The following is a 54,190-nucleotide window of genomic DNA, read 5'->3' as shown; positions in this document are numbered from 1 at the left end:
CGCTCGGTGAGGGCGCTGTTGGACTCGGCAGCGACCTCGTTGGCGCGACGGGTCATACGTTCCGTGGCCCAGAGCGCCCCGAGCAGAAGCGGCACCGCGACCAGTGCCAGGACTCCGAGCTGCCAGACGATGGGGATCAATGCCAGACCGATCGCGATCGGCAGAAGCACCCCCTGGATCATCGGAGCCACCAGGTACCCGACGAGTCCCACCAGATCGGGTCCCGTGGTGGCGATCGCTCGGCGTGCGGTGGCCGAGTTGTCCTCGGTGAACCAGCGCAGCGGGGTGCGTGCCACCTGTGCCGACACGTCGCGCTGTGCGTGTTCGAGGATGGCGAAGCCGAGGTCGAAGCCGAGCCGTGAGGCAATGGAATCCACAATCCACCCGGCCACGACAACACCCGTCAGGGCCGCCACCCAGGGCCACGCCCCGGACGGGTCGTCACCGAACAGTGCCGAAACCAACGGCACGATCAGCACTACCCCGGCAGCACGCAGGAGGGTCGATCCGATCGCCAGCGCGAGATACCCGGTCACCCGTTCGCGGTGCTCGTCCGGGAGCAGGCTCAGCAAGGTGCGGATCATCGGACGGGCTCCTTGATATCGGTGGGGGTGACGATGCCGGCATCCCACAACTGCCGGTACCGCCCGTCGGAGGCGAGAAGTTCGTCATGGGTGCCGGATTGACTCACCTGACCGCCTTCGAGGACGACGATTCGGTCGACGTCCGTGATGGTGCGCAGACGGTGCGCGATGATCAGGACGGTTCGTCCGATTGCGAGCCGGTCGAGGGCCTGCTGCACCAGGTATTCCGACTCCGGGTCGGCGAACGCGGTGGCCTCGTCGAGAATCAGAACCGGGGTGTCCGCAAGCATCGCCCGGGCGATGGTCAGGCGTTGCCGCTCACCACCGGAGAGGGTGCTGCCTGCTCCGAGCACCGTCTCGTATCCCTGCGGCAATGCCAGGATGCGATCGTGGATCTGCGCATCGCGCGCAGCCCGTTCGACGGCCTCCTCGGACGCGTCGGGTACGGCGAGGGCGATGTTCTCCCGCACCGTCCCCTGCACGAGTTGGGCGTCTTGGAAAACGAAGCCGACCTGCGCATACAGCTCGTCCGGAGTGAGGGTCGTGATGTCACGGCCGCCGACGCGGATCGTCCCCGAGTCCAGGTCGTGGAATCGCGCCAGCAGCGCGGCAAGTGTCGACTTCCCCGCACCGGATGGTCCGACCAGCGCCGTCACCGTGCCGGGTTCGAGTGTGAGCGAGACGTTCTCGACGACGGGAACGCCGGGCCGGTACCCGAACGTCACAGCATCGAATTCGACGCTGCCCGGGTTTGCCGACGAGGACGCGGCGGCCGCCTGTACGGCCAGTTCGCTCTCGTCGAGCGCCACCTGGATGTTGCGTGCCGCGATGTTCCCGCCGCGCAGACCGGACATGCCGTAACCGATTCCGAGGAGGCGGGCACCGAATGTGGTGCCCAGGAACAGGAACGGCAACAGATCCACCGGGTCGAGCGAACCGCCCGCCACCAGTGCCGTCCCCACGACCGCGATGAGCCACAGGAAGGTGGCAGGACGGGTGGCGAGGTCCATTGCGGACTTCTTGTTGACGAAGGGTCGTTGCCATTCGTCGAGGAAATGGACGTACTCGTCCAGGCTGCGCCGGAACGGCGACGCGGCGGAACCGCCGAAGACGCGAATCACAGGCTGACCGTCGAGGTAGGAGGTCGCCTCGGCGCTCATCCGCTCGTTCCATCGCTGTGCCTGCATGATCTTCGGTCCGGACTGCGCCAGCATCGTCGCCATGATGAGGATGTAGGCGAGAACAGGAACGAGCAGCACGAGGCCCAGGCGCCAGTCCACCCAGAACAGGTAGCCGAGCACAGCGATGGGCGCGACGACCGCTGCCACCGCATCGGTGACGGCGTGCGTGACCAAATAGTGCAACGACAGTGTGTCCGTGGAGATGAGGGTGTTGACCTGACCCGAACTGCGTTTGGTGAACCAGCCCAGCGGCAGCCGGGCCAGCTTCGTCAACAGGCGTGCTCGCAACTGCCGGCTGAAACGTGCGTCCACGGTGTGCAGCCACAGTTGCAGAACGGTTTCCAGCAGGGCACCGGCAGCCAACAGGCCCACCGCCCACAGACCGAGCGTCCACAGGGTCGAGGTCTCACTGCCTGCCAGCAGGTTCCGCGCCAGCTCCACCAGCACCACGTACGGTGCGAGCTGAACGAGGGTGACAAGAAATTGCAGTACCCCGGCGATCCACAGCTTGGTACGCAGCGGTGCGAGCAGTCGGCCACCGGCCTGCGAGCGCCAGCTTCCCGGTGCGGGAGCCTGTTGGGCGGCGGCCGGGGTGTCCCTGACCGGGGCCCCGACCTTGGCCTCGGACTTGGCCTCGGCGGGCAGCACAGTGGTCGTTTCGGTGGTCGTGGTCGCCGTCGCCGCAGGCATGGCACTGCTCGAATCGGCACCGCTCGACTCCGTTTGGCCCGGCTCCGCACCGTCGCGTTGCTTGCCCATCGCCCGCCCGTGCACCCAGTAGGCCTGCACGTACATCTCGGATTTGGGGAAGCCGAACTCGTCCTTGAGTCGCGCGCGAATGTGTTTGAGCGATTTCGACTCCGGGCCCACCCACGCGTACCAGTTCGACCAGTCGCGAGCCTCGAGTGCGTCGGCCAGTGCAGTTTCCGAGGTGCGCGGCACCCAGTGCACTCGCACTCGTGGGTGCTCGGTGAGGGGTATGAGCAGATCGTTCTCGTCGTGCTTTTCGAGATACAGCTCGATATCCACGGTGGGTGGTATCACGGCGAGGATGGAATTGATTGCGGGGATCGAGGCGGAATCACCGATCAGCAGGTAGCCCGTGGGGAGTTCGTCGGCAACCGTGAACCCCTTGGAGCCGAAGGACGTCACCTCGATCGTTTCGCCGCCGCTCACCCGAAGAGCCCACGTCGATGCGGGTCCACTCGGCTCGTGCAGGACGAAGTCGATCGCGAACCGTCCGGATTCGGGATCGACCTCGGCAATGGTGTATCCGCGCTGGAATTCCGTGTCGGAGCCGTCCGGATCGGGAAACCAGATGCGCAGCCAATCGGTGGGTCCGACGGTGATGTCCTCGAGCAGCGTGTCCGACGTCAACCACACACGCTGCATGTTCGGCGTGGTCTGTTCGGTGGAGACCACCGTCGCAGTATGGTATTGGGCGCCCATACTGCGGAGCATCGCGCCTTGAAAACCTCTGCGTGCCATGGTTGTAGGCCCTTCGATCGACTGTCTCCGGTGTTGTCCACCACGCCGTGAACGGGACGCCCATCAACCCACCGAGCCGGGATCCCCACCATTTTCTTCGGTGAGCCTACACTTAGTCGGCGGGTAGCGGCTCACCCACCTGACGTACGATCGCTGCTGATGGAGCAACCGGGGTACGACGCGCTGGCCGAGCTGTATACGCAGACGTTCCCTTCTCCGTACCTGACACCACTCGAACGTCACGCCGTACAAGCGTTCGCCGATCTGGTGACGGCAATGAACGGTACCGGCGTGGTCGTCGATGTCGGGTGTGGACCGGGCGATGTCACCGCCGATCTCGCGCAACGGGGCCTGAACGTGCTTGGCGTCGATCCGAGTGCGTCGATGCTCACCATCGCGAAGCGGAAGCACCCCGGATGCCGATTCATGCAGGACGACGCCTACCTGGCCGGCTCGGCGATCCCCGAACACATCGATGCGATTCTCGCTCGCTTCAGCCTCATCCACGTACCTCCGGCGCAGATTCCTGCGGTGCTGTCGGCGTGGAGCGCACGCATGAGGCCAGGAGCCTTGGTGGCGGTCGCCTGCCAGCTCGCCGACAATGACACCGCAACCGTCGCCGAGTTCGATCATCGCGCGGCACCGGCGTGGCGGTGGAATCCCGATCATCTCGCCAACGTGTTGGCAGATGCGGGGTTCGACGAGATGTGGCGGACGATCAGCAGGCCGGACGACGATCATCGGTTTCCGGAAATGCACCTGGTTGCGCGGCGGTGTTCCCGAACGGCCTGATCAGCGCACGATCGCCACGTGCAGGTTGCGTGGCCCACGCATACCCTCGAAGCGCTCGAGTTCGATGTCCGAGGTCGCGGAAGGGCAACTGATCATGATGGTCGGACTACCCAAACCAAGAGCCCACGTTGTCGTCATCGCTCATCGAGCTGTGCCCGTCATGCCCTACCCGACAACGTCGAGGGCCGCAAACGGTGGACTCTCCCCCCGTCGACGAGCGCGGCAGCAGTGGCAGCAACGCCTCGAGGTCCGCATACGTCGGCAACACCTTCTCGACACCCATCACGGTGATGAGCGTCTGCGGCAACGTCAGGCACGTGCGCCCGTTGCCTTCCGATTCGACGACTCCGAGCGTCCCGGTCTCCGTCGACGGCGAAGTCGGCACTCCAGATCGCGACCGACGTGGTCATGAACTTGTGGGGCAAGAACCCGCGTGCTGCGGGTAGCCAGGCCCCGGTAGAAGGGCGAACGGGTCGGCCGTTTCGAACCGTTCTCAGGCGGCCAGTACCTCGGCGGCCACTCGCTGGCCGGCGGTGACCGCTCCTTCCATGGCACCGAAATACCTGGTGGCTGTTTCGGTTCCGGCGAAGTACACGCGACCGTGCGGTGTGTGCATCGCTGTGCGATGTTCCGTCCATTTGTTTGGGGCGAAGTAGGCGGCGAAGCAACCGCCGGACCATTCGTCCTCGTTCCATGCATGCACATACATGTGGGTGGGATGGCGCGCCTGCGAACCGAATCTGTCTACAAGACAGTCCAAGACAGGACCTAGCCGTTCCTCGGCTGGTCGATTCAGCAGGGTTTCGGCATGACGGCCGACGACAAAGGCGACCAGCACCCCATGCCCGGCCAGGGGGCTGTGGTCGAAGGTGACATTCACCAGCTCGCTCGAGGCCATGGTCTTGCCGCTGAGACCTGCCGTACGCCAGAACGGCTGCCGGTAGTAGAGGTGGTACTTCAGGACCTTGCCAGGCCTCGTGGAGTCGACCAGGTCCCTCTGGTTCTTCGAGATCTCGGGTGCGAAGGCGATCTGTGACGAAAGCGCTGGGGGCACAGCAACTACCGCGTAACGGGCGCGGAATGTGGCGAGGTCGGCAGTGACTTCAACACCTGTATCCGTCTGTTCGATCCCACGCACCGCAGTGTTGAGGACCGGAGCGTGGCGGAGTTCGGCTGCGATGCTTGTGCACAGACTCTGGGCGCCGTCGACGAATCTGGCCTGCTGGGCGCCGCTGCTGCGCATGTACTTACGAAATCCTCCGGCCGAGTTGATGCACATCAGTGCGTGCAGCAATGACAATTCGTGGGTGTCTGCGGCGAAGATGGATCGCAGGCTCGCGCTGATCAACGCCCGCGCCTCGTCACCCATTCTCCGATTGTCGAGCCATGTGCCGACCGAGATCGAGTCCCACCGCCGCGCGTGCCGAGCGGACCAGGGTCTCGCCGTGGGCACCGTGCGCGCCATCAGATTCAACCTCGCCAGGATCGCTGCCGCGGGCAACATCGCGGTGGGCGAAGGTCGCGGTGTGCTCCCTTGCCATCGATGCCGTCGGCCGGCGAACTCCCCCAAGTGCATTCCCGAGTCCCAAGTAGGGATCAGGTCGAGTTCGAACTCCGTGGCAAGTCGGCGGATAGCGTGTTGCTCGGGGCCGATGAACGCGGCGCCGAGTTCGACCGGTGCCCCGTGAGTGTCGCTAACCGTGTGGATTCGACCTCCGATCCGATCCCGCGCCTCGACGACCCGCACTTCGAGCCCGGCGCGTGTCAGCTCCCTCGCGGCCACCAACCCCGACAGCCCGCCGCCGACAACCACCACATCGACGTTCTGCATTGCTACACCTCCCGCTGGGTGGCGATCAATTGCGACAATTCCCGCTCGAACCCGGTCAGTATTCGTTTATGTGCCCGGTCCACCCGCAATCGATCGCCGGTGGCCAGTAGGTCGAGGAGCAGGCCACGGTGCGCTGCCAACGCACCGGTCGCGAGGTCCTGGGCCGCTTCCCCCGGGACACCTGCGTCCGTCAACGCGGCTGTCATCACCGATAACCATTCGGACACGGCGGAGTCGAGAAAGCCAGGGAGCCGCGTCTGGTCGATGAGAGACATTCCGTAGGCCTCGAAGAACAGGCGCGCATAGGATTCTGACTCCACGGACGAGCTCCATTGCCAAAACCGGTCCAACAGATCGACGAACTCGGACCTGTCAGCGTCGGACAGCCACTTCTCGACACGGGCACGCTGTCGGACCCGGACACCGTCGAGAGCCTCTGCGATCAACTGCTCTTTGGAGCCGAAGTGATACACGAGCATTCGTGCACTGGTGCCGATCGCCTGGGCAAGCGGACGTAGCGACAACTCCCCCAGACCATGCTCGTGGACGTAGTCGATCGCCGCTTCCAGCAACTCGGCACGCCGCACTGGATTGGGTCGAGTCCCCACAGCCTCTCCTTTCGCCCACGGAATGTAACGAACGTTACACGAAACGAGTGTTTCGCGCCTTGTTGTTTCCTGGACTCGATCGCAGCGGCCCGTGCGAACCCTTAAGGTTCGACGTGATGTGATTCCGGCATAGTCATCGAATGGAGGCCAGGTGGTCAGCTTCTTCACCGAATCAGAGGGCCTGCTTGTGGCAGAACCACTGGCCGTCAGTCCGTGGTCCCCAACTCAATTGAGCGGTACCGGCATCTGCGGAATACTGGCACGCCAACTCGAAAAGCACTGCCCTGCAGATTTTGTTCCCGCGCGACTGACCGTGGACCTGTTCAGCCCCGTCGGCAACGAACCCATTCGAATAAACAGCGAGGTCGCCCGCGAGCGCTCGCGGATCACGGTCGCCGACGCTTCCATCGTGCAGGACGAACAGACGCGGGCGCGCGCGTCGGTTGCCTTTCTGACCACCGGCACCGAACCGGAAGGGCAGGTGTGGAGCGCCCCATCTGATGTGCCGATGCCGCCAGAAGGCTGCCTCTCCCCTGACGGATCACCACCCCTGTTCAAGAGTGGTGATCAAGAATGGACACACGATTTCGCGGCAACGCAGAACGCAGAGCGTAAGGCCACATGGCAGAGTCTTCCCCCACTCGTGGCGGGCGAGGCGATTTCACCGTTTCAACGGGCTGCGATCCTCGGCGATGCCACCAATCTTGTGTGTCATTGGGGTTCACACGGCGCCGGATACATCAACAGCGATGTGACTCTCACCCTGTCGAGACTGCCACGGGGGTACGAACTCGGCCTGTACGCCGAGAATGCTGTCGGCTCTGACGGTATCTCGATCGGTACCGCAACCCTCTACGACCGCAGCGGGCCACTCGGCACCTGTGTCGTCACCACGATGTCCAACCACCGCCGTCGGGTCGATTTCACCAAGTCGAATCCAACCCATTGATCTGGTGTCAGGCGGTTGCGGCGTCAGGGCAGGCAGACAGTTCCGAAATCGTACGGACCGACCGTCAGGTGAAGCTGGTGGCTGCCGCCGGACTCGAACAGGCACAGTCCGTCGGCGGGGTCGATGTGCGGCACCGTCCCCGGACTGGCCGACGCAGCCGTCGGAGCTACCAAGGTGGCCGCGCCGACGATGGCGACCACGGCCAGCGTCCGCTTGATGCTGTTGAGAACGAACATGACGAATCTCCAAAGATGAACTCTTCGACGACAACCCGGGGATGTCACCCTGTATCGCCGACGTGCCCGAACACGGAGTCACTCACGCCATCGGGCCTACCGGGGTCGCCCACGCCACGACGTTGTCCTCGTACCCGAACGGCGACCCCACAAACCTCCCTCCATATGTAATGAGCGCCAACTGTTCTGGGCCCTCGAGTCGATTGAGGCGGTCGACGGGAAGTGCGTTCGCCGACTTGTTGTAGTGCACGACCGATTGGACCTCATAGGTTCTGGCACCACCGGACTTGGTCTCCACGGTCACCAAGTCACCGGGTTTCAGACCGATGAATTTGTTCGCAAAGCCGACGCCCTGGCCCGCCTCGTTGATGTGGCCCGTTACGACGATGGTTCCACCGCAGTTGCCTGGCGCCTTCTGACCGGGCATATCGGAGTCGACCCACCAGCCGAGAGTGTCCACCCGCTGTGGCGGCTCGAGGACACCCTGATCTGTGGTGGCTACCGGAATGATCGGGCCGGTGCTGCCGTCCGGGAGTCTGACATTGACCGGGGCCGCAGGATGGCTGGTGGTGGCCTTGACCGGAGGCGGCAGATCATGGCGGGCCCGGTGATCTCCACCGAGTCCCCTACGGACTCAGCGTCCGGCGACGGCGAGTCCGACCCACAGCCTGCCAGGAGGGCCGAAGCCACGATCACGGCTCCGACCCCTCCCAGTACCCGACCTCGAACGTCCATCAGATCGCCGGAATCGAGGTTGGCCCGGGCTTATAGATCGGACCGGAGGGCACCGACCTAATCGGCGCACGACCGCTGGTGTCTCGTTGCTGCGAAGGAGCGGGTACGACCACAGTTGTGGGCAGGTTCGCGTCCGTGGGTTCCACGGTATCGGTGGGGTCCCCGGTGGCGGTCGGCTCACCCGTAGCGGTCGGCTCCCCGGTGGTGGTTTCGTCTGCAGCGTCGGACTGATTGACAGACCCCTGCGAGGTGCCCTCTGACGAGCCGGTGCCTCCCGAATCCGGTACTGCAGTGGCAATACCCATTCCAGCCCCGACAAGCACCGTGGTGCCGGCGATTGCCACCAACGAACGTGCGAACGTGTTCGTCATGGAGGTCGTCCCTTCACTCCTGAGATAGCTGTACGCCGCCCGACGAATGGAGGCCGATTTCCACCGGAACCGGTGGACGCCACCTCCCCGCGCACCACCCAATGTGGTTGTCGTCACATTCGATATCGCAATCGGCATCGCTTTCGTTAACCGAGATGGCCACTGAAGGAGTTCGCCCCTCGGCCCCATACCGAGGGATGAGCGCTGACACGCAAAACTCACTCCTCACTCCGAGGTGGTAGCACCCCCTAGCCACGCAGTCTGGTGGCACACCGTCACGACGAGAAGCGCTGCGGGACAGAAACGGAGAATAGGAGGTGCCTGGGGTGCGCGAGGTGGAATTGACGCAGAAACCGTTGTGCGAGTGGACTTCTCCGAAATTCCGTCCCGCGTTCACCGAGACTGGTACGCTCTCCACGCGTATGACGCAGAACACACTGATTTCGTGACTCCACATGACCCCAAAGGGAGTGAAGCATCGTGAGAAACGTTCGATCAGCAGTGACAATTCTGGGTGCCGCCGTGGCGCTGACTCTTGGGAGCGCAGGGCTCGCATCTGCCGACCAGGAAGGCGATGACAACTCGAGTTTGGGTTCGTCGGACGCGGCCGACGGGGTGGATCTGTCTGTCCAGATCGAAGGCCCCCCGCTTGACGGACCGACCTGGAGGCTGTGCACCATCACCGTCGAGAACGAGGGCAGCGAGGATGCGACGGACGTGCAAGTGAGTGCCCGGACGTTCGGGGTCTCCGATGAATGGACAATCCCGACGCTGGAGGCCGGTGCCAGCGAAGAGCTGCACCTCGATGGTTGTTCCTTCGGCGCGGCCGCGTTTGCGTCCGTGACGCCGCTCGACTCGAACCCGCTGAACAACTTCAGCTTTACGATCGGCTGATCTGATCTGCGGCGCACGTGACAGGTCCGGTCACGTGCGCCGTTCTACGTCTGAGGCAGCGTCAACGTCTTCCACCACCTAGGCGCTCGATCGTTGGCGGCGCCAGTTGTACAACGTTGTGGTCGACACCTCGAGGTCGGCGGCGATCTCGTCGTTGGTCTTGCCAGTGCTTCTTCCGGCCAGCCATGTCATTCCCAGCGATGTCATTCATCGTCCCTTCCGGCACGATTTCGAGAGCACAGGACTCCAAAGCAAGGTGGACTCGGCTACTGGGGACACGCCACAGCCCGTCCCCTATTGCCTAACCTGATCAGCGCACGATCACCACGTGCAGGTTGCGGGGGCCGTGCACTCCTTCGACGCGCTCGAGCTCGATGTCCGAGGTCGCGGACGGGCCACTGATCAGCGTGGTCGGACGTTCCGGCACGAGTCGGGCCATGGCCTCCGGGACACCGACCTCGACGGTGGCGAGCGGCACCACGCACACGTGCAAGTCGGGCACCAGCGTCAGCGCACGGCGGCCTTGATCGGGGCTGCCGTCGAGAAAGATGGTCCCGGTCTCGGCACAGGACACCGTCGACGCGGTGACCACGCCATCGAGAGAGGACAGCTCCGGCGCGGGAACATCCGGAGAATCCACCACAACCTCACCGGTGAACTCCGAAAGCCACGAATCGTCCAGGCCGACCGGCACGCCCACCCGGCGTGATCCGACCTCTTCCAGAACCTGCGCGATTGTCGCGGACAATTCGGCGCCGACGCACTGGTGTACGTGGGCCTTGTAATCCACCAACCGGTCGACGAACAGTTCCAGGCGCTCGGCGTCGTCCATCATTCGCCGGGTGCGGTACTCGCGTGGAATCTGCTGCGGCACCGGCGGAGCCAACGTCATCGCGTCCCGGATACGGCCCAGGATCACCTCCCGAGATGTCATTTCTGCTCCTCCGGCTTGGCTGCCGCGATCGTCGCCCGGCCTTCGTCCGAATCCCACCAGTCCCGGAACGTCTGCTTCGGGGGTTTCGGAATGTCCCTGGCAGCAGTCCACCCGTTCAACGGGGGCGGCAAGGTCGAGATTCTGCCCTTACGCCCCGCCATCAGACGCCCGATCCCGGTGGCCTTCTGCGCGGCACCGAAACGTGCCGCAGACGACATCGCGTACGACGCCGCCCTCATGGCCGCCGCTTCGGCGCCGAATCGGGACTTCTCCACCTTCTGATGCCGCAGCTCCACCAGCAGCGACGGGATGTCGATCTTCACCGGGCACGCATCGAAGCACGCCCCACACAGGCTGGACGCGAAAGGCAGCGACGCGTTCGGATCGTCCTTGTCGTCGATGCCGGTCAGCTGTGGAGTGAGCACCGCACCGATCGGTCCCGGGTAGGTGGAGCCGTAGGCGTGGCCGCCGGTGCGCTCGTAGACCGGGCACACGTTCAGACACGCTGAGCAGCGGATGCAGTTGAGGGCCTCGCGGCCGATCTTGTCGGCGAGCGCGGCGGTGCGCCCGTTGTCGAGCAACACCAGGTGGAAACTCTGAGGGCCGTCGTTAGGAGTGACCCCGGTCCACATCGACGTGTACGGGTTCATCCGCTCCCCCGTCGACGAGCGTGGCAGCAGTTGCAGAAACACCTCGAGGTCCGAATACGTCGGCAACACCTTCTCGATACCCATCACGGTGATGAGCGTCTGCGGCAACGTCAGGCACATGCGTCCGTTGCCTTCCGATTCGACGACCCCGAGCGTCCCGGTGTCGGCGACGGCGAAGTTGGCCCCCGAGATCGCGACGGGTGTGGTCATGAACTTGTGCCGCAAGAACCTGCGGGCCGCGGCCGCGAGGTTCGCCGGGTTGTCATCGAGATCGGCATCCACGCCTGGCATTTCACGGAGGAAGATCTGCCGGATCTCCGAACGATTGCGGTGGATGGCCGGAACCAGAATGTGTGAGGGCGTGTCGTGTCCGAGTTGGACGATGAGTTCGGCAAGGTCGGTTTCGATGGCCCGGATTCCCTGATCCTCGAGGTGCTCGTTGAGCCCGATCTCCTGCGTGGCCATGGACTTGACCTTGATGACCTCCTCCGAGTCGGCCTCCCTGACCAATCGGGTGACGATTTCGTTGGCCTCGTTCGCGTCGGCAGCCCAGTGCACGACTCCTCCCCTGGCGGTCACCGCCTCCTCGAGCTGTTCGAGCAACTCCGGGAGGCGGTTCATCGCGTCGGTCTTGATGGCCGAACCGGCATCGCGCAGTTGCTCCCAGTCGGGCAGTTCACCTGTGACGTGGAGGCGCTTCTCGCGGATGGTGTGGGTGGCTTTGCCGAGGTTGCGGCGCAATTGGTTGTTCGCCAGCTCGTGATGGGCTGCTGCGGGGAACGTTTCCGTACCGCGCAGGTTGCCGGAGCCGTGCGGGGCGCGGGGCGGCAACGCCGGTAGTCCCAATTCGACCGGACTCATGCGCTTGCCTCCGCAGGTGGAGCGACCGATTTTTCGACCGAGGCCAGGATCTCGGCGAGGTGCACCGTGGCCACACCCGTCTGCAGTCGTGTCATACCGCCGCCGATGTGCATCAAACAGGACGAGTCACTGGCGCAACAGAACTCGGCCTCCGTTCGGGAAATATTGCTGATCTTGTCCGCCATCATGGCCGTCGACGTCTCCGCGTTCTTGAGCGCGAAGGTGCCGCCGAACCCGCAGCAGGAATCGGCTTCGGGGAGTTCGACGAGATCGATTTCACGCACCGCACGCAGCAACTGCAACGGCTTGTCGCCCACGCGCAGCATCCGAAGCGAATGGCAGGTGGGGTGATAGGTGACCCGGTGCGGGTAGTAGGCGCCGACATCGGTGACGCCGAGGACGTCGACGAGCAGCTCGGACAGCTCGTACGTCCTGGACTTGACGGTCTCCACCTGCTCGCACAACGCGGGGCTGCCGTAGCGCTCGGCGATGATCTCGTGCTGATGCCGCACCGAGCCGACGCACGACCCGGACGGTGCCACCACGGCGTCGATGGAACGATCCCCGAAGTTCTCGGCATAGTTGGCAACCAGAGGTAGGGCGTCGGGCTGGTAACCGGTGTTGACGTGCATCTGACCGCAGCAGGTCTGTCCGGGCGGGAACACCACCTCGTGCCCCAGTCTGGTCAGCAGCAGAGCTGTGGCCTTGACGGCGTTCGGGAACATCGTGTCGCCGATACAGGTGGCGAACAGCGCGACTCGCATGTGCATCTCCGAAGTCCTCGGTTGTGGTCTTTCCACAGTGCCGCATGGGGCGCGGGTGCAATTACAGAATCGAGGAGACGGCGGCGTGTCGAACTAGGACTCCACCGCACGTTCGGCGAGTGCGACGGTTGCCTCGACGATTCGGGTACCTCCGTACATCACCTCGTCGTTGTGGCCCACCCCAGGAAGGACTACCCGTTCCACCGGGCCGAGGGCCGCATCGGCCACCTGCTCGCTCTGCTCGGGCGGAACGATCTCGTCCGCGGTGCCGTACACGACGGTGGTCGGCACGTCGATCGTGGACACGTACTCGACCACCGGGTACTCGTCCCACAACAGCAACCCGAGGGGAAGGAACGGGTAGTGGTGCCGGCCCGCCGATGCGAGGTCGGTGAACGGCGAACGCAGCAACATTCCTGCCAGTGGATGTTCCGTGGCCAACTCCGCAACCACGGCGGCGCCGATGCTCTCCCCGAAGTAGAGCAGCCGCTCGGGCCGCACTCCCCGCTCGACGGTGAGGTACCGGTAGGCGGATCGAACATCGCGTGCCAGGCCCTCCTCGGTGGGGTTTCCCGGGTTGCCGCCGTATCCCCGGTAGTCGAAGAGCAGAGTGGCGAAGCCGACCTCGGCCAGGGCAACCGCCAGTTCTACGCGTCCGGACCGGTTACCGCCGTTGCCGCTCGCCACCAGGACCGTGACTCCGCGATCGTTGGCACCGGGAGGCACGTACCAGGCACCGAGTTTCAGCCCATCCGAGGTGGTCAGGGTGACGTCCTGCGCGCCTGCGATCACCTGGTCTGCCGGCGGCACAGCCGTGGTATCGGGAAAGTAGATCAGCCGACGTTGCAGCACCCACACCGCAGCGAGCAGCACAACGACGACGGCGAACACGATTACCAGTGCTCGGACGACCGACGCGGTGGAAGGCATGACCCCAGTGTGCCCCTCGCCGTCGTCTGCCGATCAGGTCTACGTCGAACGTGCGGTGACGCCCGCGATCTCGTCCTCACGGAACGCATTCACGAACAATTGGTGATCTTTACGGCTCACTTCGGCGTATGCGATGCCGAAGTCGATGATCTCGGCCAAGAATTCGTCGACATGACCGTCGATGACGCCATGGATGGCGTCCTCGGTCTGGAACGTCACCAGTGTTTGATCGCTGTCTTCGTCGGAGACACAGTGCACCTTCGCGGTCGCCCGGCCGAGATCCTCGAGCACGGGGGCGATGTCTTCCGGTTCGGTGAGATCGGACCAGTCGAGATCCAGTTCGTACGGGGACAGTTCGGACACCAGGAACCCGACCCCGCCGATCTCCGTGTACCCGAGCAGCGGGTCGGTGTGAACCTGCAGGGCACGCTGGCTCACCACGGTGCGGTGACCTTCGTGCTGAAAATAGTCGCGGACGGCTGCTTCCTCGACGATGCGGCTCGGCGCCGCGTAGTTGCCCTGTTTGAGGGACAGAATGATGTCGTTCTCGAGGGCCTGCGATGCTCCGTCGATCAACACGTTGTAGGCGGGTAGGCCGGCACTGCCGATTCCGAAACCCTTACGCCCCACCACATCCTTGATCCGATAGAAGTCCGGGCGCTCGGACCGCTTTCCCTCGGGAAGCCGCTCGACATAGGTTTCGAATGCCCGACGCACGCTGGCATATTCCGCCTCGTCGAGATCGCGTACACCGCGTCCGCGACGGAAGCGCCGGTCGTAGTCCTCGACCACCGTGACCTTGTCGAGCAAGCCTATCCGGGTCGACGTGCGAGCACTGAGCAGCAGATCACGGATGGCGCCGCGCGAATTGTCCAGCCCCACCGCGTATTCGTCGTCCATGTCACGGCGTACATAGTGCTCAACCTGCTCGATGTAACTGCGCAGATACGTCTCCGCGAGCTCACGGACCGTGCTTTCGGGGAGAGCCTTCTGCCAACCCATCAACGCGAGACTGGCGACGAACCGACGAAGATCCCAACTGAAGTGCCCCACATAGGCCTCGTCGAAATCGTTGACGTCGAAGATCAGCGTGCCCTCGGAGTTCATGTACGTCCCGAAGTTCTCGAGGTGAAGGTCGCCGTGAATCCACACGCGACCCGTGCGCTCGTCCGCCCACGGGTCGTCGAAATCCCGCAGGTCGTTGTAGTAGATGCAGGCACTGCCCCGGTAGAAGGCGAACGGGTCGGCGGCCATCTTCCGGAACTTGGTGCGGAACGCACTCGGGTCCGCCTCCATCAGATCGGCGAATGCGTCCACCAACACGTCCACGATCTGCGCGCGCCGGGTGGGATCGATCTCTTGCACACTTCCTCCAATACTCGACGCCAGGTCTCGGTCAAAGTTCGAGATGTAGTCGCAACGCTTGGTCGAGCTTCGTCACGACGTCGGCGGGCAGATGCCCGACCGCAGCGGCGCCGATACGACGAACCGAGACCGAACGGACCTGTTCGGCTTGGGCTTTCGACGGGTGCCGCAGCCCGGAATCTTCTGGGTCCAACTCTACTTGGAACGGGAAGACGGACTCGATGTTCGACGTAACAGGCACGACGGTGACCACCCCTTTCCCCAGTCGCTCCGCGGTCAGATTGGCGCGATCGTTACTCACCACAACCGCCGGCCGACTCTTGGCCGCTTCACTGCCCTGAGCAGGGTCGAGGTCGACCCACCGCACGTCGCCGCGCCGGATCACCTGACACCGTCACCAACGGTGTCATCCCACAACTCGTCCGCTTCCTCGGTGAACGCGGCCGCGTAGTCACGCTCGAGACCGGCGGTGGTCAACATCCGGATCGCCGCCTGCACTCCCGCAGAACGGCCGCCCGACAATCTTTTGTCCTGCACATACCCGTCGAGTACGGCGAGATCCGTGTCAGGCAGGCTGACCGTGATTCTTTCCGTCATACTAAAATCATACCTGCGTAGGCAGGCTTACACGTCGGCGAGTCTGGCGCTGTCGTCCCACAACGCCTCGGCCAGGTCGTCGCGGCGCGCTAGATCAGAGGGGTCTGGCCAGCACAGATCCCCTTTGCGCAGTGCGGCATACGTACGTCCGGGCGGCGGCGATGCCACACCGAGTGCCAGGTCGGCCAGGGCGTTTCCCGCGTCCGAACGAGTGTTCAGATTGCTGTTGAGGCTGCGCAGCGGCCCGGCGAGGACCGATGCGCCCAGCACCGACCATGCGGTGCGCATCGGCAGCGGCAGACTCTGGGCCAACCCGGTCCCGAAGACCTGCCCCGGGTCGTAGGCAATCGCCGTGATCTTCCGGTCTCGGATGTCGGGGCGCGCGGCCAGCGCACGGGCGGTGAGTGCGGCGCACAGCTTCGACGCCGTGTAGGCGTGTTGCCCTGCCTTGCTGGGCCGCGGATCGAGACGGAAATCGCGATCGGGATGCGCCAACAGCGCTGCGTCGGCGTGACGCGGCGGAACCAGCCCGGCGTCGATGGACGGGTCGTGGGTTCCGCTGCTCGTGAGGGTGACAACCGCGCCGGCGGCCAGCCTGTTCAGCAACAGGCGCAGCAGCAGATAGTGCGCCAGATGATTGACGGCGAAGGTCGTTTCGAACCCGTCGGGCGTTCGACCTTCGGCGTCGGGCCGAACGATTCCGGCGTTGAGCACGAGGACATCGATGGGTGCGTCGCCCAGCGATTTGCACACCTCGGCGGCGAAGGAACGCACCGATGCGAGTTCGGTCAGGTCGAGCGGGATCGGTTCGCCCACCGCTGTGTATCGACGTGCGCCCTGCACCAACCGAGCACCGTCTGCTGCGGTCAGGCGCTCGGCAGCGATTGCCCCGAACCCGGAAGTCCCACCTGTCATGACGATGGTGGCCATCGTTTCCTCCATGAGCTAGACCACTTTCAATGTACGGCAGCGAGATGCCGGATCGGTGAAACACTGACTGCATGGCAGCTGAACGTATGGAAGACCGTGGCCCGGAGTTCGCCGGCATCAGGATCGGCAGGCCCGCGACGGGTGCGCTCATCGATGCCGGGTACTCCACCGTGTCCGACCTGCCCGACAATCTGGACGAACTCGGAGCGCTGCACGGCGTCGGCCCGAAGGCCATCCGGCTCCTGATGGAAGCCCGCGGGCAGGGATGACGAACTCCAATTCTGCCCTCAGTCGGTAGCTTTGGGGTGGCCGGTACCCGCAGCCTTGATCCACAGAGTGTGCCGGGCGATGTCGACGAGATACCAGATGCGGCCTCCTCCGGTGACTTCGTATTGCCACTGCTCCATCACCGTCCCACCGTGTTCGGCGGTAGCGAGGGAGCCTTTGAGCTGGTGGTGGCGTGGGGTCGGCGCGGGCGCATCGGTTCGCGAGCGAAGCGCACTCCACGCGGTCAGGTGGGGCCACCCGGTCACCGCGCTTCGGGCTCACAGAACACGCGGCGGCGGAACCGCGCCATGATCGTCACCGGTGTCGGTGGCAAGGGTTTCAGCCAGTTCAGGATCAGCCAGAACTTCGGCAGTGTGCCGCCAGGCATCGATCACCTGCACCACGGGAGCTGGGTTGTCGATCGATTCTGCGGCCCGCAGCGTCTCCACCAACTCGCGCACGAACTCCCGAATCTCCTCTTGCGACAGGAACGCCACCCATGGGAATACCTCGGGCAGCACATCTGCGACCAACTCACGAGCCCTGCCGTCGCTCTGCATCACCGCCGCGAACATGCGCGTTGTCACCGACGCCGCCGTGCACTCGAGCTCCACCCGCGCCGTCGTCGTGAGTACCAAGTCCTCGGAATCGCGACGTCGTACCAGTAGCGACTGGGCCGCCGACCTGTGCAGCCGCTCGACCGTCGCCTTTCCCTGCAATTGCAGTTCCGAGAACGTCACCTCGTCAACACCCATACATTAAACTAGTTCTAAAGTAATGATCTGCGATGACAGGTACGGTCTCGCGGTGACGATGGTCGGCCGTGGCTTCTCGGTTCTCGCCGCCGCCATCCGCGAACTCGCCGACGCGCACGCCTGATGAACGCGCCGCGCCGCTTCATCTGCCGCGCATCCTGCGCATGCCACGATCTGTGCATGGAGACCCGAATCGAGCGAGCGGATTTCAGCGATCCGCGCCTTGGCGAGTTCCTGCAGGCTCATCTGGACGACATTGCACCAACAGCTCCGGATGTGAGCCAGCATGCCCTCGAGATGTCGGACCTCATGCGCCCGTCGGTCCGGTTGTGGGTCGTGCACCAACGCGACGCGACAGTTGCCACCGGGGCCCTCGCCCAGCTCGATTCTGGTCACGAGGAACTCAAGAGCATGCGCACGGACCCCGAATGGCGTGGACAGGGAATCGCGCGAATTCTCCTCGAGCACCTCATTCGAGATGCGAAGGGTCGAGAGGTTGCTCGGATCTCGTTGGAGACCGGATCGATGGCGTATTTCGAGTCGGCACGTCGCCTGTACCGCCGAGCGGGCTTCGTCGAATGCCCGCCATTCGGCGACTACGTCAGCGACCCGAACAGTACTTTAATGACAGCACTGCTCTGATCAGCAGGGAGGCAGCGATGGACGATCCACCCGAAGAGGCGTACGGGCGAGTGACAAACCCGGAACGGTTCGCTCCGCTCATCCCAGCTGCCGAAGAACTCGTTTCGGAACTGGAACGACGGTTCGAGGTGACTGTCACCCGCGGGCCGGCGAAACCCTGGAAGTCGTCGGATGTCGTACCACTGGAGACGGTGCAGGTCACTCCGGTCCGTCCGGATCAAGCGCCGCTCACGATCACCTTCACGTCATTTCCTGGACTGTCCATCGACGCCGGCGCCTGGCAGCACTTCGCGCTACCCGCGTGCGGATGCGACGCATGCGATGAGGACGCCGAAGAGTGCCGGCGGGGCCTGGCCAAGTACTCCGAAGCGCTGACATCTGGGCAACTGTCCGAGCACATCACCGGCCGAATCCAGCCCGTTCTCACACACAAATGGACGGGAAACGCCTGGGGCGGCAGCAGTGCTGCCAGCCTGACCCGGTCGCGGGCTGCTGAACTACGTGCCAAGGCTGTCCAGCCGCCGGCCGACGGACACTGGCTGCCGTGGACACCTCGCGGCCGTCCATCGGCATGACCGGTCGGCCGACGGACGGCGCGGCGCGATTCAGGCGGCGATCAGGTCGTCGATCTGGTTGATGGCCGACGACGCTCCCTCGACCACACCCATGTCCAGCACCTGCTGGAGCCCGTCAGCGGACTCGTAGGTGCCCACGTAGGTGGCTCGGGTTCCTCCGTTGTGCTCGGTGAACGTGTAGACGTTCGTCGAACGTGGCATCTCGGGGTTCGGATTGAAATCGAGATCGGCGAAGCCGTCCACGAAAGTGAAGCTTCTCGGCTCGTCGACGGCCGTGATTTCCCAATAGCCGGCGTGCTTGTCGCCTTCGGGGCCGGTCATGAAGTACGTGACGCGGCCGCCGGGCGTGAGGTCGTGGTCGACCACGGTGGCCGGGTAGGTCGGCGGACCCCACACCTTCTCGAGTTGGCGCGGGTCGGCGTAGACCTGCCAGATGCGCTCCACCGGCGCGGCGAACTCGGCGGTGATGGTCAGGGTGAGCTTGTCGAGATCGTGCTGGACATCGGTGACAGGCATGGTTCAGTCCTCCTGGTCTGGTGATGCTGTGGTCGATTCGGTGGCGATCATTTCGTCGATGCGTGCTATGCGTCCACGCCACACCTGTTCCAACTCGGTGAGCATGGACGCCACCGACCGCACCGCCACCACGTCGCCGCTGGCCAACTGCTCGCGGCCACTGCGCCGTTTGGTGATCAGGCCGGCCCTCTCCATCACGGCCACGTGTTTCTGCACCGCGGCGAAGCTCATCTCGTACTTCTCCGCGAGCGTGGAAACCGAGTACTCCCCCGCCAGCACCCTGCGCATGATGTCGCGCCTGGTCCGGTCGGACAGTGCATGGAACAGGGCGTCTGCCCGGTCCTCGTCGTTCTCGGTCACCTCCCCAACATACAACCATTTGGTTGTATGTTGTCAAGGCTTTCGTCGGCGACGACCTGCATCGCGGGCACAGGAACTCGCCGCCGAGTTCGGGAATTGACGAGCCACCGTCATACGTATTCCACGCTGCTCTGGGATACCCGCGAATGGTGGTCCGGAAGCGTCAAGGCACTCCGGCGAGTGCTCGTGACTTTCCTGCGCGGCGGACGGCACCGGGTGAGCTGCCGACTGTGCGGGTGAACGCCCGGCTGAACGACGCTTCGGACAGGTAGCCGAGTTCGGTGGCGACGGCAGCGACAGTGGTGTCGCCGCGCTCGAGGCGCGAGCGGGCGAGGTCCATCCGGCAGCGGGTGACGTAGCGCATCGCCGATTCTCCGACGAGTTCGGTGAACCGGGCCGCGAACGCGGAGCGAGACATCGCGGCCTCGCGTGCAAGCGATTCGACGGTCCAGTCGTTGCCGGGTGCCCGGTGAATCGCGGCGACGGCCTGTCCGAGTTGCGGGTCCTGGAGTGCGCCGAGCCAGCCGGTGCCAGCAGCCGAATCATCGGCCAGCCAGGTCCGTATCGCCTCGATGACGAGGATGTCCGCGAGCCGGGTGGTGACCGCTTCCCCGCCGGGGCGTAGGCGGCTGAGTTCGGTCGCCATCAGCCGGAGGGTGTCGGCGATCCGTGAATCGCGTTCGTCGGACGTGTCGATGTGAATCAGCGACGGCAGTACGTCGAGGAGGCGTCCGACGGCCGGCTGCTCGAAGCTGACCACCCCGCAGATGAGGGTGGACGGCGCACCGCCTGCGCCGCAGCGCAACAGGGAGTAGTGCTCGCTCACCATCTGTTGGGGCAATTCGTCGACGCGCCCCTCGATGGCGGCGCCGGGATTGCTGCGCAGCAAGTGCCCACGCCCGTGCGGGACAAGGGCGAGGTCTCCGGCACGCAGGTACACCGGCGCTTGCCCGTCGCCCTCGAGCCAGCAGCCGCCGCGCGTCACCACGTGGAACGACAGGCAGTTCCCGAACGGGGGTATCTCGAGACCCCACGGACCGGTGGCCTCGGTGTGCGAGTAGAAGACCCCGCGCATGCGCACCAGATACAGCGCCTCGGCGAGCGGGTCGCGGGGCAACCATGGCTCCAACACGTCTGGACGAATGGACATGTAATCCAGCGTATGTGTCATAGAACATCCTGACAATGCTGCTTAGCGTGGACGTATCCGCAGTTCAGGATTCGATCAAAGGAGAATGTGATGAAGGTTCTGGTAGTCGGGGCGACCGGTGGTTGTGGGCGCGCCGTCGTCGCAGAGTTGGTGGGGCGAGGTCACTCGGTGACTGCATTCTCGCGCCACGCAAGCGAACTGGAAACCGGGCAGGGAGATCTGCGAACCATCGACGGCGACGTCACCGATCCCCGTACCGTCGCCGATGCCGTGACGGGTCACGACGCCGTCGTCGTCACCTTGGGGATCAGCGAGAACCCGATGCGGGTACGCGTGCTCGGCCCTGCACATACCGCCGCGGACGTCCGGTCACGGGGAACCCGCAATGTGGTTGCCGCGATGAAGCGCGGTGGGGCCAGGCGTCTCGTCGTGCAGAGCACCTATGGGGTCGGGGATACGGCGACACGCCTCGGTCTGGTCGATCGACTGTTCTTCGCGGTCCTGATCAAGCATCAGGCGGCGGATCATGCCGTGCAGGAAGCGGTTGTCCGCGAAAGCGGCCTCGACTGGACTATCGTGCAACCCATCTACCTCACCGATGATCCCGTCGCCGGCAAAGAATTCGTATCGACAACAGGCGAAGTCGCGGTGCGGAAGGTCTCGCGCAAGACTGTCGGCCGGGTTCTGGCGGACTCCGTCGACAAGGACGAGTACGTCGGCTCCTCGATCGCGGTGTCGGCGGCCGGTTGAGTCGAAACGGAGGATGGTGTGAGTCGGTCTCAGGAGTTCGAAGTTCGTCAGGGATTCGAAGTTCGTCGCGCGACCACGGCGGAAGCCGCTGTGGTCGGGCGGTTGCTGTACGACTTCAACACCGAGTTCGAGTCGCCCACCCCCTCCGCAGACGAGTTCGCGTCACGATTCGAATGGCTGCTGGCCCGTGACGACGTACTGGTTGTGCTGGCGTTGGACGGGGAAGATGCGGTCGGATTCGCCTACCTGACATCGCGACCCACCCCGTACGGAGACGGGCCGCTCGCGCAACTCGAGGAGCTCTACGTTCGCCCGTCGTTGCGGGACAAGGGGATCGGCACCGAGATTCTCTCTGCGGCACTCACCGACGTCACCGGGCAGGGGGCGATCGAAATGCACATCAACGTCGACGAAATCGACACCGACACTCGCCGCTTCTACGAACGACACGGGTTCGTGAACATACAGCCGGGCACGGACTATCGAATGCTCTGTTACTTGCAGGAGTTGTGATCGGTCATTCCGGCGGATGGACCGGCTCAGCGTGCAAGCGCGACGGCGGCGATTCCACGACGTCGGCGAGGCGGCTGCCGGCCTCGTCGAGGACGGTTGACAGGTTCTGGAATGCGCGGCGACTCCGGGCTACGAAGTCGCCTGCGACTGGAGGCTCGTCATCATGCGTCACCTTCTGGACGGAACCAAACGCTTCGGTGAACTCGACAGGACCAGGCAACTCCAGGCACACACCACTAGCCATACCATTGTTTAGATAGCTATCCAATGACATACTTGGGGAATGCCATTGGGTGACAACACTCGCTCGTGGCCGCCCGTCGACTACGAGCGACACCCGTGGAGTGCCACCTCCGACCACGGGTCCCGGCGCGAACGTCGCCTGACGTCCGGCCCTTATCAAGCAGCTGTACCGCCCTTCATCGCGCACCAGGCCATCTCGATGAGCACTGAGTTGCACGCACTGGCGGAAGAAGCGGCAACGGAACTGACCCGTTTCGACGTCGAGGTCGGCCACATCACCGCTCCGTTCGCGTCGATCCTGCTTCGCACCGAGAGTGCGTCGAGCTCGGAGATCGAGAATCTTACGAGTGGGGCACGGCAGATCGCGTTGGCCGAACTCGGCGAGCACGCCTCCCGGAGCGCCCGGCTGATCGTGGGAAACGTCAGGGCAATGCACGCTGCCTTGGAATTGTCCGATTCGATCGACGCGGAAGCGATCCTGCGGATGCATCAGGCGCTGCTCGAACACAGCGATCCGAACATTGCCGGCCGATGGCGGCAGGAGCAGGTATGGATCGGCGGCGGAAATCTCGGGCCGCACACCGCGCAGTTCGTACCACCGCATCACGTCCGGGTTCCCGAACTGATCGACGACTTGATCGCATTCGCCGATCGCGTCGATCTGCCGGTGGTGGCACAGATCGCAGTCGCACATGCGCAGTTCGAAACCATCCACCCATTCCCGGATGGAAATGGGCGTGTCGGTCGTGCACTGATTCAGGCGATGCTGCGCGGTGGTCAACTCACGCGGAGTGTTGCTGTTCCGGTATCTGCTGGCCTGCTCCACAACACCGCAAAGTACTTCGAGGCGCTCGGCGAGTACCGGAAGGGAAACATGGAGCCGATCGTGCGTTCGATCGTGGACGCTTCATTCGCTGCCGTCGCCAATGGTCGCGTACTCGTCCGCGACCTGGAGTCGGTTCGTGCCGATTGGCGCACCCAGGTAGTCGCGCGACGAGACTCGGCGGTACATCGGTTGGCCGACCTTCTCCTTCGTCAACCAGTCGTGGACGGCAAACTCGTCGCGTCCACTCTCGGGGTCACCGGCGCCAACGCGCAGATCGCGATCGACCGGTTGGTAGCGGTGGGGATACTCACCCAGATCACTAACGGTCGACGGAACCGTATCTGGCAGGCCACAGAGGTAGTCCGGATGCTGGACGAATTCGCTGCCCGCGCCAAACGCCGCCGGGGATAGGCGGGTTGGAGAGATGATTCGAGTAGTACGGGAATTTCGGTGAGGTTGTCGTATCCGGGTAGGCCTGTTCGTGGAGTGGGTACAGGGAAACCGCCATGACGCAGTACCTGCTTTCCGTCGTCGTCGACGCCAGCGTGTACGACGTTCCGCTCGAACAAGCACAGCCACAGTTCGATGCCACGGGCAAGTTCAACAACGAACTCGAGGCCAAGGGGGCATGGGTGTTCGCGGGCGGGTTCGGCCGTCTGGAGTCCGCCACCACGGTCGATGGCACCGGGTCCGACGTGATCGTCACCGACGGCCCGTTCCAGGACACCAAGGAGTTCCTCGGCGGATTCTGGGTCGTGGAGGCACCCGACCTCGATGCCGCCCCGAAGATCGCCGCGAGAGCGTCGAAGGTGTGCGGGCAGCGGATCGAGATCCGTCCGTTCGACGGCGCATGAGCACAGACACCCGAACGGAGATCGATCGGATCTACCGCGAGGAGTACGGCCGGGTGGTGGCCTCGCTCGTCCGCCGCTTCGGTGATCTCGACATCGCCGAAGACGCTGCTGGTGAGGCCCTACTCACCGCAGTCGAGCGGTGGCCGTGCGACGGCATACCGCCGAACCCGGGCGCGTGGCTGACGACCACAGCCGGCAACCGCGCCATTGACAGGATCCGTCGAGAATCCCTGCGCAAGCACAAATATCAGGCAGCCATGCTCATCGACGACCCAACCCCACACGAGCCCACCGGCCTGGTCGAAGACGACCGACTGCGCTTGCTCTTCACATGCTGTCACCCCGCGCTCGCCCTGGAGGCACGCGTTGCCCTGACCCTGCGGTTGCTCGGTGGGCTCACGGTTCCGGAGATCGCGCGCGCGTTCCTGGTTGCCGAAACGACGATGGCGCAGCGCATCACCCGCGCCAAGGCCAAGATCACGTCCGCGCATATCCCGTTCCGGGTGCCCGACCGCAACGACGTCACCGATCGGTTGGGCGGTGTGCTGACGGTCGTCTACCTCGTCTTCAACGAGGGCTATCTTCCAGGTGCCGGTGACGATTCCCAGCGCGGCGAGCTGACCGGCGAGGCGATCCGATTGGGGCGCATCATCCGACAGCTACTGCCCGACGAGGGTGAGGTGGCCGGGTTGCTCGCGCTGATGCTGCTGATCGAGGCACGCAGCGAATCCCGCTTCGCAGGCGGGGAGCTGGTGATTCTCGACGATCAGGACCGCGGCGGCTGGGACCAAGCCCTCATCACCGAGGGTCGTGCACTCGTTCGTGAATGTCTCGCCCGGGTTGCGGACGGCCGGGACCGGCCGGCCGCTATCAGATCATGGCGGCGGTCAACGCCGTCCACACCGATGCGGCAGACTCCCGCGACACCGACTGGAACCAGATCGTCGCGCTCTTCGACCAGCTGTATGCCGTCGAACCGACGCCGATCGTGGCCCTCAACCGCGCCGTGGCCGTCGCCGAACTCGACGGACCGAACGTGGCACTGGCCATCGTCGACGCTCTTCCGCTGGACGGCTATCACGCCTGGCACACCACCCGCGCCGACCTACTGCGCAGGCTCGGACGTAGCACTGAAGCACGGACGGCATACGACGCCGCGATCACTGCCACCGAGAACCCCGCCGAACGGGCGTACCTGACGAGGCGGCGGGATCATTTGGCCGCATCAGGCGAGTGAAGAACCGGACCAACTCCGGGCGGCCAAACTCACAGGGCTATGCAACCGACTATTCCCCGATCGGGGTGCCGTCGACCTGTTACATCCGCTTCACTACCTAGAACCCGGCAGGAGGCCACCCACAGTTTCGAGAACTGCTCCGCTCGCAACCAACGCCTCGATATCAGCAGACAACGCCGATTTGATGTCGGCACCAACCCTCGCCCATCCGAATAGTCTCGCGACCTCGCGAACAAGGTCAGCGTGCGAAATTCCTGGGCTGTCTTCAACAACGTTCCGAAGCGCGAACTGCCGCTCGACTCCAGGCACGTGACCAACCTTTCGGTGACACCGATCCGTGGGAAACCTAGCTGCGACAATTTCACGGTCAGGAAGGTCATACGCAGCGCCGACCTTCACAACCCGCTTCCTTTGAACGAGCGTGTCCAGCACTGTTCGAATTCTCCTTTGAATGACCTGGCCCGACTTGGCGAGCAACCACGCCGATCTCACTCGTGTAAAGACGAGTTCCTCCACGATCGGCCCTTCACGCTCAAGCACTTCAAGCACCACCGCCTTGATCGCGTCGGTGGAACCAGAGTCCTGCAGGTCGGCCCAAGAGCGACGTGCTTGTTGCCGGGTTTTCCGCAGGTCGTCGTCGCTGAGGTGCCGATACTCCTGCGCCCACTCACGCGCACGATCCTCAACTGAGACGAACTCGACCGTGCGCGCAGTGGGCATCGGAGAAAGTTCCGATTCCAATTCCAGGCCTGACCCTTCACCCCAAAACTCGTCCACTGTCGGCGTATCCACGGCATACCGATCAATGGCACATGCCGCTTCCACGGCGGCACGAAGCCGATTCATAGCCTCATTGCGATCCCGGTACCAATCCGTCCCCCAGATCCGGTGCAACTTCCAACCAAGATCCCGGAGAACCGCCTCGCGCAATCGATCTCTATCACGAGCGGCCTTCGACGAGTGATACATAGCACCGTCACATTCGATGCCAAGAGCAAACGCGCCCGGCGCGTCAGGGTGACGGATTGCCATATCGATCCGATACCCAGCAACACCGACCTGGGGTTGAACCGAGTATCCCCATTCTGTCAGGACCCGCAGCACAGACTCTTCGAACGGGCTCTCCGGCTCGGCGTCGAGATCGATCGCTTGAGTCGCAAGAATGCGAGGTCCGTCCTCCGCGTATTCCAGATAGCGTTTCAGGTGCTGAACGCTCCTGTTGGCACTGTCCGGAAGTTCGCCCCCTCGGAACGAGGCGACGACTTCCATACGACGACGCGCACGCGTTACCGCAACGTTGAGGCGGCGCCATCCGGCCTCCCTGTTGATAGGACCAAATTCGGAGCGTAGGCGACCCTGAGCATCGCGGCCGTACCCAACCGAGAGGATAATGACATCGCGCTCGTCGCCCTGAACCGTTTCCAGGTTCTTGACAAAGAACCCATCCAAGCGGCTGTCCGTGAAGAACTTTGTGAGGCCAGGTCGAGATTTACGCGCATTCTCGATGGCCTCCTCGATCGCTTCCGCCTGAGACTTCGACAAGGCAACCACACCGAGCGTCAAATTTGGCCGCGTCTCGAAGTGATGAATCACCCTCTGCGCCACATGCTCTGCTTCGATCCGATTGTCGCGTCGTCCGCCTCGGTCGTAGATCCCGTCCACCTTGAAGAACTGCACGCCGATGTCGTGGCCGTCCTCCTGAGATCCCGGGAACGTCACCATCGCGTTCTCGTAGAACTCGTGGTTACTGAAGGCAATGAGATGCTCGTGACGGCTCCGATAGTGCCAACATAGCGGGAGCGATCGCAGGATACCGCTCGCCTTGCAGCTGTCGAGGACCGACTCGAAGCCGGGTTCGTCTTCGTCCCACTCATCGTCCTCGTTAGTATCGTTCGTGGCATTGAAGAACGCTGTTGGGGGCAGCTGACGCGGGTCGCCGGCGACTACGAGCGCATCGCCGCGATAGATCGAGTTGACTGCATCCTGCGGTAAAACCTGTGAAGCCTCGTCGAATATGACGACATCGAATCTGTAGTCGGACGACAAGAACTGGCTGACAGTCAGCGGGCTCATCATGAAGCACGGCTTGAGCAGCCGCACCACATCCCTAGTTTCGTCGAGCAGATGTCGGACGGGCATATGCCGTCGCTGTTTCATTGCCTCACGACGGATGGTCGCGGCTTGCCCAACAGTGGTTTTCCTCGGCCGCCGCGCATTACAGGCGGCGATCACATCGGCATGCGCGCCCTCGACGAGTTCGCGGTCCAATTCTTGGAATCGCTCGACGAGACTGTCACGGTCTACGCCCTTATGTGGCACGAGTCGTTCGTCAGTTGCGAGCTGCTGCTCCACCCACGCGACCAGCACGGCGCGCTCGACTGCGGCCGGAAAGTCTCCGTCCGAAATTCCTCGCTGCGCGAGCTGCGACGGCAGCCCACCCAAGCGGTACTTGTCGAGAGTCCCCATTGCATCACGACTTGCTATCCACGTTTCTGGACCGTACGGATCACTCGCGAGCGAATCGAGTGCTGCACCTGCATCTTCCAATGATCGCGAGATCTCATCCTTCAGCTCGCTGCGTCGTTCGGGCTCGAAGCAGTCCAGAAATCCCATGTGCTGCCGTCGCCAGTCCTCAAAATGGACGCGCAGCAGGTTATCCGGCGCTGTCTCGAGCATCATCTTCGCAACCCGCTTGTCGAGCGCCGCCGAGTTACCTCGGTTTCCAACCCGACGGACGGACTGAGCCCACTTCACAGCATTGCTGATCTGCGCCGGCACGGTGTCGAGCCCGCTTTCGAGACTTCCCAGAACAGCCTGGTAAGCCTCACGGCTACCGTTGAATGCCTCTTCGAGGTCCCGTGCCTTCGCGGCTGCGGCTACTGCTGAACGAGCGGATGCCAGGGTTGGCACCGGATCCTCGCCGACGACCCTCGTGACAGTGCGGATCAGCTCCTCGGTCTCGGCAAGCGGTTGCAGGTGGACGCGAAGCCATGTCGCTGCGTCCCCCGCAGCCACGGCCAGGAGCTCCGAACCTGACGAACCCACGCCGAGTTGGCCGACTGACTGCTCCCAATCTCGCACTCCATCAAGAACTTCAAGCACGCGCACCTGCAAGGTGTCATCGGGCGCCTGCCCGTCTGCGAGCGCAGCCACCAGCCTGCGCCGACGCTGCGGGTCGACGAGGGCGTCCGGAGCCAAGCTCCTGAGCGCGTCGGCAACTTTCAGCGCCTCGGACAATGGCTCGGTATCGGGATTGCCGTCGAGCGCGTAGCGCCCGAGAAGTGCGATCTGCTCGGTAGAAGTGTCGGCTCCAGGGTCTGCGCGCAGCGCTCCGATTGCCGAAATAATCATTCGCCCGGCAGCCGTGGACGCACGCTCGTGGTCGGCGAGGGACTTTTCGACGGATTCGAGTGTGGTTTCCAAACCCCGATACGACGCGCCGAGCATTTTTCGGTCGTCCAGCTCAGTACTCTGGAACTCGGCAACCTCGTCCTGTGCCTTATGCGCTGATGCTGTGGCTTTCCGAATGGAACCCAACGTATGTTCGCTGGTATCCGCACTGAAACGGCCGGTAGTCGAAGTGACCTTGTCGGTAAGGTCACACGCGAGCTCCAAAGGAGCACGGTGAGCTTGCACCCAGTAGGCTGCCCTGCCCAGAGAAACCTCAGACATTTCAGCGTGCGCAATAAGCTCCGGAAGGTCGAGCAGGTCCGTCCATGAGCCGAGCAGCTCCCTCAGCTGACGACCGTCATCCAGGAAGTCCTGAGCTAGCTCCCCACCGTCGCCCAGTTGCTCGCCAAGTTTTGAACTGATCTTGGGGTTGGCGAGAAGATCGCGAGTGAGTGAGTGGATCACACTGGCGTGTTCCAGCGCCGATTCAAGGGCATCGGAGTCCACTTTGACGGTCGCCGGATCGACGAAGCGTCCCAAGAGCCCTGCTTTCGCTTCGCACTGCCTACGCAGTTCGTGGTAAGCACGGTGCCATTCCACCGCTAGCGGCAGCGCATCATAGAGCTCAGCCCGCCATGAGCCACCTTCCGAATGTGTAGCCACCGTCCGTCGGTCAGCACGCACTGCCCTGGAGAAGAACGCACTGAATCCCCGCGGCGCTCCAGTCAAGCGCGCGACCAAGTCTGGGAGATCCGGCAACTCGACGATCGACGGAAGGAACACACCAGTCGCCTTCGTCTGCGCTGCATGGAGCTGATGGATTGCATCGTTGATTTCCCCAGCAGCCTCCTGTACGCATGCCAGGATACTGGGATCGAACCATTCGCGCAGCGATCGATTTGGAATCGCACTGCATTCGATGAGGTCGACTACCACTGTAACCTCGTCGACGGTCTCGGGTTCGGGACAACCGAGCCGGCTGGCAAGTGCACTTGCCAGCTCATCCGCGGTCGTGAGCTTCTCTTCCATTTCTGAGAACGACTCAGAGAGTCGAGCGAGCTGCTTACGGTTCGATCGCTCGAGGTCGAGGCCTGACGGCCGCAGCTCCACAAGAGCGATTTCGCTTGCTGGTGGCACGTTCTCGATCGAACGGTCGAGCTGGTCCCAATTCCGCCCGGCCAGCGCGGATGCAGCTTCGATTGCCTGCAGTGCATGATCACGCCGGGCGAGAAGACACCTCAACTTCGCCGCTATCAGCGTGACAGCAGCGGTCCCGGCTTCCGTAATCTGTGCAGGTGAGAACCACGTTTCCAGCGGTCGATGTGCAGATTGTGCGAGCAACGCTACCTCGCAAATTATCTCGGCACCCCGTGCACCCGAGGGGTGCGTCAGGCCGAGATCATTCGAGAGAGTTGTGATTCGCAGGTGAGTTCGTTCCAGGCGTTCAGCCAGCTCTCGAAACGAGATCGCGGTGCCACGTGCCTCGTGTTCAGTCAATCCAAGTAGGTCGAGTGCAGGTGGCGCCAGCGTTTGCAGCGCACGCTCGGATTCAGTGCTTTCAGCGGACAGGCGGGCTGGCATGTCTTGCCAGTGAGCACCTCCCTCAGCGCAGGCGTTCTCGAGCGCATCGCGAACGTTCTCCAGTTCGGACAGGTACCGGTCCACGCCAGCCTCGACGTCGTCGAGGAAGTTCCCTGTTGTGAGCCACCATTGAGGAACTCGAGCTCTCGACTTCACCAGAGCGAGCATGTCGAGCAGATGCTCTACGTCATTTTCGTTACGCAGAGGAAGTGCACCGTCAGTCAAGCTTCGGTAACGATCAACGGCACCCGTCAGAACGCGAATGGCGGCGTGCGCTTGGTCGAGCGCGGGCCTCACATTCACTGCATCTCGACGCACGTTGCGCCACGGGAAGTGAGGATCCGCGACAGCTACCCAGCAGCGGGCAATCGAGTCGGTCGCACCGATGATCGCAGTCAGGTCACGGCTGGTCAGCATTTCAGCTCTGAACGCACCACCGCGAGCAGCCGGATCGATATACGCGATCGCAGCATCGGACAAGCTCACAACAGATCCGATGACGTCGTGCAGCGTTCGCCCGAGCGGATCGCGCACCTCGTTCATCGCTTCTGCGTATCCCGTCAGCGCTTCACGGGCGAGCCTCACGTCCTCCTTGGTGTCATGAGGGAGGCGAGGAGCATCGGGCTGCTCGTCCAATGCACGGCCGAGTTCCTTGGCGACCGCGCTGCGTTTCGTCGAATTGCTGTGAATCGCCAGAGCATAAGAATCCAGCCCAACCGACTTCAACCGGTCAAGCACGACATCGAGCGCGGCCGCCTTCTCGCTGACGAACAGAACGCTGCGGCCTGCATGAATAAGTGCAGCGATCATATTGGTGATTGTCTGACTCTTGCCGGTGCCCGGAGGTCCATCCATTACGAACGATTGTCCTGCAACTGCAGCAGCAATCGCTTGCCGTTGTGACGCGTCGGCGTCGAGAACCAACGGGGCTTCTTCCGGCGGTGACAGTTCGTCGATACGGTCGAGTTCAATCTCCTCGAAGTCGAAGCGATCTGCCGCCAGCTTCGCACCTGGACCGAGCGCCAGGGCCTTAATGAGGTCACTCCCCATGACCTTCGATTCGTTCTCCAGGAGGTCCTGGTACATGGACTCCTTGTGGGAGGCGAACAGCGCCAGGACCACTCGTTCCGAGATAGTCCAACTGTTCTTCCCCGCGATACACGATGCAGCCGTCTCAAAGATTGCTGTCAGATCGGTCGGATCCTGTTCGGATACCGGAGACCAATCGATGTAGAGCTGCTCCAACTTCACGGGCAACGCAGGGTTCAGTTTCGGCTCTTCGTCTTCGTTGAGGACGAGGCGAATGCGGCCGTTCGCCATCCGCTCGAGGACGACTGGAATCAGAACGAGCGGCGCCTCGCTACCGACTTCAGCTCCGTCTTCACGCCAGTTGAGCATCCCAACGCCGAGCTGGAGTGTCCAGATGCCGTAGTCGTTGAACACCTGCGTCGAACGTCGCCGAAGGTTTGTAAGTGCGCGGTACAGACTGGGCGCTGTCGTCTTCTGCGTAATCACACCCTGCCGCTTATGCGTTTCGGAACCGGCAGTTCCGGGCTCCCGCTCGGGTTCTTCATCGGGAAGCGCGGCGAAAGCCCATCCTCTTTCCAACCCAGGTACGAGGTGCTCCACTGAGGGATGAGTGATTTCGAGAGTCGCCGCCTGCGTGTGGCGGAAGTTCAGCAGGCGATTTCTCCCGCTCAGATCGACCAACGAAGTCCGCCACCGGCCGATAACGCTCTTCAAACGTTCGAGGCCATCATCGCCACCGAAACCACTCGGAGTTGTCACGCTGATCCTTGCTATCGCTATAGATGGGATGGCCACGACCCAGGCGAATCACTGCGGGTCTGAGCAAGCCTGTTGGTGTGCAGATTCTGGATTCGGAGCTGGGCGGATTACCCGCCCGGCAGGTACCTACGCCCTCAACGGGCGCACAATCGGTGTCGATTGATCGACGCACTCAATACTCGGGCCGATTGACGGGATGAAGAGCGCACTCTCGGGGGCGCGGCTACCTGACACGTCAACCTCCAGACTTAGTTCCGCAGAGCAATACGGACATTCTTACCGATCCCCCCGACAGGGCGGAAACCGCCCCGTTCACCCGCACATCGCTGTAACACCAGAACTTCAACCAGCGATACGAGTGCCCTCCCAGACCACTGACTTCGCCCCTTCGCACGGTCCTTGTTGACTCCGATCCAACCAACCTACGAATCCATGCGGGATGGCGTCATTAGGTCCGGTGTCGATGTGTTGATGTCGTTGGCCGCACAGGCCAAGGCTGGCGAGTTGGTGCTCGATCCCGATGTGGCACAGGACTGCGCGAACGCATGCACGGAAGCCATCGCCTCCCTCGCGTAAGCCAAAGACAGGATGAGCCACCACGCTGATCTGCTTCCATTGGGGAGCTTCGCATGTGGACAGCAGCTTGCCGAGATTTCAGTACCGCTGATCCGTTGTTGCTGCGGCTGCCGCTGTGATCAGGCGCCCGACTTCTCGGCGAGGCGTCGAAGATTTGTCAGAGTCGTGGACACGTCACCCTCGAGTTGATCGGCGTGCTTGTCTCCGCCACCGAGGAACGTGCCTGCGAAGAGACGGGCGGTACGGGTCAAACCACGAGGCACGGTGCGGGTCTCGGTCACCCGCGTGCCGGCGGCATCGGCGGCGAGTTCGTAGGTCCAGCGTGCCCCGCTGCTGGTGGTGTCCCACGCGAGACGTTCGTACGGCGTGACCTCGGCGATCACGTTGCGTGTAGGCCAAACCACCACGCCGAGGCGATTGAGCCCCAGATACCACTGGCCAGGCCGGAGCCCTCCTGGTTTGAGGGGCACCATCGCGATCACCTCCGGACTGGCGGCAACCATGTTGGAGAAATCGGTTAGCAGCCGCCACGTCTGTTCAGGAGTGGCAGGGACGACGACGTCGGAGGTCAGAGACCGGTCTGCGGCTTCCACGGAGGCAACGATAGCTCGTGCGTGGTCCAGGGGTCTGGAGACTCGCTAACCGCTCACAGGCGGATCACGCCGTTTCGCCGCGATACCATCCCGCTATGGGATCGAAGCGAAGTAGGAATCCTGGCCAGAAGCGTGCGGCAAAGCAGCAGGCACGGCGACGCAGAAGCCGCTCTACGGTGGTGTCGCAGTTCCCCACTCCCGCGGTAGATTCCACACTTCTCGATGATTTCGATCAGTGGCTGAGCATGAACGGTGCGCCCGACGAGGCGGAACCCTTCGTGCACCTCGTGCAGTCGACACTCGCGAGCCTCGCAGACGCCCGCCCGGGTTTCCGCGCCACCGGTTGGATCCCCGACGACGCCCACACCCTGCTCGACGCCGCTGACGAGATGCTCGCAGACCCTTCCGAGGAAGCGGAAGGCGTCGCGGTGGCAGTCGCTGCCTCGGCGCTGCTGTTCCTCGAGTTTCTCGACAAGAGCGGACTGTGGACGGGTACCGACGAGAATCTCGCACATTGCATAGAGGATCTCGCCGATTTCGTCGAGCCGACGCCACAAGTCATCTCCCCGGACGACATAACCCTCCCCGCCGTCGACGAAGGAGACGAACTTCGCGCACTCGCCTCGCGGCCGGTGATCACGGCCCTCGCCGCCCTTGTGGACTGGGTCGGTGAGGGTGCTGCCGTCACCTCGACCAAGGTGCCCAAGCCCGCATCTGTTCCCGGGCTCGCGGACGCGTTGGGTATCGATCTCGAGCTCGTCACGGCGGATTTCCCGCCTGGAAAGCGGATCCGCTCGATGCGGGACGTACCCGCAATGGTGGAATTTTGGGAGACTGCGGAGGAGATCGGTCTCATTACCGTCAACTCCACTCGGGCGGTGCGTGGACCGAATGCGGATCTGATTTCCGATCGCACGAGTCGGGCACTGTCGTTGCTTCGTGCAGCTGCCGCCGAATCCGTCCGCAACCAACTCGTTTCGACGCACCGTTATCTGCCCGAGCTCACGCAGCTCGTCGATCTCGTCGTGACCCAGACGGTCTTGGCAGGGATGACACCGGAGCCGTCCACCGCCACCTCGGCGAGCGCACTGTCCGGGGACGAGGAGTCGATCGTGGAGACGGTGATCGAGAAGCGATTGGACGAGCTGGTGAAACAGGGGTGGCTCACCAAGGACGACGCTTATCGAGTTCCAGACCCGCTGCAGCCTGCCGTCCTTCGAGGCGTCCAACTGGCGAGCTCCGCGGCCGAGTACGCAACGCCGGAAGGGGTGGACTCACACGTAACGTTGCGGATCTCATTGGAGAACACGCATGTTCCCGTGTGGCGCCGCGTTCGGATCGATGCCGCGCTACCGCTCGATGCGCTCCACGACGTCATCCAGTCTGCGTTCGGCTGGGAAAACTGTCATCTCCACGAGTTCTCCGTCGGGCCCGCGTACTCGGGCGGCACCGTATTCGTCCCCACAGAAGACCTCGCGCATCGCGACCTCGTGGGCCCAGGCGTCGCGGAGGAAGAGGTCCTCGTCGGTTCGTTGCTCAGTTCGGTAGGTGACCGGCTCACCTACCTGTACGACTTCGGAGACGACTGGATCCATCACATCGTCGTCGAATCGGTCGACAACCGTGACCCCGACGCCCCTGCCGCAAGCTGCCTCGACGGACGCAATATGGCGCCATACGAAGATTCCGGCGGGCCATGGGGCTGGGCGAACAAGATCGAGGCCAGCGCCGATCCGCATCACCAGGCACACTCGGAGATTCGGGAGTGGCTGGGCCTGCGTCCCGAAGAGCAGCTCGACCCGACATCGTTCGATCGCGACAGGGTCAACGATGCATTCGAGGTCCTGTTCGGGTAGACGGACGGCAAGGGCTGCGCGGGTTCGGGCAGCGCACACCCATCCTTGTAAAGGCTGCCTTGACGTCCAGTGCCCACCTCGCCGCCGCCCGCGAAGACGGCGACTCCTGGGCGGCTATCGGCCCAGCACTCGACACCACCCGCCAGGCGGCCTACCAACGCTTCGGAACCACCAGGTAATCCGTCCAGGACACAGTCGCACGATCTCGAGCAACCGCAGGCGCAGGTTCACACCATCTCGGGGACGTGCAGGTGCGCGATGGCGAGTTCGAACTCGCAGGTGTCGAGCACCTCGGCATTCGCCTCGCGCACTCCTTCGTCGCGGATGCTGTCGATGCGTTCTCTGTTGCGCTCCATATCCTGGGCGGTGTCGAAGGTCAGCGACGACACCATACGACCCGCAGCGGGGTCGACCATCAGGCCGGCGCTGCAGAAACCGTCGAGCTCCTCCAACTTGGGCATTGCGGCCATCTTCCACACGTCGACGCCGCGGTCCATGTGCGCCGGCTCGGTTTTGATCCACGTGATCCGGCAGCACGCCCCGCGATTCACATGGTGGTCACGGTGCATGGTTGCGATCTCCCACCGCGAGACCTCCATGGTGCCGTGGAAAACCTCGGCCGCGGTGTCCCGCAGCCGCCGCACGGGCCCTTCGCTGGCGCGTAGCGCATCCTCGTCCCGCCACGAACTGGTCGCAATGCACCGGCCCGAGCCTCGGTCGACCAGCAGCGACATTCCGAGGCTGCCCTCGATGTCTGCCAGCGTGGGCATCACGGTGTCACGCACGTGTTTGATGCCGGCGTCGATGTACGACGGATGCGCGTGAATTGTCGTCGAGCGTGCGAACATGATCGACACCCTCCTCCTCAGGGCGGCGCCGATCCGGCGTCGCCGGTCATTCCCCGCGTTTCACACTGCTCCCCCAACCGGCTGAAGGCAATGGACGGCGACAACGTTTTCGGTCGCTTCGGGTTGCGACCGGGGACGAGGCGTGGTTCGTGGATCTCCGAGTTCGGCCACATCGGTGCCGCGTAGTACGCATACTGCCTTCATGGGGTCAGCCAAGCCCGCTACCCACGCCGTGATCGTCGCCGACACGCACGGTCGGATCACACAGTGGAACAGCGGTGCCGAGAACTTGTTCGGGCACCGCGCCCAAGATGCCGTCGGTCACAGCCTCGACCTCGTGGTGCCACCACATCTGCGTGAAGCCCATTGGGCGGGGTTCCACCGTGCGATGGGGCGACCGCAGATCAAAGACATGGCGGCCGATCTTCCCGTGCTGTGCGCCGACGGCGAGATCCGCAGCTATGCGGGACGGCTGCTGGTGCTCAGCGACGGACTCGGCACGGCGATCGGTGCAATGGCCATCTACACGGAGCACGGCAGCACCGGAGTTCACCCGTTCGACTGACAAACACACACCTAGGAGTGCGCGATGAAATCAGCCAACCCGTACCTGAACTTCAACGGCAACGCCGAAGACGTCTTCACGTTCTACCGGTCCGTGTTCGGCGGTGAACTGATGATGGTTCGCTTCAGCGACATGGACACCGGCGACATGGAACTGTCCGCCGAACAGCAGAGCGGTGTCGCGCACGTGGCACTGATGCTCGGAGACAGCGTCCTCATGGGTTCCGATGTTCCGCCGCAGATGGGCACGGTCACCGCCGGCAACAACTTCGTCGTGTCCATCGAGGCCGACAGCACCGAGGAAGCCGACCGTCTCTTCGGCGCATTGTCCGAGGGCGGTGAGGTCTCCATGCCGCTGGGCCAGGTCGAATGGGCCGAACGCTTCGGCATGGCGACCGACAAGTTCGGCATCCAATGGATGGTCGGCTACACCGGAAACGTCGAGTTCAAGCCCTAAGCAAGAGAAGGGTCAGTCCTGGCGTTCGAAGGTGATGAGCAACCCGTCGACACCGCCCGGTCCGATGCGCCCTTTCACGTCGGCGGCGGTGATCGTCTTCAGTTGCCACCCCTTCCGGGCGTGCTCGTTGAGGATCTTCTCCAGCCGATCCCCGGACAGCTTTCCGCCGATCATCTTTTCGCGAACCTCGACGACCTTGTACGAGTACGCCATGCCCGAATCTCCTCCGAGTAGATGGGTTGCTTCCTCGAGACACTCTAAGGGCGATTGGACGGTCCGCCAGATCTTCCAGGGCACCAACCAGATCCAGCGTCGCGTGATCGGCCACATCCTCACGAAGTAATCTTTGATTGTGAGGTAGGTTACATGCCTCACGAACCGAACAAGCGAGGACGATTCATGTTGAGCACGATGCAAGACGCCCCCATGTCGATCGCGCAGTTGCTGACGCACGGCAGCACGGTGCACGGCAACGCCGAGGTCGTGACCTGGACCGACACCGGTACACGTCGCCGCAGCTACGCTGAGGTCGGCCGCCGGTGCGCCGCGCTCGCGCATGCGCTGCGTGGACTGGGCGTGACCGGCGACGAGCGGGTCGCGACCTTCATGTGGAACAACGCCGAACACCTCGAGGCCTACTTGGCGGTGCCGTCGATGGGCGCGGTGTTGCACACCCTCAACATCCGGCTCTTCCCCGAGCAGTTGGTGCACGTGGCCAATCACGCGGAGGACCACGTGATCATCGTCGACCCCACGCTGATCCCGCTGCTGTCTCCGCAGCTACCGCGGCTGACCACCGTCAAGCACGTGATCGTCACCGGTGACTCCACGGCGGGGCTCGAGGTTCCGGACGGGGTGCAGGTCCACGCGTACGAGACGCTGATCGCGGACCAGCCGACCGACTTCGACTGGCCCGAGGTGGACGAGCGGTCCGCGGCCGCGATGTGCTACACCTCCGGCACCACCGGTGATCCGAAAGGTGTTGCCTACTCGCACCGTTCGATCTATCTGCACTCGATGCAGGTGTGCATGACGGACGGGCCAGGGCTGGCGCAAGGCGACCGCGCGTTGGCGGTGGTGCCGCAGTTCCACGCGATGTCCTGGGGTCTGCCATACGCGGCGTTCATGATCGGCGCCTCGCTGATCATGCCGGACCGGTTCCTGCAGCCCGCCCCGCTTGCCGAGATGATCGCCGCCGAGCGTCCGACGTTCGCAGCCGCGGTCCCCACGATCTGGCAGGCCCTGCACCTGCACCTCGAAGACCATCCGCAGGACATCTCCTTCATGAAGGACGTCCTGATCGGCGGGTCTGCCGTGCCCCCGGCGCTGATGCACGCATTCGAGGACCAACACGGGGTCCAGGTGCTGCACGCCTGGGGCATGACCGAGACGTCGCCGCTCGGATCGGTGGCACGTCCGCCCGCAGGAACCGAGGGCGACGAGCGCTGGCGCTACCGGTACACCCAGGGCCGGTTCCCGGCGTCGGTGCAGGCCAGGCTGGTCGACGACGCGGGCGAGGTCGTTCCGAACGACGGCACCGCCATCGGCGAACTCGAGGTGCGCGGGCCCTGGATCGCCGCCGCCTATTACGGTGTCGACGCGCCCGAGAAGTTCGACGACGGCTGGCTACGCACCGGCGACGTCGGGACGATAACCCCCGACGGCTATCTCACCCTCACCGACCGCACCAAGGACATCATCAAGTCCGGTGGGGAATGGATCTCCTCGGTGGATCTGGAGAACGCGGTGATGGGGCACCCGGATGTCCTCGAGGCCGCCGTCATCGGCATCCCCGACGAGAAGTGGGACGAACGACCGCTGGTGGCCGTTGTGCTGCGGGAGAGCTCGCCCACCACGATCGACGCACTACGCGAGTACCTTGCGGACAAGGTAGCCAAGTGGCAGCTCCCCGAGAACTGGGCGCAAGTCTCCGAGGTACCCAAGACCAGCGTCGGCAAGTTCGACAAGAAGCGGCTGCGGACCCAGTTCCAGGACGGCGGTCTCTCCGTCACCCGGGTATAGGACAGCCCTACAGACCGACCTGACCATTGACCCTGGCCATCGCCTGAGCAGTTCGCTCGTCGGTGGTCAGGGTTTCGGCGACTTGCGCACCCACCATGTCGTGAATCGCTTTCAGATAGGCGATGTGGTCATCGAGGCGGGCGAAAGCCCGGGCCGACTCAGTGCCCTAGCCCGTCAGTCGGGTAACCCGGCAACCAAGCCGTCACCGACGCGCACCGCCCACTCATACATCGGTGTCTGGTCCTTCGTGAGCGCTGACCGTGCGACCTGCATGTTCATCAGGCCGCCACTTTCGAATGGCACCACCAGGAAGCAGAAATCCTCGCCACTGACCTCGCTGAGATAGGTGAATCCCTCGCGTCCGCCGACGACGACATCGTGAAACTCGAAGTTGCGCGGATCGTCGCGGAACTGGGAGACGGGTGCAGTCGCAGATGCGCTCACGGCCGCGCCGATATCGTCGTTCCTCCACGCGCAGGTCTTCCACCCCGGAGGTTCGGCCGACAGCCCCGGTCCTTCGGTGGCCGGGTCCAGCGTCGCCGCCCGCAGCACCTCGTCGGACAACGTGCACGGATCCCACGGCTGAGCCTCTGCGGTTGTCGTCGGGGTATCGGAGCTCTCACCGTCGCCACACCCCGCGGCTCCGAAAGCCACCCCCACCAACAGCGTCGCCGCACCCGCGGCCAACCGGATCCTCGTCATCCGCTCATCCTGTCACCCCGTGAGCGGCTGACGAGGGTGGGGACTCGCTGTCCACGCACAGGGTATCCCTTTGTTCAGCATCCGCTGTATAGTCAGTACATGCTGACCATTGCTTCACGTGTGGACGTGATGAACCGCCTCGGACGGGCGATGGCCGACCCGACCCGATCCCGGATCCTGCTCTCCTTGCTGCGCGAGCCCGGATATCCGGCACAGTTGGCACGCGAACTGGAACTGACCCGGACGAACGTGTCGAATCATCTTGCCTGCCTGCGTGGCTGCGGAATCGTCGTCGCCGTGCCCGAGGGGCGAAAGACTCGTTACGAGATTGCCGACCCGCACCTGTCTGCCGCGCTGACAGCTCTGGTCGACGTCACCCTCGCCGTCGACGAGGATGCTCCGTGCATCGACCCGGCGTGCTCCGTACCCGGCTGCTGCGCCACGGAGGCCGCCGAATGACCGTCCCGACCCTGTCTCCGGAGCGGACCGATGTGTTGCGCCGACGGATCCGGATCGTCGTCGCCATCACGATCACCTGGAACGTCGTCGAAGCAGCCGTCGCACTGGCCGCCGGTACGGCCGCGTCGTCGGCGGCGCTGATCGGATTCGGGCTGGACTCCATCGTGGAGGTGCTCTCCGCGGCGGCGGTGGCGTGGCAGTTCGCCGCACCCGACCCGCAGAAGCGGGAGAAAGTCGCGCTACGGGTGATCGCGGTGTCGTTCTTCGGTCTGGCTGCCTATGTGGCGGTGGACGCGGTGTTGTCGCTGGCCGGACTGCGCGAGCCCGAGCACTCCCCGGTCGGAATCGCTATCGCGGCACTGAGTCTCGTCGTCATGCCGTTTCTGAGCTGGTTCGAGCGCCGCACCGGCCGCGAACTCGGCTCCGCGTCCGCCGTCGCCGACTCCAAGCAGACCTTGATCTGCACCTACCTCAGCGCTGCCCTGCTGATCGGACTGTTGCTCAACAGCGTGCTCGGCTGGGCGTGGGCAGATTCGGTGGCCGCACTCGTGATCGCGGTCTTCGCAGTGCGCGAGGGTATCGAGGCCTGGAAGGGTGACACCTGCTGCGCCGCCCCGGTGGCCGTGCTGACCGGTGAGCGCGAGGGTGACTCGTGCGAAAGCGACTGTTGCGCATCGGATGCGCTCGATGAGACCCCATGACGCACATCGGACCGCTGAACGCCCTGCCGATCGCCTGCACACTCGGGCCGAATGTGGGCAGGGAGCAGGTCGAGAGGTGGCGCATCTTCCACGGCGAGTACGCCGCCGACAGCGAGCGCACCGACACCGGACTTGTGGTGCACTACCGGAAAGTCGAGGACTCCGTGGAGCGGCTACGCGACCTCGTCGCGACCGAACGTGACTGCTGCTCGTTCGTGGACTGGGCGATCGACGACACCCACGACGACCTCCGTCTGATCGTCACCGGCACTCCACAGCAGCTCGCTGCTCTCAACGTCGGGTAGTCGTCTCCAGGAACTCAACTGCGCGCGGGGGCTGGATCGATATCACGAATGACGATGAGCAATACGCCGGTCGGCAATCCCAATCCACTCCATCTCAACCGCCTCCGAAGCAGGTTATTTGACAGTGTCGGAGATCTGCCCGTTCACTCGCCCATTGGGGTGGGCTTGCCACCCCTCACTTGATCGAGAAATTGCGTTCAGTCGGCCGCACCGAACCGAACCCAGGTAACCCCGTCGACCACCGTCGGCGATCGGAATTGCGGTTGGTCGAACGGGAGGCAGGCGATGCGATCGGCCGCAATGCGGGCGCGCGGATCGTCGAACTGCTCCAGTTGACGTGCGCGCACGCCTTCGAGATCTATGTCGAACGCGAACTTTCGATCGCCTTCGATCAGGTGCCAGGTGTAGCGGACGACGACTCGGTTGTGGCCGTGCAGGCTGACCTCGTCGAAAGTGAACCCCCGAACTTCGCCCATGCGGCCGAGCTTGTCCGCGATGGTGGCGGTGAGTTGGGAGACGAATTCATGGGCCCACACTGCCGGTGCCGGCGCCCGCGGATGCGGGACCAGTTCGGCGTCGACCGCATCCCCATGCCGTCGCAGATGTGTCAGCAGTTCCCGGTTCTCTGGGACGAGCTTCTCTGGGTAGGCGCGGCGACCTCCGCAGACGAGAATCCACTGGAAGTCGCTGGGCGCGAGGCGCGGTGTCGCGTCGGAATCGACGAGCACAACGAAGAACGAGGGGCGAACGCGAAGTTGCGCCATGTCGTTGACAACCCGGTAGGCGTAATCCGCCAAGTCTCCGAGGACGACTCGTACCCATGCGATTTGCTCTCTGACCGGCAGGCCCACCGGCCGGGGGCGTCCTGTCCGGGTTTCGGGGCGTCCTCGCGCATTGACAGCCACGCTGATCATGCGGGTATCGGCGGTGCGGTCGAAGGTGCCCAGGTAACGCGGGTCCTGCAGTGTCATCGCCACGGTGACGTGGGCGTCGTCGACTTCGACGCTAGGAGCAGTGATCGACGGTCCGCGGTGACCGACGGGCTTCCGATCGGTACCCACCGCGGCTGCCAGGAAGTTGCGTATCGGCCCGAGGTCGACATCGCCACGATCATGTATGGCTGCGGCGAGTTCGGCTGGAGTCCTGTCCACACTGAGTCACCCTGCCACTCTTCCGATGGTTTCAGCGCACGGTCCAGCCATGTGCCATGGCATCGAGGAGTTCCTGCCGGCGATCCTCGCGCGGAGTCCAGCCGTTGGGCGCGGCGGGAATCTCCAGTCGAATACCTCTTGGAACGCCCAAACGCTCATTTCTTCGTTGCGTAGCGGAGGAACGACGATTCCGGTCGGATCTTCTACGGGTCCGAATGGGAGGAGATCAGTCGGGACCTCACCGACGCGGTACCGGATACCCGTGTCGCCGACAGGAGTGAGACGGTCGACAAGATCCCTGTAGGACGGCCAGTCTGCAATCGCCAAGGCCATGTCGAGATCCTCGGTGACTCGAAGAGCGAACGTATGCCCCAATACATCGTGAAAGATGTCTCGACAGTGTGCACCCACGACCATCAGGTCGGATGGTTGCAGTTGTGGTGACCGGGCGGCACCCGCGAACTGCATCGCCTGCCACAGCGAGAAGACGGCACCGGTCGGGTCCGCAAGGACCGCGAACCGGCCGAGTTCGAATACATCCATCGGCTCGGCGAGCACCGACCCGCCGGCAGTTTTGGCCTTCGCGACGGTGGCATCGACGTCTGCGACGGCGATCGACGCGGTCCAGCCGACCGGTTGGCCTTCCTGATAGAGCGGGGTCGCCGCGGCCACCGGATCGTCGCCGAGACTCATCATCGTGTAGCCACCAGCCTCCGGGTCCGGCTCGCCCGGCGTCCAACCGAGCAGTGCCCCGTAGAACGCTCCGGCGGCCGCGATGTCCGTGGTGCCGAGTTCGGCCCAGCAGAGGGCACCAAGCTGCGGTTCGGTGATCCTCATGGTTCCCTCGTTCCGGTTGGACGATCAGGTCATCGATCACAGTGGAGAGTAGTCGCGGCGGGTTGCGCTCGGCCAAGGATCGTGACAACGGTCAACGAACCTGAGGTCTCGGCATGAGGTAATCGCAACGGGTCAGACCCGGCGTAGGGGAGCGTTAGCATCGCGTCATGCAGATCCCACGCACCGTCGCCGTGTTCAACAAGCTCATCAACAATCGTGTGCAGCGCCTGTGGGCGTGGCTGCTGCCACCGTGGGCGATCCTCCGCCACACGGGCCGAAAGAGCGGCACTGCCTTTCGAACACCGATCGTCGGATTCGTCAGCAAGGACGGGTTCGCCGTCCCGCTGCTATACGGCGAGCAATCGGACTGGGCGCGCAACCTCCTTGCAGCGGAAGGTGGGATCATCGAGCGTCTGGGCCGCAAATACGAGCTGCAGGCACCCCGAGTGGTGGACAGCAAGTCCGTCAGCATCAGCGGGATAGGGGCACGCTACGTCCGTGCAGCACCGAAAGCGTTCGTCGCGACGATCGGCCCCCAGGTATAGCAACGACATCCGGTCGGCGTAGATCCGTCTGGATTCGTACGACCGGCATCACACCCGCGCCGGCCGGACCGGAGCCTGCTCAGGCGTTCTCGAGTTCGGCTATCACGATCTTCTTCTGCCGCATCATCATCCTCGACACGTTCTCGGAGTCGCTGGTAGAGCTGACCACAACCAACTCAGACCATGCCGACCTGACCGTTGACCCGGGCCATCGCCTGAGCAGTTTGCTCGTCGGTGGTCCCCAAAGGGAGCCTGTCTGTGTGCTGGGCCATCCGGTCACGGGACTCCATCAAAGAGTCGATTGCCTCCGTGCACGCATCCGCGCAGTCCTTGGCAACATCGGAATCCAAGACCAGCTCGCCCGCTTTCGCTTGGCCGGCAAACGCCATCAGTTGATCCACCATGGACACTTCACCACTCATCGCAGCAGCCCTCCCCCGTCAGTCTTGATGTCGACTCGAAACCCTAGCCCGTCAGTCGGGTAACCCGGCAACCAAGCCGTCACCGACGCGCACCGCCCACTCACACATCGGCGTCGTGTCCTTCGTGAGCGCTGACCGCGCGACCTGCATGCTCACCACTCCGCCACTATCCAACGGCACCACCAGGTAGCAGAAGTCCTCGCCGCTGACTTCGCTGAGATAGGTGAACGCCTCCCGATCGCCAACCCTTACATCCCGAGAATCAAAATGCCGCGGGTCATCGCGAATCTGGTCGACCGACGCTGTCGCAGAAGCGCCCACGATCACGCCAATATCGTCGTTCTTCCACGCGCAGTGTTTCCACCCCGGAGGCTCGGCCGCCAACCCCGGGCCCTGGGTGGCCGGATCCAGCGTCGCAGCCAACAGCACCTCGTCGGACAACGTGCACGGATCCCACGGCTGAGTCTCCACCGTTGTCGTCGGGGTATCGGAGCTTTCACCGTCGCCACACCCGGCAGCACCGAAGGCCACCCCCACCAACAGTGCCGCCGCACCCGCAGCCAACCGGATCCTCATCATCCGCCCATCCTGTCACCCAGGGAGCGGCTGGCGAGGGTGGGACTCGTTAACCGCGCACGGAGGTTTCGCATCGGACATTTCCCGACGGGGATCGGAATCTGTTCACGCGTTCTCGAGTTCGGCGATCACTATCTTCTTCTGCTGCATCATTGTTTGGATCTGTTCGGGTCGGACGAGGAGGGCATCCATGTTCGCGGGCACGATCTGCCAGCTCACACCGAAGCGGTCCTTGCACCAACCGCACTGCTCGGACTCGGGCACGTGTGAGAGCGCGGACCAGTAGCGGTCGATCTCTGCTTGGTCGGCGCAGGTGACCGAGAACGAGACGGCCTCGTTGAACGTGAAGATGGGGCCGCCATCCAGACATACGAAGTCGACGCCGCGCAGGGTGAACCTGCCGTCGAGCACCTTGCCTGCCATGCCCTTGAAATGCGGGTCCAACGATTCGTCGGGGTATTCGGTGATGGACGTGATCCGCGAGTCGGGGAACACGCTGACGTAGTACTCCATCGCCTCACGTGCCTGGTCGTCGAACCACAGACACGGCTGTATCGCGGCAAGCCCTGTGGTGGGGGCGGTGGTGTCCGGTCGGGTGGCGGTCATGACGGTCCTTTCGGGGTATGTGCGGATCGATATCGAAAGTGTGCTGATAGTGCAGACTCCCCTGCGCGCCCGGATTCATCGCTACGGCGGTTTCACTGCATCACCGCAGGACACACGGGTCGGCGGCCTCCACCGAAATACGTCCGTAAAACCTTTACCGAGTCGGCGGGGCAGGGCAGACTGAAGCGATGGAGCCTGCTACCGCGGTCAGTCCACCCCCGCTATCCGATTCGCAGGGCGACCTGAACTTTTCCGCTGTGGCCGATCGGTATCGTCGCGAATTGTTGGCGCACTGCTACCGGATGTCCGGCTCGGCGGCCGACGCCGACGATCTGGTGCAGGAGACGTATCTGCGGGCCTGGCGTTCCTATGACGCGTTCGAGGGCCGCTCGTCCGTGCGCACCTGGCTGTACAAGATCGCCACCAATGTGTGCCTGACCCACCTGAAGGGGCAGACACGGCGTCCGCTGCCCACCGGGCTCGGCGACGCCGGCGCCCGCGCGTCGGACGAGCTGATCGAAGACCACGAAATCCCCTGGCTCGAACCGATCCCGGATATCGCGGTGGACGTGATCGAGCGCGAATCGATCCGCCTCGCCTTCGTCGCCGCTCTGCAGTACCTTCCGGCGCGACAGCGTGCGGTGCTCATTCTGCGGGACGTGCTGCGGTGGTCGGCCAAGGAGACCGCAACAGCCCTCGACACCACATCCGTCGCCGTGAACTCAGCGCTTCAGCGCGCGCACCGGGTCCTGGCGGACCTTGGCCTACACCAGGACGGTGTCGATACCGTAACGGATCTCGACCGATCACGGTTACTTGATGACTACGTGGATGCCTTCTGGCACAAAGACATCGACACCCTTGTAGCGCTGCTGACCGAAGACGCCGTGTGGGAGATGCCGCCGTTCACCGGTTGGTATGCGGGCCGGCGGGAGATCGGGAACCTCCTCGGTACTCGCTGCCCGGGCGGGATGGGTGACATGCCGATGATCCCGACCCGCGCCAACGGCCAGCCCGCCTTCGGCCTGTACATGGCGCAGCTCGACGGAACCTTCACACCGTTCCAACTGCACGTACTGCAACTGGAAGGGGCGCGGATCCGACACGTGGTGTCCTTCTTCGGACACGAGTTGTTCGCGCGGTTCGGTCTGCCGGATCGGCTCACCGCCGCAGACTTGCCGACACGCTCCCTCCGTCCAAAAGGCTGAACGACCGGCAAGTCTGGTGAGGCGACACGACTGCTGACCTACGACCGATCTTGTGCCAAGCCGGCGAGATGCTCGAGTGAGTTGTCGAGGTGCTGCCTCTCGAACGGCGGGAATCCGATGTGTTCGCGAATGGACGGCGGCACTTCCGACCAGTCGTACGTCAGAGTTACCTCCGTTCGTCCATCGCCGACCGGCTCGAGGTCGTAACGCCAGATCCAACCGCCGAAGTCGAGATTGGCGTCATCAGAGCCTTGACCCGGCAGCCACGCGATCGTGCGCGGAGGCTGGAAGACCTCTATCCGGTTCGCCATCTCGTAATGCTTGCCCCCAAAGTTCTCGTGGTACATCGCCATCCGGAAGACCTGGCCGAGTTCAGTCAGTCGCTTGCCCTCGACCGACTCCCGCACCCAGTCGGTGCCATCGATCGCCTGATGGGTGGTCGGATCGGCCAGCACATCGAACACGGTTTGGGCCGGAGCATCGACGACGCGGGTTGATGTCATGGTTTCGCTGTTCATGCCCGTACAGACCAACGACGGCTCGGAAACTCATCGCCAGGGGACGAACAGACCCGGAAGGTCGACCTGTGCTCACCGATACTCACTGACGTCCAGTTCCTCCACAGCAACGGTCTCCATCTGTGTGATGAACCTCCAGGCATCCGGCCGAGACCCGTCGACATCCGTCAGTTCGTAATGTTCGGCGAGTTCGTAGGAGCTCACGGACCGTGTGTTCCACGATGCGCGTTGCGGATCCGCCGCCAGGGCGGCGATACCGCGGGCGAGCATGGCCGGGGTCTCCGAGATGACGAACTCGTACGGCGGCACGACATCGGATTTCCCACGGTTCGCTTCTGCGGCTTGACGCCACGTCTGTTCCGTGACCCCGAAGTGGTCGAGCATCATTTCCGAGCGCAGCCACCCCGGTGATACGGACACGGCTGTTCCTCCGTGGGGTGCAAGTTCGTGGCCTTCCGCGTAGGCGAGGCGGTCGACCGCGGTCTTCGTGACATCGAGAAACACCGTCTCCCGATAGTGGGAGTTGTTGTAGCTGCGGGTTCCGTCCGTGACCTCGACAACCAACCCGCCCCGATGCCGGATGAGCAGTCCGAGAGCACTGTGGCTCGTGTTGAGGTGAGTGGTGAATCCGGTGTCGAACAGCCTCTTTCCGGCCTCGAGGTCGTACTCCCACAAGGGGGTATCGAATTTTACGTACGCCTCTCCCCCGATGTCGTTGACGAGAATGTCGAGTCTGCCGTGGTCCCGGTCGATGCGGTCGACGAGTGCGCGGACAGCATCGATATCGAGGTGGTCGACGATGACCGCGTGGGCCGTCCCGCCGTCGTCCGAGATGAGCTGAGCGGTTTCTTCGACGGTCTCGCTGCGCCCGTAGTCCGAGGGCGCCTGACGTGTGGATCGCCCCGTGCAATAGACGACGGCACCGGCCCGTCCCAGTTCGAGGGCGATCGCGCGCCCGGCGCCGCGTGTGGCCCCCGCTACGAGCGCAATTTTGCCCGTCAGGGCGGGCGGTTCGTCTGTGTTCGTCATCCTTGCCTCCTGCCATGCTTCCGCGCCGCGTCTGTCGGCCGTACAGAGCACCTTCCCAGGCATTGACGACAGGGAGTGTCGTCAATTTCGAATAGATTCTTCTCATGCGTTCTTCGCGGTTGGTGGCGATCCTGATGGAACTGACACGTGTTCCCAGGACGAGCGTGCAGGCTCTCGCCGATCGGCACGGAGTCAGTCCGCGCACGATTCAGCGGGACATCGCTTCGTTGCACGCGATGGGAGTACCTGTCTGGACCCGCACAGGACCGGCCGGAGGCGTCGGACTTGTCGACGGGTGGCGATCTCCGATCACCGGCATGACTGCGGCCGAACTTCAAGCCCTGATCATCGGTGAAGCTGCCTCCCGGGCTCTGGGATTGCACCCAGACTTCGAGACCGCTCGATTGAAGGTGCTCACCTCCACCTCCGCTCAGACCGACGCCGTGGAACCGGCTCAGCAGCGTTTTCTCATCGACAACGAACGCTGGTTCTCCCGACCCGAGCACCCTCCCGAACTGGCGACCGTCGCGCGCGCAGTATGGGCAGCTCGCCGGCTGACCATCCACTACCAGCGGCCCGGCCAGGCCGAAACCCCAGCTATCCGCCTCCTCGACCCGCTCGGTCTCGTCCTCAAAACCGACAGCTGGTATCTCGTGGCGGCGCACCACCGCTCGCTGCGCACCTACCGCCTGTCGCGCATCGTCGCGGCGGTGGTGCATGACGACGAGGCCTGGACGCCGGACGACTTCTCCCTGGCGGATTACTGGTACCGTTCCCGCGTTGCTTTCGAGTCGTCGATCCATACTCTGCCGGTGCGCCTGGCGGTCCCGGTGGACTCGGTCGATGAACTGTCCGCTGCAGTCCCAGGGCCTGGTACGGAAGCGGCCCTGAAATCCGCGGTCCGATCCGGAGACCGCCTCGAGATTTCGCTACTCATGGAGAACCTGACCATCGCGGCTGCGCAACTCCTCACCGTGGCCGGGGTCGAGGTGTATGAACCCAGCGAATTGCGCAAATCGTTGTTCACCCGGGGCAACGAACTCGCGGCCCACAATTGTCCCTCCGCAACCGACTTGTAGCGGTCCACTGATGACATCCGGGAGCGTCCACCCGCGAATCCCACGTGACGACCCGCCGGCCATTCGGAGCAACGATGATCGACAAACACAAAGGTCACGAACCCTTTCGAGTTCGTGACCTCGTGTGTCGCAGTTCGTGGAACTGCTGTGGTGGTGGGCTATTTGCGAAACCGTGTGACCGCCACCTACGCCGTGGGCTTCGTCGCCCCTATCCCATGCATCCCTGAGCGCCGTCCCATAGTTGATATTTTAATCACCTGTGCGCTCGACTGTGCCAGCACCGTCTGCGCGTCGCTGCAGAGCTTCTACCAGGCCCTGGAGGGACTCGGTACCCACACCGACGGCCTTCGTAGTCAAATATCAACACACTGTCCACCGCGGACGATGCTCACTGACGCGGATCAGAACCGGGCTTACCGAGACCCCCGGATCGAAAGGTGAGATTTGCACGCCCGTAGGTACACGGCAAGTTCTAGCTCGATTGCAATCGTACTGCCGAGCGAAAGCCCGGAATCAAGCAGTCGGCCGTCGGGACACGCCACCGGGTCAGCCCCATTGCGAACCAGTCGCTTCCAACAGGGAAACCCCCGGGAGTCAGCCGCGAACAGCATACGACCACGCAGGTTTCACGTCGATGGCTAGGTTGTCAGTACGCACGGTTACAGTTCTGGTTACACCCCACGTAGTCTGGCCTCATGAGAGGAGTTGCGGATGCCCCCTGAGAACGAGGTCTATGCGAAGGCACCTTTGGTCCTCGTTACCGCCCAACTCGGATACGCGCACGAACCGAGGCTCAACACTCCTGAGATCCGGGACGTAGTCGCGGAACGGCTCCGAGACTCCTTTCCTGTCCTTGATGTTGAAACGATCAAGCAGGAGAACGGAGAGATCACGCGTCAACTTCGAGCAACCAACGAGCGACGGTCAATCACCGTGGTCGTTGATTCACAGGCGGTTACCGTCGATGCTACCGAGTACGAGCATTTCGGGACGTTCTTGGCATTACTGAAAGTCTGTTTTGGGGCGATCGAGAAGGCTGTCGGTCACGTCTATGTGGAGCGTGCTGGCCTCCGGTATATAGACGAGGTCCGACCTACCGACATAACGTCCACCCGAGACTGGGAAGCCTGGATCGCACCGCCGCTTGTGTCTGCAGCCGCACTGCTCCCCCACAGGTCGCCGGAGACTCTACGCGGAGTGACTGTGTACGAGGTCGCCGAACGTACAATCATGACCTTCCAATGGGGCGAGGTAATCGGGCACTCGGTGGTGGCACCGTCCAAGGTGCGCACGGCCCCCGAACCGGGCAGGTTCTTCGTTCTCGACGCCGACGCGTTCTGGGTGCCTGAGGCGCCGTCTGCGACAGTCCCGACGGAGATGGTCCGGCGCTTCGAGGAATTGCACACGCCAGTCAGTGAGGTCTTCCAGGCGTCGCTCACCAACCAGACACGTTCATTGTTCAGAGGTGATTCAAAGTGACTCAGACGCAATCAGTTCCGCCCCGGGGACCCGCGGACACCTTCCAAGGTTCGTTCGAGGCGCTCCGGGCTTCGCTAGCATCCTGTGAAAGATCGATCGCTGTTACGCGGACTTCCATGTCGAGCATCGAATTGTCACTGACAGTTGCGGGACGTCGGTGGGCGATGCTAAACGAACTGGCAAGTGAAAGCCCGGAGCAGTGGCGTGAGACGCAGACGAGCCCCGAGCTTATCGAGGCAAGTTGGCGCGAGCGGCGTCAGCATTCGACAGGGGCCGCACGTAAGCACGCAAGGGACCACCGTACGTACTACGCCCAGAGGTTGTCAGAGCTCGCAGATCGCAATTCGAGGAGGTCCGTGTCCGACATGCTCAGCGAGCTGTCGGAGGTTCACGGCGTCACCTGGTCCGACATCGCGTCCGCTCTCGAAATCAGTGTCCCGGCGCTGCGCAAGTGGAGGAAAAATACCAGCGGCACAACCCCGGAGAACCATCGCAAGCTAGCCCAGCTGACCTCGTTCTACACGCTCATGGCAGAACAAGTCGATTCGCCTGCTCGGTGGATGTCGATGGCGTTGGTCGACGGCTTCAACGTGACGCCAGCCGACGTGTACTCGCCTGACCACGCCGAGCGTCTTCTCGACCTCGCGGCCAGGAATGTCGGGACGACCGCTGAGGACGTCCTCGACGTCGTCGCCGAAGGGTGGCGCGATAGGTGGAGGAGCGAGTACGAGGTCTTCGAGGCTGCCGATGGCGAACTGTCAATGCGTCCTCGCCAGATAACACGGTGAGCGTGGACACTCTCGCCCCGTTCCCGGGGACGGATAAGTTCTATGCGTATCGTGGCGAGCCCGGTTCCGAGGACGCACCTCCCGTCTTCGTGCCCATTCAGCAGGGTGATGTATTCCGGGGCGTGGAGGTTCCGGGAGTTGAGGTACCCGACACCGCCGGCACCTTAGCGATGATCTTTATGCACCCATGTGTGATGCGTAAAGGAGCCGTGCTGGCGGACCAGGTAACCGTATTTCGGGTATCATTAAAGACTAGAAAGCAGCGGCCCTACGAACGGTTCGCCGCCACCTACTCCGAGATTCCACTCCCTGAGTTGTTCGGAGAGGGGTCTGGTGTGCATGTCGGTGAATTCCAGATCATCGGGACCGTGCCCGGCGCGACCTTGAACCGGACAGAACGAATCATGTCACTGACCAAGGAAGGGCGGCTGCTCCTTCAACAGCGGGCGGTTCATCACTTCACCCGGCACGCACCGCCGCTACACGATCTCAGACTGCGCACACGGGGAGTCGAGAGGGAGGCCGAGCTACTGACCGACTGGTGTGAGGCGGCGTGCGATTCCAAGGGCGAGGCCGCCGACGTAGTAGCGAAAGCTGAAAAGGAATTCGACGAGTATCTGAGCGCGGAGGATCGCCGGTCACGCCTGGCGGACGACGACTCCACGAATGCGGTCGTGGCCGAGGCTCACGGGGAGATTCGGCGCCGGTACGCGTGACCCTCAAGCGACCGATTAGTACGCGTGGTGGGTCTCGACGAATTGCAGCGTCTCGCCTTCGGCGGCAGGCGATCATCGATCCAATGCCCTCGCCGTCGACGCGGCCAGCGAGGTCTACAACAGTCGCAGCTGACTTATCAGGACGAGTCACTGTCATGCTCATGGTCGACGCGTGGGAGCTTGCGTTCAGCACATGCTGGTCGGAGGCAACGCGCGGAGTGTCCGTCTCAGCCAGAGTGGGAAGCTGGTGGACAGACCCTTGCGGGACAGTTGCGTGCCGCGCAGGCCGCTCATCCCGAGGATGCCCGCCTTGAGGGGATCATCGATGAGTTGCACTGCACATCAACGGAGTTCGTAAGCTGGTGGGCGAACCATAATGTGACAGTCAAGAGCCACGGTACGAAGCGGCTTCGACACGATGTCGTCGGTCAACTCGATCTCGACTATCAGACGTTCACGATCAACGGAGCACCGGACCAGGAGCTGTTCGTGTGCGTGCCACGGCACGGCTCGCGTGAACAAGAAGCACTAGCCCTACTCGGGTCGTGGAAGCATCCCTCCGAGACCACGGCCGGAGACGAAGGAACTGAAACTCGGTCACCCGACCGTACTTGGATCAGCACCACGCCCAGCCGCCGAGAGACATTTTGACCAGCTCTGCTGGTCTGTTGGGGTCTAGACGATATGGAGTGACGCACGATTTGTCGTGAGTTCGCTCCCGTCGCGTCGAGCGTCCCCTCGCTCTGGGAACGATTCGCCCGGCGTAGACCGGTGTGGAGGTCGTTGATGCTCGCTGCGCTGCGCGTGCTCCACGTTGACGTCGCGGCGTGTGCTGGGCGGGTGGGCGATGATCCAGCCCCCCGATGACGGTGGGCCGGCCATTGTGGGCCGAGGCCTCACGCACAAGATTCGTGGGTTACCGAGCAGACGAACCCGCCTGTCCGACCTATCCGGCCATTGAGGGAGGCCCCGGTGTTTACCGAACGTACGAGCGTTGGACTGGAAGCGCACGCACGTTCGGTCGCGGCAGCAGCCATCGACACCGTCGCCGGACAGGTGTTCGCGACACGGTTGACGCCGTCCTACGAACACATCCGGTCCTGGATCCCCGGCCCGGCGGCAGTGACTTACGAGCCCTGCCCGACCGGATTCGGTTTGTACAGCGTTGACGGGCGTTCAGGTGCGGGCCCGGGAAGACTGTCGCGTGGATCTGATGCGGGCGCGCCATCGCCTGTCGAAACCGCTGCTGCGGCACGACATCGTCTACTACGGCGGCCGAGCCTGAACCCGGAGCGCACGACCCGTGGTTACGCATCGAAGCCGCACCACAGCTGACGATGCGGGCGACGCGGATGGCGTTCGACGCCGATGACGAGCACGTGCTCATGATCCAGGCCCGCCGCCGGCGCCTCGATACCGCGGTCGAAGAAATGGCCGCAGCGAGCGAAGTTCACCCCGATCGGAACCGGATGTGCTGCCTGCGCAGGGTCTCCACCTTGATCGGGTTCGGTTTGGCGGTGGAAATCGGTGACTGGACTCGATTCACCGGCAACAGTATCGGCGCGTTCGTCGGGTTGGTGCCCTCGGAATACTCGTCCGGTTCGTCTCGGGTGCAGGGATCGATCACCAAGACCGGCAACACCCGTGCTCGTCGGCTCCTGTGCCTTGCCCACGCATCTCGGTCCCATGCCCCTCGCGCGGGCTTCAACTATCTCTTGACATTCGACGGGCAGGGTTGGACAGCGATCCCGTATGAAGGCAGCCACGTGTTCGGCGCAACCACGGTAGAACTCGCGGACGACGGATGCGATGCTATCGGTTCGGACGGCGCCTGACTTGCACAGGTCGGAGCGGATTCCCAGTGTTGATGTGATGTCTACACTGGTAGAGGGCTTGCGGGTTCGGGATTTGGCACACTAACCGATCGGTAGGATCTGTCGGGTGGCGGCGTACATTCGCAAGATTCGGACCGCGTCCGGGGCGACAGCGGTGCAGATCGCGGTCAA

60 protein-coding genes and 5 pseudogenes (1 of these 65 cut by a window edge) are annotated in these 54,190 nt (G+C 63.5%); 29 read left to right on the top strand and 36 right to left on the bottom strand.

Features of this window, described 5'->3' with window-relative positions; genetic code table 11:
• Together ACZI8Q_RS03325 and ACZI8Q_RS03320 are read right to left on the bottom strand one after the other, a co-directional pair.
• Positions 1–584 carry the beginning of an ABC transporter ATP-binding protein gene (locus ACZI8Q_RS03325; protein WP_463372076.1) on the bottom strand. Its footprint begins 1,186 nt before the window's first position, so only the first 584 of its 1,770 coding nucleotides appear in the window; the start codon lies at positions 582–584; its stop codon lies off the left edge, out of view.
• On the bottom strand, positions 581–3,253 hold the full coding sequence (locus ACZI8Q_RS03320; protein ID WP_463372075.1) for an ABC transporter ATP-binding protein/permease: 2,673 nt from the start codon (positions 3,251–3,253) through the stop codon (positions 581–583). The genes ACZI8Q_RS03325 and ACZI8Q_RS03320 overlap by 4 nt, the downstream gene beginning before the upstream one ends.
• Before the next feature lie 159 nt (positions 3,254–3,412).
• On the opposite strand from ACZI8Q_RS03320, the gene ACZI8Q_RS03315 reads away from it, so the two are divergent.
• A complete protein-coding gene (locus ACZI8Q_RS03315; RefSeq protein ID WP_463372074.1) occupies positions 3,413–4,045 on the top strand; it encodes a class I SAM-dependent methyltransferase in 633 nt (210 codons plus the stop codon).
• On the opposite strand, the pseudogene ACZI8Q_RS03310 reads toward ACZI8Q_RS03315, so the two are convergent.
• The 4 genes and pseudogenes from ACZI8Q_RS03310 to ACZI8Q_RS03295 all read right to left on the bottom strand — a co-directional run.
• Positions 4,046–4,150 (bottom strand): annotated as a pseudogene (locus ACZI8Q_RS03310) (LutC/YkgG family protein); the annotation flags it as partial. It lies immediately after the preceding gene.
• Positions 4,151–4,250: 100 nt separating this feature from the next.
• A pseudogene (locus tag ACZI8Q_RS03305) lies at positions 4,251–4,485 on the bottom strand (LUD domain-containing protein); the annotation flags it as partial.
• Positions 4,486–4,538: 53 nt separating this feature from the next.
• The gene (locus ACZI8Q_RS03300) at positions 4,539–5,876 is read right to left on the bottom strand and encodes a flavin monoamine oxidase family protein (protein WP_463372073.1); all 1,338 of its coding nucleotides are present in this window, start codon (positions 5,874–5,876) and stop codon (positions 4,539–4,541) included.
• Positions 5,877–5,878: 2 nt separating this feature from the next.
• Positions 5,879–6,484, bottom strand: a complete 606-nt coding sequence (locus tag ACZI8Q_RS03295; protein ID WP_463372072.1) for a TetR/AcrR family transcriptional regulator — start codon at positions 6,482–6,484, stop codon at positions 5,879–5,881.
• 151 nt (positions 6,485–6,635) lie between these two features.
• On the opposite strand from ACZI8Q_RS03295, the gene ACZI8Q_RS03290 reads away from it, so the two are divergent.
• The gene (locus ACZI8Q_RS03290; RefSeq protein WP_463372071.1) at positions 6,636–7,433 is read left to right on the top strand and encodes a thioesterase family protein; all 798 of its coding nucleotides are present in this window, start codon (positions 6,636–6,638) and stop codon (positions 7,431–7,433) included.
• A 23-nt stretch (positions 7,434–7,456) separates the two neighbouring features.
• Here the strand turns inward: ACZI8Q_RS03290 and ACZI8Q_RS03285 are convergent, their stop codons facing one another.
• The 3 genes from ACZI8Q_RS03285 to ACZI8Q_RS03275 form a co-directional block, all read right to left on the bottom strand.
• Positions 7,457–7,669: a hypothetical protein gene (locus ACZI8Q_RS03285; RefSeq protein ID WP_463372070.1), complete on the bottom strand. Its 213-nt coding sequence runs from the start codon at positions 7,667–7,669 to the stop codon at positions 7,457–7,459.
• 82 nt (positions 7,670–7,751) lie between these two features.
• Entirely contained in the window at positions 7,752–8,129 is a 378-nt protein-coding gene (locus ACZI8Q_RS03280; RefSeq protein WP_463372069.1) for a class F sortase, read from the bottom strand.
• A gap of 274 nt (positions 8,130–8,403) precedes the next feature.
• Positions 8,404–8,775 carry a hypothetical protein gene (locus ACZI8Q_RS03275; protein ID WP_463372068.1) on the bottom strand — a complete coding sequence of 124 codons (372 nt, stop codon included), beginning with the start codon at positions 8,773–8,775 and terminating at the stop codon, positions 8,404–8,406.
• 480 nt (positions 8,776–9,255) lie between these two features.
• Here ACZI8Q_RS03275 and ACZI8Q_RS03270 point away from each other — a divergent pair, with 480 nt between their 5' ends.
• The gene (locus tag ACZI8Q_RS03270; protein ID WP_463372067.1) at positions 9,256–9,669 is read left to right on the top strand and encodes a hypothetical protein; all 414 of its coding nucleotides are present in this window, start codon (positions 9,256–9,258) and stop codon (positions 9,667–9,669) included.
• 78 nt (positions 9,670–9,747) lie between these two features.
• Here ACZI8Q_RS03270 and ACZI8Q_RS03265 read toward each other — a convergent pair whose 3' ends face one another.
• The 9 genes from ACZI8Q_RS03265 to ACZI8Q_RS03225 all read right to left on the bottom strand — a co-directional run bounded on the left by ACZI8Q_RS03265 (position 9,748) and on the right by ACZI8Q_RS03225 (position 16,700).
• The gene (locus tag ACZI8Q_RS03265) at positions 9,748–9,876 is read right to left on the bottom strand and encodes a hypothetical protein (protein ID WP_463372066.1); all 129 of its coding nucleotides are present in this window, start codon (positions 9,874–9,876) and stop codon (positions 9,748–9,750) included.
• A gap of 103 nt (positions 9,877–9,979) precedes the next feature.
• The gene (locus ACZI8Q_RS03260; protein WP_463372065.1) at positions 9,980–10,603 is read right to left on the bottom strand and encodes a LutC/YkgG family protein; all 624 of its coding nucleotides are present in this window, start codon (positions 10,601–10,603) and stop codon (positions 9,980–9,982) included.
• A complete protein-coding gene (locus ACZI8Q_RS03255) occupies positions 10,600–12,114 on the bottom strand; it encodes a LutB/LldF family L-lactate oxidation iron-sulfur protein (protein WP_463372064.1) in 1,515 nt (504 codons plus the stop codon). The genes ACZI8Q_RS03260 and ACZI8Q_RS03255 overlap by 4 nt, the downstream gene beginning before the upstream one ends.
• The gene (locus ACZI8Q_RS03250; RefSeq protein ID WP_463372229.1) at positions 12,111–12,878 is read right to left on the bottom strand and encodes a (Fe-S)-binding protein; all 768 of its coding nucleotides are present in this window, start codon (positions 12,876–12,878) and stop codon (positions 12,111–12,113) included. The genes ACZI8Q_RS03255 and ACZI8Q_RS03250 overlap by 4 nt, the downstream gene beginning before the upstream one ends.
• Positions 12,879–12,971: 93 nt before the next feature.
• Positions 12,972–13,808, bottom strand: coding sequence for an alpha/beta hydrolase (locus ACZI8Q_RS03245; RefSeq protein ID WP_463372063.1), 837 nt, complete (start codon positions 13,806–13,808; stop codon positions 12,972–12,974).
• Positions 13,809–13,847: 39 nt separating this feature from the next.
• Complete coding sequence (locus ACZI8Q_RS03240) at positions 13,848–15,104, bottom strand: DUF2252 domain-containing protein (protein WP_463372228.1); 1,257 nt, start codon at positions 15,102–15,104, stop codon at positions 13,848–13,850.
• Positions 15,105–15,204: 100 nt separating this feature from the next.
• A complete protein-coding gene (locus tag ACZI8Q_RS03235; RefSeq protein WP_463372062.1) occupies positions 15,205–15,558 on the bottom strand; it encodes a type II toxin-antitoxin system PemK/MazF family toxin in 354 nt (117 codons plus the stop codon).
• The gene (locus tag ACZI8Q_RS03230; protein ID WP_463372061.1) at positions 15,555–15,770 is read right to left on the bottom strand and encodes a transcriptional regulator; all 216 of its coding nucleotides are present in this window, start codon (positions 15,768–15,770) and stop codon (positions 15,555–15,557) included. The genes ACZI8Q_RS03235 and ACZI8Q_RS03230 overlap by 4 nt, the downstream gene beginning before the upstream one ends.
• Positions 15,771–15,797: 27 nt before the next feature.
• Entirely contained in the window at positions 15,798–16,700 is a 903-nt protein-coding gene (locus ACZI8Q_RS03225) for an SDR family NAD(P)-dependent oxidoreductase (RefSeq protein WP_463372060.1), read from the bottom strand.
• Between the two features lie 71 nt (positions 16,701–16,771).
• Between ACZI8Q_RS03225 and ACZI8Q_RS03220 the strand changes: the two genes are divergently transcribed.
• The gene (locus ACZI8Q_RS03220; RefSeq protein ID WP_463372059.1) at positions 16,772–16,969 is read left to right on the top strand and encodes a helix-hairpin-helix domain-containing protein; all 198 of its coding nucleotides are present in this window, start codon (positions 16,772–16,774) and stop codon (positions 16,967–16,969) included.
• A gap of 18 nt (positions 16,970–16,987) precedes the next feature.
• On the opposite strand, the gene ACZI8Q_RS03215 is transcribed toward ACZI8Q_RS03220, so the two are convergent.
• Positions 16,988–17,233 carry a hypothetical protein gene (locus ACZI8Q_RS03215; protein WP_463372058.1) on the bottom strand — a complete coding sequence of 82 codons (246 nt, stop codon included), beginning with the start codon at positions 17,231–17,233 and terminating at the stop codon, positions 16,988–16,990.
• 12 nt (positions 17,234–17,245) lie between these two features.
• Positions 17,246–17,722, bottom strand: a complete 477-nt coding sequence (locus tag ACZI8Q_RS03210; protein ID WP_463372057.1) for a hypothetical protein — start codon at positions 17,720–17,722, stop codon at positions 17,246–17,248.
• 123 nt (positions 17,723–17,845) lie between these two features.
• Between ACZI8Q_RS03210 and ACZI8Q_RS03205 the strand changes: the two genes are divergently transcribed.
• Together ACZI8Q_RS03205 and ACZI8Q_RS03200 are read left to right on the top strand one after the other, a co-directional pair.
• Positions 17,846–18,364 (top strand): GNAT family N-acetyltransferase, encoded by a 519-nt coding sequence (locus ACZI8Q_RS03205; RefSeq protein WP_463372056.1) that lies wholly within the window; start codon positions 17,846–17,848, stop codon positions 18,362–18,364.
• 17 nt (positions 18,365–18,381) lie between these two features.
• Positions 18,382–18,939, top strand: coding sequence for a DUF6226 family protein (locus ACZI8Q_RS03200; RefSeq protein WP_463372055.1), 558 nt, complete (start codon positions 18,382–18,384; stop codon positions 18,937–18,939).
• A 30-nt stretch (positions 18,940–18,969) separates the two neighbouring features.
• Here ACZI8Q_RS03200 and ACZI8Q_RS03195 read toward each other — a convergent pair whose 3' ends face one another.
• The 3 genes from ACZI8Q_RS03195 to ACZI8Q_RS03185 all read right to left on the bottom strand — a co-directional run bounded on the left by ACZI8Q_RS03195 (position 18,970) and on the right by ACZI8Q_RS03185 (position 20,965).
• Positions 18,970–19,455, bottom strand: coding sequence for an SRPBCC family protein (locus ACZI8Q_RS03195; RefSeq protein WP_463372054.1), 486 nt, complete (start codon positions 19,453–19,455; stop codon positions 18,970–18,972).
• 3 nt (positions 19,456–19,458) lie between these two features.
• Entirely contained in the window at positions 19,459–19,815 is a 357-nt protein-coding gene (locus ACZI8Q_RS03190) for an ArsR/SmtB family transcription factor (protein ID WP_463372053.1), read from the bottom strand.
• A gap of 163 nt (positions 19,816–19,978) precedes the next feature.
• The gene (locus ACZI8Q_RS03185) at positions 19,979–20,965 is read right to left on the bottom strand and encodes an AraC family transcriptional regulator (RefSeq protein WP_463372052.1); all 987 of its coding nucleotides are present in this window, start codon (positions 20,963–20,965) and stop codon (positions 19,979–19,981) included.
• Positions 20,966–21,055: 90 nt separating this feature from the next.
• Here ACZI8Q_RS03185 and ACZI8Q_RS03180 point away from each other — a divergent pair, with 90 nt between their 5' ends.
• Both ACZI8Q_RS03180 and ACZI8Q_RS03175 read left to right on the top strand, forming a co-directional pair.
• Positions 21,056–21,715: an NAD(P)-dependent oxidoreductase gene (locus tag ACZI8Q_RS03180; RefSeq protein WP_463372051.1), complete on the top strand. Its 660-nt coding sequence runs from the start codon at positions 21,056–21,058 to the stop codon at positions 21,713–21,715.
• A gap of 18 nt (positions 21,716–21,733) precedes the next feature.
• A complete protein-coding gene (locus ACZI8Q_RS03175) occupies positions 21,734–22,228 on the top strand; it encodes an N-acetyltransferase family protein (RefSeq protein ID WP_463372050.1) in 495 nt (164 codons plus the stop codon).
• 4 nt (positions 22,229–22,232) lie between these two features.
• On the opposite strand, the gene ACZI8Q_RS03170 is transcribed toward ACZI8Q_RS03175, so the two are convergent.
• Complete coding sequence (locus ACZI8Q_RS03170; RefSeq protein WP_463372049.1) at positions 22,233–22,400, bottom strand: hypothetical protein; 168 nt, start codon at positions 22,398–22,400, stop codon at positions 22,233–22,235.
• On the opposite strand from ACZI8Q_RS03170, the gene ACZI8Q_RS03165 reads away from it, so the two are divergent.
• The 4 genes and pseudogenes from ACZI8Q_RS03165 (at position 22,392) to ACZI8Q_RS03150 (ending at position 25,388) form a co-directional block, all read left to right on the top strand.
• The gene (locus ACZI8Q_RS03165; protein WP_463372048.1) at positions 22,392–22,484 is read left to right on the top strand and encodes a hypothetical protein; all 93 of its coding nucleotides are present in this window, start codon (positions 22,392–22,394) and stop codon (positions 22,482–22,484) included. The genes ACZI8Q_RS03170 and ACZI8Q_RS03165 overlap by 9 nt on opposite strands.
• Before the next feature lie 27 nt (positions 22,485–22,511).
• A complete protein-coding gene (locus tag ACZI8Q_RS03160) occupies positions 22,512–23,708 on the top strand; it encodes a Fic family protein (protein ID WP_463372047.1) in 1,197 nt (398 codons plus the stop codon).
• A gap of 95 nt (positions 23,709–23,803) precedes the next feature.
• Positions 23,804–24,151 (top strand): YciI family protein, encoded by a 348-nt coding sequence (locus ACZI8Q_RS03155; RefSeq protein WP_463372046.1) that lies wholly within the window; start codon positions 23,804–23,806, stop codon positions 24,149–24,151.
• Positions 24,148–25,388, top strand: a pseudogene (locus ACZI8Q_RS03150) (RNA polymerase sigma factor). The gene ACZI8Q_RS03155 and the pseudogene ACZI8Q_RS03150 overlap by 4 nt, the downstream one beginning before the upstream one ends.
• A gap of 93 nt (positions 25,389–25,481) precedes the next feature.
• Here ACZI8Q_RS03150 and ACZI8Q_RS03145 read toward each other — a convergent pair.
• Positions 25,482–32,147 carry a DUF3320 domain-containing protein gene (locus ACZI8Q_RS03145; protein WP_463372044.1) on the bottom strand — a complete coding sequence of 2,222 codons (6,666 nt, stop codon included), beginning with the start codon at positions 32,145–32,147 and terminating at the stop codon, positions 25,482–25,484.
• A 432-nt stretch (positions 32,148–32,579) separates the two neighbouring features.
• Here ACZI8Q_RS03145 and ACZI8Q_RS03140 point away from each other — a divergent pair, with 432 nt between their 5' ends.
• A complete protein-coding gene (locus ACZI8Q_RS03140; RefSeq protein ID WP_463372043.1) occupies positions 32,580–32,723 on the top strand; it encodes a hypothetical protein in 144 nt (47 codons plus the stop codon).
• Positions 32,724–32,842: 119 nt separating this feature from the next.
• Here ACZI8Q_RS03140 and ACZI8Q_RS03135 read toward each other — a convergent pair whose 3' ends face one another.
• On the bottom strand, positions 32,843–33,316 hold the full coding sequence (locus tag ACZI8Q_RS03135) for an SRPBCC family protein (protein ID WP_463372042.1): 474 nt from the start codon (positions 33,314–33,316) through the stop codon (positions 32,843–32,845).
• Positions 33,317–33,411: 95 nt separating this feature from the next.
• On the opposite strand from ACZI8Q_RS03135, the gene ACZI8Q_RS03130 reads away from it, so the two are divergent.
• Positions 33,412–35,172 (top strand): plasmid pRiA4b ORF-3 family protein, encoded by a 1,761-nt coding sequence (locus ACZI8Q_RS03130; protein WP_463372041.1) that lies wholly within the window; start codon positions 33,412–33,414, stop codon positions 35,170–35,172.
• 71 nt (positions 35,173–35,243) lie between these two features.
• Positions 35,244–35,351: pseudogene (locus ACZI8Q_RS03125) on the top strand (hypothetical protein); the annotation flags it as partial.
• Between the two features lie 48 nt (positions 35,352–35,399).
• On the opposite strand, the gene ACZI8Q_RS03120 reads toward ACZI8Q_RS03125, so the two are convergent.
• Positions 35,400–36,029 carry a hypothetical protein gene (locus tag ACZI8Q_RS03120; protein ID WP_463372040.1) on the bottom strand — a complete coding sequence of 210 codons (630 nt, stop codon included), beginning with the start codon at positions 36,027–36,029 and terminating at the stop codon, positions 35,400–35,402.
• A gap of 193 nt (positions 36,030–36,222) precedes the next feature.
• Here ACZI8Q_RS03120 and ACZI8Q_RS03115 point away from each other — a divergent pair, with 193 nt between their 5' ends.
• A complete protein-coding gene (locus tag ACZI8Q_RS03115) occupies positions 36,223–36,585 on the top strand; it encodes a PAS domain S-box protein (protein WP_463372039.1) in 363 nt (120 codons plus the stop codon).
• Between the two features lie 24 nt (positions 36,586–36,609).
• Positions 36,610–37,041: a VOC family protein gene (locus ACZI8Q_RS03110; RefSeq protein ID WP_463372038.1), complete on the top strand. Its 432-nt coding sequence runs from the start codon at positions 36,610–36,612 to the stop codon at positions 37,039–37,041.
• Between the two features lie 12 nt (positions 37,042–37,053).
• Here the strand turns inward: ACZI8Q_RS03110 and ACZI8Q_RS03105 are convergent, their stop codons facing one another.
• A complete protein-coding gene (locus tag ACZI8Q_RS03105; protein WP_463372037.1) occupies positions 37,054–37,254 on the bottom strand; it encodes a DUF4177 domain-containing protein in 201 nt (66 codons plus the stop codon).
• A gap of 186 nt (positions 37,255–37,440) precedes the next feature.
• Between ACZI8Q_RS03105 and ACZI8Q_RS03100 the strand changes: the two genes are divergently transcribed.
• A complete protein-coding gene (locus ACZI8Q_RS03100; protein WP_463372036.1) occupies positions 37,441–39,063 on the top strand; it encodes a long-chain fatty acid--CoA ligase in 1,623 nt (540 codons plus the stop codon).
• A 174-nt stretch (positions 39,064–39,237) separates the two neighbouring features.
• On the opposite strand, the gene ACZI8Q_RS03095 is transcribed toward ACZI8Q_RS03100, so the two are convergent.
• Positions 39,238–39,765 carry a DUF3558 family protein gene (locus ACZI8Q_RS03095; RefSeq protein ID WP_463372035.1) on the bottom strand — a complete coding sequence of 176 codons (528 nt, stop codon included), beginning with the start codon at positions 39,763–39,765 and terminating at the stop codon, positions 39,238–39,240.
• A 99-nt stretch (positions 39,766–39,864) separates the two neighbouring features.
• Here ACZI8Q_RS03095 and cmtR point away from each other — a divergent pair, with 99 nt between their 5' ends.
• The 3 genes from cmtR to ACZI8Q_RS03080 are packed head-to-tail and all read left to right on the top strand — an operon-like array spanning position 39,865 to position 41,230.
• Positions 39,865–40,224 carry a Cd(II)/Pb(II)-sensing metalloregulatory transcriptional regulator CmtR gene (gene cmtR, locus ACZI8Q_RS03090; protein WP_463372034.1) on the top strand — a complete coding sequence of 120 codons (360 nt, stop codon included), beginning with the start codon at positions 39,865–39,867 and terminating at the stop codon, positions 40,222–40,224.
• The gene (locus ACZI8Q_RS03085; RefSeq protein WP_463372033.1) at positions 40,221–40,925 is read left to right on the top strand and encodes a cation diffusion facilitator family transporter; all 705 of its coding nucleotides are present in this window, start codon (positions 40,221–40,223) and stop codon (positions 40,923–40,925) included. The genes cmtR and ACZI8Q_RS03085 overlap by 4 nt, the downstream gene beginning before the upstream one ends.
• A complete protein-coding gene (locus ACZI8Q_RS03080; protein ID WP_463372032.1) occupies positions 40,922–41,230 on the top strand; it encodes a hypothetical protein in 309 nt (102 codons plus the stop codon). Before ACZI8Q_RS03085 ends, ACZI8Q_RS03080 begins: the two co-directional genes overlap by 4 nt.
• A 197-nt stretch (positions 41,231–41,427) precedes the next feature.
• Here the strand turns inward: ACZI8Q_RS03080 and ACZI8Q_RS03075 are convergent, their stop codons facing one another.
• The gene (locus ACZI8Q_RS03075; RefSeq protein ID WP_463372031.1) at positions 41,428–42,381 is read right to left on the bottom strand and encodes a hypothetical protein; all 954 of its coding nucleotides are present in this window, start codon (positions 42,379–42,381) and stop codon (positions 41,428–41,430) included.
• A gap of 6 nt (positions 42,382–42,387) precedes the next feature.
• The gene (locus ACZI8Q_RS03070) at positions 42,388–43,218 is read right to left on the bottom strand and encodes a VOC family protein (RefSeq protein WP_463372030.1); all 831 of its coding nucleotides are present in this window, start codon (positions 43,216–43,218) and stop codon (positions 42,388–42,390) included.
• Between the two features lie 167 nt (positions 43,219–43,385).
• Between ACZI8Q_RS03070 and ACZI8Q_RS03065 the strand changes: the two genes are divergently transcribed.
• Positions 43,386–43,763 (top strand): nitroreductase/quinone reductase family protein, encoded by a 378-nt coding sequence (locus ACZI8Q_RS03065; RefSeq protein WP_463372029.1) that lies wholly within the window; start codon positions 43,386–43,388, stop codon positions 43,761–43,763.
• Between the two features lie 176 nt (positions 43,764–43,939).
• On the opposite strand, the gene ACZI8Q_RS03060 is transcribed toward ACZI8Q_RS03065, so the two are convergent.
• The 3 genes from ACZI8Q_RS03060 to ACZI8Q_RS03050 all read right to left on the bottom strand — a co-directional run bounded on the left by ACZI8Q_RS03060 (position 43,940) and on the right by ACZI8Q_RS03050 (position 45,367).
• Positions 43,940–44,185, bottom strand: a complete 246-nt coding sequence (locus ACZI8Q_RS03060; protein WP_463372028.1) for a hypothetical protein — start codon at positions 44,183–44,185, stop codon at positions 43,940–43,942.
• Positions 44,186–44,236: 51 nt separating this feature from the next.
• The gene (locus ACZI8Q_RS03055; RefSeq protein ID WP_463372027.1) at positions 44,237–44,764 is read right to left on the bottom strand and encodes a DUF3558 family protein; all 528 of its coding nucleotides are present in this window, start codon (positions 44,762–44,764) and stop codon (positions 44,237–44,239) included.
• 102 nt (positions 44,765–44,866) lie between these two features.
• Positions 44,867–45,367: a VOC family protein gene (locus tag ACZI8Q_RS03050; protein WP_463372026.1), complete on the bottom strand. Its 501-nt coding sequence runs from the start codon at positions 45,365–45,367 to the stop codon at positions 44,867–44,869.
• Between the two features lie 188 nt (positions 45,368–45,555).
• On the opposite strand from ACZI8Q_RS03050, the gene ACZI8Q_RS03045 reads away from it, so the two are divergent.
• Complete coding sequence (locus ACZI8Q_RS03045; RefSeq protein WP_463372025.1) at positions 45,556–46,575, top strand: sigma-70 family RNA polymerase sigma factor; 1,020 nt, start codon at positions 45,556–45,558, stop codon at positions 46,573–46,575.
• A gap of 38 nt (positions 46,576–46,613) precedes the next feature.
• Here ACZI8Q_RS03045 and ACZI8Q_RS03040 read toward each other — a convergent pair whose 3' ends face one another.
• Complete coding sequence (locus ACZI8Q_RS03040; protein ID WP_463372024.1) at positions 46,614–47,093, bottom strand: SRPBCC family protein; 480 nt, start codon at positions 47,091–47,093, stop codon at positions 46,614–46,616.
• A gap of 72 nt (positions 47,094–47,165) precedes the next feature.
• A complete protein-coding gene (locus tag ACZI8Q_RS03035; RefSeq protein ID WP_463372023.1) occupies positions 47,166–48,122 on the bottom strand; it encodes an SDR family oxidoreductase in 957 nt (318 codons plus the stop codon).
• Positions 48,123–48,226: 104 nt separating this feature from the next.
• Between ACZI8Q_RS03035 and ACZI8Q_RS03030 the strand changes: the two genes are divergently transcribed.
• From ACZI8Q_RS03030 to ACZI8Q_RS03005, 6 genes and pseudogenes are all read left to right on the top strand, one after another.
• A complete protein-coding gene (locus ACZI8Q_RS03030) occupies positions 48,227–49,201 on the top strand; it encodes a helix-turn-helix transcriptional regulator (protein WP_463372022.1) in 975 nt (324 codons plus the stop codon).
• Between the two features lie 711 nt (positions 49,202–49,912).
• Positions 49,913–50,680 carry a TIGR04255 family protein gene (locus ACZI8Q_RS03025; RefSeq protein ID WP_463372021.1) on the top strand — a complete coding sequence of 256 codons (768 nt, stop codon included), beginning with the start codon at positions 49,913–49,915 and terminating at the stop codon, positions 50,678–50,680.
• Positions 50,681–51,036: 356 nt separating this feature from the next.
• The gene (locus ACZI8Q_RS03020) at positions 51,037–51,468 is read left to right on the top strand and encodes a hypothetical protein (protein ID WP_463372020.1); all 432 of its coding nucleotides are present in this window, start codon (positions 51,037–51,039) and stop codon (positions 51,466–51,468) included.
• Positions 51,465–52,184: a hypothetical protein gene (locus tag ACZI8Q_RS03015; protein ID WP_463372019.1), complete on the top strand. Its 720-nt coding sequence runs from the start codon at positions 51,465–51,467 to the stop codon at positions 52,182–52,184. Before ACZI8Q_RS03020 ends, ACZI8Q_RS03015 begins: the two co-directional genes overlap by 4 nt.
• Positions 52,185–52,208: 24 nt before the next feature.
• Positions 52,209–52,835 (top strand): MmyB family transcriptional regulator, encoded by a 627-nt coding sequence (locus ACZI8Q_RS03010; RefSeq protein WP_463372018.1) that lies wholly within the window; start codon positions 52,209–52,211, stop codon positions 52,833–52,835.
• 321 nt (positions 52,836–53,156) lie between these two features.
• Positions 53,157–53,881 (top strand): annotated as a pseudogene (locus tag ACZI8Q_RS03005) (transposase); the annotation flags it as partial.
• Positions 53,882–54,190 lie beyond the last annotated feature (309 nt).

It is taken from the genome of Rhodococcus quanlei, from assembly GCF_055231015.1.
The sequence above is the reverse complement of the archived record's forward strand: the minus strand, read 5'-3'. Positions and strand labels throughout refer to the sequence as shown.

What these genes read in the sequence shown, in the direction of transcription:
- ACZI8Q_RS03320 (WP_463372075.1), bottom strand. Translation starts at nt 3,253, where the DNA reads ATGGCACGCAGAGGTTTTCAAGGCGCGATGCTCCGCAGTATGGGCGCC.
- ACZI8Q_RS03315 (WP_463372074.1), top strand. Translation starts at nt 3,413, where the DNA reads ATGGAGCAACCGGGGTACGACGCGCTGGCCGAGCTGTATACGCAGACG.
- ACZI8Q_RS03300 (WP_463372073.1), bottom strand. Translation starts at nt 5,876, where the DNA reads ATGCAGAACGTCGATGTGGTGGTTGTCGGCGGCGGGCTGTCGGGGTTG.
- ACZI8Q_RS03285 (WP_463372070.1), bottom strand. Translation starts at nt 7,669, where the DNA reads ATGTTCGTTCTCAACAGCATCAAGCGGACGCTGGCCGTGGTCGCCATC.
- ACZI8Q_RS03275 (WP_463372068.1), bottom strand. Translation starts at nt 8,775, where the DNA reads ATGACGAACACGTTCGCACGTTCGTTGGTGGCAATCGCCGGCACCACG.
- ACZI8Q_RS03265 (WP_463372066.1), bottom strand. Translation starts at nt 9,876, where the DNA reads ATGACATCGCTGGGAATGACATGGCTGGCCGGAAGAAGCACTGGCAAG.
- ACZI8Q_RS03260 (WP_463372065.1), bottom strand. Translation starts at nt 10,603, where the DNA reads ATGACATCTCGGGAGGTGATCCTGGGCCGTATCCGGGACGCGATGACG.
- ACZI8Q_RS03255 (WP_463372064.1), bottom strand. Translation starts at nt 12,114, where the DNA reads ATGAGTCCGGTCGAATTGGGACTACCGGCGTTGCCGCCCCGCGCCCCG.
- ACZI8Q_RS03250 (WP_463372229.1), bottom strand. Translation starts at nt 12,878, where the DNA reads ATGCGAGTCGCGCTGTTCGCCACCTGTATCGGCGACACGATGTTCCCG.
- ACZI8Q_RS03245 (WP_463372063.1), bottom strand. Translation starts at nt 13,808, where the DNA reads ATGCCTTCCACCGCGTCGGTCGTCCGAGCACTGGTAATCGTGTTCGCC.
- ACZI8Q_RS03240 (WP_463372228.1), bottom strand. Translation starts at nt 15,104, where the DNA reads ATGGAGGCGGACCCGAGTGCGTTCCGCACCAAGTTCCGGAAGATGGCC.
- ACZI8Q_RS03230 (WP_463372061.1), bottom strand. Translation starts at nt 15,770, where the DNA reads ATGACGGAAAGAATCACGGTCAGCCTGCCTGACACGGATCTCGCCGTA.
- ACZI8Q_RS03225 (WP_463372060.1), bottom strand. Translation starts at nt 16,700, where the DNA reads ATGGCCACCATCGTCATGACAGGTGGGACTTCCGGGTTCGGGGCAATC.
- ACZI8Q_RS03220 (WP_463372059.1), top strand. Translation starts at nt 16,772, where the DNA reads ATGGCAGCTGAACGTATGGAAGACCGTGGCCCGGAGTTCGCCGGCATC.
- ACZI8Q_RS03210 (WP_463372057.1), bottom strand. Translation starts at nt 17,722, where the DNA reads ATGGGTGTTGACGAGGTGACGTTCTCGGAACTGCAATTGCAGGGAAAG.
- ACZI8Q_RS03205 (WP_463372056.1), top strand. Translation starts at nt 17,846, where the DNA reads ATGAACGCGCCGCGCCGCTTCATCTGCCGCGCATCCTGCGCATGCCAC.
- ACZI8Q_RS03200 (WP_463372055.1), top strand. Translation starts at nt 18,382, where the DNA reads ATGGACGATCCACCCGAAGAGGCGTACGGGCGAGTGACAAACCCGGAA.
- ACZI8Q_RS03195 (WP_463372054.1), bottom strand. Translation starts at nt 19,455, where the DNA reads ATGCCTGTCACCGATGTCCAGCACGATCTCGACAAGCTCACCCTGACC.
- ACZI8Q_RS03185 (WP_463372052.1), bottom strand. Translation starts at nt 20,965, where the DNA reads ATGTCCATTCGTCCAGACGTGTTGGAGCCATGGTTGCCCCGCGACCCG.
- ACZI8Q_RS03180 (WP_463372051.1), top strand. Translation starts at nt 21,056, where the DNA reads ATGAAGGTTCTGGTAGTCGGGGCGACCGGTGGTTGTGGGCGCGCCGTC.
- ACZI8Q_RS03165 (WP_463372048.1), top strand. Translation starts at nt 22,392, where the DNA reads ATGCGTCACCTTCTGGACGGAACCAAACGCTTCGGTGAACTCGACAGG.
- ACZI8Q_RS03160 (WP_463372047.1), top strand. Translation starts at nt 22,512, where the DNA reads ATGCCATTGGGTGACAACACTCGCTCGTGGCCGCCCGTCGACTACGAG.
- ACZI8Q_RS03155 (WP_463372046.1), top strand. Translation starts at nt 23,804, where the DNA reads ATGACGCAGTACCTGCTTTCCGTCGTCGTCGACGCCAGCGTGTACGAC.
- ACZI8Q_RS03140 (WP_463372043.1), top strand. Translation starts at nt 32,580, where the DNA reads ATGCGGGATGGCGTCATTAGGTCCGGTGTCGATGTGTTGATGTCGTTG.
- ACZI8Q_RS03130 (WP_463372041.1), top strand. Translation starts at nt 33,412, where the DNA reads ATGGGATCGAAGCGAAGTAGGAATCCTGGCCAGAAGCGTGCGGCAAAG.
- ACZI8Q_RS03115 (WP_463372039.1), top strand. Translation starts at nt 36,223, where the DNA reads ATGGGGTCAGCCAAGCCCGCTACCCACGCCGTGATCGTCGCCGACACG.
- ACZI8Q_RS03110 (WP_463372038.1), top strand. Translation starts at nt 36,610, where the DNA reads ATGAAATCAGCCAACCCGTACCTGAACTTCAACGGCAACGCCGAAGAC.
- ACZI8Q_RS03105 (WP_463372037.1), bottom strand. Translation starts at nt 37,254, where the DNA reads ATGGCGTACTCGTACAAGGTCGTCGAGGTTCGCGAAAAGATGATCGGC.
- ACZI8Q_RS03100 (WP_463372036.1), top strand. Translation starts at nt 37,441, where the DNA reads ATGTTGAGCACGATGCAAGACGCCCCCATGTCGATCGCGCAGTTGCTG.
- ACZI8Q_RS03095 (WP_463372035.1), bottom strand. Translation starts at nt 39,765, where the DNA reads ATGACGAGGATCCGGTTGGCCGCGGGTGCGGCGACGCTGTTGGTGGGG.
- cmtR (WP_463372034.1), top strand. Translation starts at nt 39,865, where the DNA reads ATGCTGACCATTGCTTCACGTGTGGACGTGATGAACCGCCTCGGACGG.
- ACZI8Q_RS03085 (WP_463372033.1), top strand. Translation starts at nt 40,221, where the DNA reads ATGACCGTCCCGACCCTGTCTCCGGAGCGGACCGATGTGTTGCGCCGA.
- ACZI8Q_RS03080 (WP_463372032.1), top strand. Translation starts at nt 40,922, where the DNA reads ATGACGCACATCGGACCGCTGAACGCCCTGCCGATCGCCTGCACACTC.
- ACZI8Q_RS03070 (WP_463372030.1), bottom strand. Translation starts at nt 43,218, where the DNA reads ATGAGGATCACCGAACCGCAGCTTGGTGCCCTCTGCTGGGCCGAACTC.
- ACZI8Q_RS03065 (WP_463372029.1), top strand. Translation starts at nt 43,386, where the DNA reads ATGCAGATCCCACGCACCGTCGCCGTGTTCAACAAGCTCATCAACAAT.
- ACZI8Q_RS03060 (WP_463372028.1), bottom strand. Translation starts at nt 44,185, where the DNA reads ATGAGTGGTGAAGTGTCCATGGTGGATCAACTGATGGCGTTTGCCGGC.
- ACZI8Q_RS03055 (WP_463372027.1), bottom strand. Translation starts at nt 44,764, where the DNA reads ATGATGAGGATCCGGTTGGCTGCGGGTGCGGCGGCACTGTTGGTGGGG.
- ACZI8Q_RS03050 (WP_463372026.1), bottom strand. Translation starts at nt 45,367, where the DNA reads ATGACCGCCACCCGACCGGACACCACCGCCCCCACCACAGGGCTTGCC.
- ACZI8Q_RS03045 (WP_463372025.1), top strand. Translation starts at nt 45,556, where the DNA reads ATGGAGCCTGCTACCGCGGTCAGTCCACCCCCGCTATCCGATTCGCAG.
- ACZI8Q_RS03040 (WP_463372024.1), bottom strand. Translation starts at nt 47,093, where the DNA reads ATGAACAGCGAAACCATGACATCAACCCGCGTCGTCGATGCTCCGGCC.
- ACZI8Q_RS03035 (WP_463372023.1), bottom strand. Translation starts at nt 48,122, where the DNA reads ATGACGAACACAGACGAACCGCCCGCCCTGACGGGCAAAATTGCGCTC.
- ACZI8Q_RS03030 (WP_463372022.1), top strand. Translation starts at nt 48,227, where the DNA reads ATGCGTTCTTCGCGGTTGGTGGCGATCCTGATGGAACTGACACGTGTT.
- ACZI8Q_RS03025 (WP_463372021.1), top strand. Translation starts at nt 49,913, where the DNA reads ATGCCCCCTGAGAACGAGGTCTATGCGAAGGCACCTTTGGTCCTCGTT.